Raw genomic sequence first — 43,941 nt, forward strand, 5'->3', positions numbered from 1 at the left:
ATTTCATGTAGATTTTCTTCATGTTCTTCTTTTACCTTATTTTTTCCATTCTCCGTATTATTTGCTGGTATTATTGCTTCCTCCACATTTATATCATTAGAATTTTTATCTTCCAAGTTTTTCTTTGCTGGAGAACAACTTGAAGTAAGAAAAATTAGAAGGAGAAATATTACAAAATATTTAGTCTTATTTAACTTCATATAATCATCTCCTGAGGGTTGCTAATTAGTTAATTTGGTATATAGGAACTTCCTTTTATTGTAGTATAATTCTTTAGTAATTGAAATATCTAAAATCAAACTTCATAAGTCTATACCCTCAAAATTTCACCACTCCTATGCAATTTTATAGTCTAAAAGCATGAGTCTTGTGAATATAGCATTTTTTATTAGGCAAGCTATGATAAGTCAACTGCAACATTACAAATAAAAACATTAAGGCGCAACCACAAGAACCGTCCCTGTGGTTTACTTCCTGTGGTTTACTTTTTAAATAAGATGGATTTATAATAATAAGGGTCGACATTGTCGACCCTTAATTACTTCTTAAATATATGAATAGGCTTATCTACAGCTCCATGGGCGGCCTCCATCACAATCTCCGATAGGGTTGGATGGGGATGAATGGCCTTAGCCAATTCATGGACCGTCCCCTCCAGCTCCATGGTGGTGACAGCCTCGGCAATCATATCGGTGGCATGGGCTGCCAAAATATGAATACCCAACACTTCACCATATTTTTTATCAGCCACTATTTTTACAAAGCCATCACTTTCTCCTTCTGCTAGGGCCTTGCCATTGGCTGCTACTGGGAAGGTGCTGGTTAAAATCTCATGGCCCCTTTCTAGGGCCTCCTCCTCTGTTAAGCCAGCTGTTCCCACCTCGGGGAAGCCATAAATACAGGAGGGTACCTTGTTGTAATTGATACTGGCCTCCTTACCCATGATATTTTCCACTGCTACAATTCCTTCTGCAGAAGCCACATGGGCAAGATTATACTTTCCATTTACATCTCCAATTGCATATACTCCTTTAACATTGGTCTCCATTTTTTCATTGGTGACAATTCCCTTTTTATCCATCTCTAAGGCTAAATGCTGTAGCTCCTCAACATTTGCTCGATTTCCTAGGCTAAGTAGGATTCTATCACCCTCAAGAACCATTTCCTTTCCATTACTTTCAATAGCAACTTGATTCTTATTAATGGATTTGATGCTAGAATTGAAATGGAATTTAATTCCCTTCCTCTTCATGATTCTTGCCATATTCTCTCGAATATCCTTATCGATACTTCCCAATATTCCTGCCGAACGTTGTACGATGCTTACCTCCACACCGAGGGTATTAAAGAGGATGGCAAATTCAGTACTGATTACTCCACCACCTAGTATTACCAGCTTCTTAGGCAGTTCCTCAAGCTCTAATATTTCTTTACTGGTAACTACCATCCCCTCTTCAAAGGCTTCCTTTAGGCCTTTAATATCTGGGAAGAAGGGGGTTGCACCGGTGGCAATGATTAAATTCTTGGTTTTTAGGGTTTCTCCATGAACCTCTAGGGTCTCTTTATCAATAACCCTTCCCTTACCCTGATACAGATCCACTCCGTTACTCTTTAGCAGATTTTTAACACCGCCGGTAAGCTGCTTCACTACCTTATCCTTTCGCTGAAGCATTTGAGGCCAGTTAATGGTAACCATACTTTTGTCCTTTAGTTCAATACCAAACTTTTCAGACTCCAGCATATCCTCATAAATTTTGGCACTCTTCAAAAGGGCCTTGGTGGGGATACAACCCCAATTGAGGCATACCCCACCAACCTCTCCCTTTTCAATTAATGCAGTTTTAGCCCCCATTTGGGCTCCTTTAATAGCTGCCACATATCCACCTGGACCTCCGCCCAGCACTACTATATCATAATCCTTCATAGTATCATCCTCCTCAGCTGAGTATCAAAAGCATGGGATTGCTGAGATATTCTCTAAATCGATTCATAAATCTTCCTGCATCTCCGCCATCAATCACACGATGATCAATGCATAGGGTTATAGACATCATATCCCTTATGGTAATCTCTCCATCCTTCACCACGGGTTTCTTGGTTATTTTGCCAACCCCTAAGATGGCCACCTCTGGATGCTTAATAACAGGGATTCCTCCACCAGCTCCAACGGCTCCATAGTTGGTGATGGTAAAGGTGCCTCCTTGAAGATCCTCTAAGGTTAGAGATTTATTTCGAGCTGCCTCTGCCAAGGTTTCTACCTCTGTTGCAATTTGGAAGATTCCCTTCTTATCGGTATCCTTTATTACTGGAACAATCAAGCCATCGGCAGTATCGGTGGCTATTCCGATATTATAGTATTTCTTTAGTACCATCTCTTCCCTTTCCTCATCATAGCTTCCATTTAAAACAGGGTGCTCCTTTAGGGTAAGGGTTAGAGCCTTGATGATAAAGGGCATGTAGGTTAATTTTACACCTTCAGCCCCAGCTGCCTCCTTAGCCTCTTGTCTAAAGAGAACTAGATCTGAAACATCTATTTCATCCATGGCAGTGGCATGAGGAATGGTAGATTTCGATAGAACCATGTTTTTAGCAATGGTCTTCCTAAGCATAGAAAGGGGGACACGTTCCTCTGGTCTACTGGTTTTTGACTTTGGTTCCCTAGGTGCCGAAGCTTCTGCGTTATCATCAGTCTTTCCAGTGTTTTCATCGGACTTCCCTTCTTCCTTAGCACGATAAATATCTTCCTTCATAACTCTACCAGCTGGTCCCCTACCTTTAATCTTATGAATATCAATTCCTAAATCCTTAGCCAGCTTCCTTGCCACAGGGGTTGCTAAAACCTTTCTGGTCTCCTCCTCCCCTTTATTCTGGTGATTCTCCTTGCTTTCTTCAATAATTTCAGAGGAAACCATGAGCTCTCCTACAACACCAGCACTTTTCTCTTCCCCTTCGTTTACTGCTTCCTTGTGGGCTTCAGTCTCTTTCTCTTTCGAGGCCTTTGGTGCTTCAGCCCCTTTCTCCGCTGAGGCCTCTTGAGGTTTTGATTCTCCACTGCCGTCATCTATTTTAACAACAACCTCACCCACGTGGATAATGTCCCCTTCCTCAGCCATTAGCTCAACAATCTCACCCTTGGCAGGGGAGGGAATTTCAGCATTAACCTTATCGGTTTCAACAAGAAATAAAGAATCTCCATCCTTTACCTTGTCACCCACCTTAACCATCCATTTTAGGATTTTTCCTTCGTGGATTCCTTCTCCTATATCTGCAAACTTAAAGTCTATCAATTCCATTCACCTCCCTAAAATTTAACTACCTCTTTAACCTTAGCTACTATCCGGGCTGAATCAATCATATGATGATGCTCTCCCCTTGGTAGGGGTACAGTAATATCAAAGCCTGTGATTCTGGTAGGAGGTGCTTCAAGATAAAGGAAGGCTCCTTCATTTACGATGGATATTAGCTCAGCTGAAACGCTGAAGGACTTTACTGCTTCGTGAACAGCAACAAATCTTCCGGTCTTTTTCACTGAATTGATGATTGTATCCTTATCTATAGGGGATATGGTCCTTAGGTCTATAACCTCAACGGATATACCCTCCTTTTCCAGTTCCTTAACAGCCTCGTTCACTTGAGGCATTAGAGCTCCATAGGAGACCACCGTAACATCCTTCCCTTCTTTAACAATCTTTGCCTTGCCAATTGGAATGGTGTAATCTTCTTCGGGTACCTCCTGCTTAAAGGCCCTATAAATCCGCTTAGGCTCTAGGAATAGTACAGGATCTGGATCCCTTATGGCAGCCAACAGCAATCCCTTAGTGTCATAGGGAGTAGAAGGAATTACAACCTTCAATCCTGGGATATGGGCAAACATGGCTTCAATACTCTCGGAATGGTGCTCTAGGGCCCTTATTCCTCCACCATAGGGGGCACGGATAACCATTGGTAAATGATATTTACCCCTGCTACGATTCCGCATTCTGGCTGCATGGCCGATAATCTGGTTAACAGCCGGTAAAATAAATCCGGAAAACTGAATTTCTACAATGGGCTTAAGACCATTAATGGCCATCCCTATGGCTGTACCCACAATGCCAGCCTCAGCCAGTGGAGAATCAAAGCAACGTTCCTTTCCATATTTTTTTTGCAACCCCACAGTTGCTCTAAATACACCACCTTCATGGCCTACATCCTCACCATAGACTACGATGGTATCATCTCTTTCCATTTCCTGATCCAATGTATGATTAATTGTGTTTAAAATATTCATTAAAGCCATCTATTTTTCCCTCCCTTCAAGATACTGACGATAATCCTCCAGTTGTTGAACTAGATTTGGTGTCATGGTTTCATATTGATAAGCAAATATATCCTCCAATGGGACTTCTTTGGAATTTTCAACCTTCTTAAAGGTGTTATTAACCAATTCCTCGTAGGCTTCTATTTCCTTTTCATCCTGCTCTACACTCCATAGTTCCTTATTAATGAGGAACTTCTTAAATCTAAGGATGGGGTCCTTCTTAGCCCATTCCTCAACCTCTTCATCCTCTCTATAGATAGTTGGATCATCGGAGGTGGTGTGGGGGCCTAAACGATAGGTGACTGCCTCTATCAATGTGGGTCCTTCGCCCCTCCTTGCCCTCTCTACTGCTTCCTTAGCTGCAACATACACTGCAAAAATATCATTGCCATCCACCTGTATACCCGGAATACCATAGGCCACTGCCTTTTCTGCCAAGGTCTTTGTTCTGGTTTGCACATGACGAGGTACGGATATGGCATATTGATTGTTTTGAATGATGACTACAAGGGGAGCATCGAATACTGCTGCAAAATTCATTCCCTCATGGAACTCTCCATGGGAGGTTCCTCCATCACCAACATAGGCCATTGTAACAGCATCCTCTTTTTTATACCTACTGGCCATTGCCAACCCGGCTGCATGATTAATCTGAGAAGCTATTGGTACTGCTACTGGAAGCATATTTATATTCTCTGGGAATTTACTTCCCTCTTCATTACCATACCAATATAGGTAAATTTGCTCTAGAGATACTCCCTTATATAACCAAGCTCCAAGCTCTCTAAAGGCTGGAACAAGCCAATCTCTTTCCTCTGTGGCTGCAATTGAACCTAGCTGGGCTGCTTCCTGACCCCGATTTGGTGCATAGGTTAGCATTCTACCTTGCCTTTGATATTGTAGAGCCTTAGTATCTACTACCTTAGTGAGGAGCATCATTTTATATAGCTCCAGCAGTTTTTCATCTTCTAATTGTGGCATTAAATCTTTTTCAATAATGTTTCCCTCTGGATCCATTATGGATAGCATTTTCCCCTCCAATGGCGAAAACTTGTCTATTAGCATTTTATAACCTCCTTTTATTATAGGGTTCTTATCATTTATATTTAATGTATTCACTATTTACCCTAAAAATTTTTATATAAAATTTTTTGTTGTTGATTTAATGTCCTTTTTTTTAAACAAAAAAAGCCACTAGTTTAGTGGCATGAATTATCCCAATGATCTATGTACTCTTATATTACCTTTTTTGTCATTTTTTCAATGTTTATTTTCTTATATGCATCTTTGATGAATTCTTCGGGAGTTTTGTACACATCGATATCATATTCCGAAAGTCCTATGCTTATGATTCTTACATAAAGGGGAATCTTAGGGCTTATTAGATTTAATAATTGCTTATCGATTCTTCTGCAAATATTGCCAGCATCTATAATGTTAACAGAAGGAAATAAAATTGCAATTTCTTTCTTACCATATACAAATATATAATCTGTTCTTCTTACATTTTTTCTAATGACTTCATGAACAGTGTCTAATAAGTTGATTCTTTGAAAATCATCTAATGAATGATTAACTATAAGGTTGTCTATATCGATAAAGCACATAGCCAATGGTTCTTTAGTTTTTATTAGATTAAAGACTCCTCTATTAAGTTTAATAAAGCCAGTATCTTTATCATATACCTCCAATAGATCCCTATAATAAGTAGACTGATTCATACTTTCTTTTAAGGCCAGTAAATTCTTTTCTTTTTCATTAAGAACCAGTGTCAATTCTCTATCTTTATAATTACTGGAACAGTAGCTCATATCGATACACCTCCCATAAAACAGCATGATTTCCAATATTTTTTGTTATATTATATTTTAATACGTAAGCGGCTTTTATTTTAGGGATACTAAAATAAAAAAAGTATAAAAAATCTACAATATATGATACCCTTTGTTCTTAAGTTTCAGGATAAAGTTAAAATAGGTTGGAGGAAATGCCCCCAACCATTTTAGATTGAAATAAAGGTTTTATGTTATGCCATTTTTCTAAACTTCCATCAAAGATTTTAATTCCTTCAAGAAACCATCTACTGCCTCTTCCTTAGTTGCCCAGGAGGTTACAAGTCTTATGGAGGACATATTGTCTCCTTCCTTACTCCACACATAGAATAAAAATTTCTGATTTAGTTTATCAATGATATTATCCGGGAGAATAGGGAATATTTGATTGGACTCAGGATTAGTTAAAAAGCTAAATCCCATTTCCACTATTCCCTCAGCCAGCTTAGCTGCCATTGTATTTGCATGACTTGCCAATCGAAGATATAGATCATCCTTAAATAATTCAAGAAATTGAATTCCCAATAATCTACCCTTTGAAAGGAGGGCTCCCCTCTGTTTTAGGTAGTACCTAAAATCTGCCTTTAAGGATTCATTGCTAATTACAATAGCCTCTCCCAAAAGGCCTCCATTTTTAGTTCCTCCTATATAGAATGCATCCACAAGCCTTGATAAATCAGAAAGGCTTAAGTCGTTATCAGGAGCAGTTAGACCAGAGCCTAGTCGAGCACCATCTAAAAACAACAGGAGATTATTTTCTTTACAATAGGAATACAACTCCTCAAGCTCTCTTTTTTTATACACCGTCCCAACCTCTGTAGTATTAGAAATGTATACCGTCCTTGGCTTTACCATGTGCTCATCTACATGCTGCTCTAATATGTATTTAACATCCTCTGGTCGTAGTTTTCCATCCTTAGTATCGATGGTGTTTATTTTGTGTCCGGTGGCTTCAATTGCTCCGGTTTCATGGGTATTAACATGACCTGAGTTAGCTGATATTACTGACTCATAAGGTTTTAAAATAGATGAAATTACGATTAAATTAGCCTGAGTACCTCCTGATACAAAGTGAATATTAGCCTCGGGATTATTTAGTTTATCCCTTAAGATCTCAATTGCTTTACAGGAGTATTCATCTAAGCCATAACCCTCCTGCTGAACTAGGTTGGTTTCCATTAAGGCCTTTAATATATTGGGATGGGCTCCCTCACTATAATCATTTTTAAAGCTATAAATAGTAGCTTCATTTTGTCTCCCAAGTGTTTCTGCCATTTTGTACAACTCCCTTTCCTTCTTTTATGTTTCCATATACATCCTTATAGCTATATTTATTATTCTTCTTTTAACTCCTTCTACCTCTATTTTTGTATTAAATTTCAATGAGTTATTATATACTGTTTTATTCATTTTGTATTTTAATGTATTAGTAATCTCAGAAGACATGAAGTCATCCAAAATTTTATCCGACAGATTTATTCTTAAGGTTTTTGCATAGAATTTTAATAGTACCCTTTGGGCTCTTATTGGAATTGGTTCATTACTTAGTTTTATTCTAAAGCTTCTAATTAAATCAATATTATATTTAAATTCATAGATACTCATTTATTTCCCCCCATTTCTTTCTTTATACCTATATATATATACGAAAATAGTTAAGCTTTTAATGGGTTGTATATTTAGTAGTTTTTGGTATTTGAAGCAACTCCTCAGTACCGCAATTGTATTTATTATATTTCATGGAAATTAATGATTTGTATAAACTAAGGATTATGTTTATAATGTATGTAATTGAAGATGACTGATAAGATTCATATACATTATAGAATGAGGAGGAAGCCTATGTTTGAAAATGTTTATAATGATTTATTAAATGATGTAACCAACGGAAAGGACTCGGTCCTAATAACAACCCTACAACCCATAGATGAAAGAAAAGGCACTATATTAGAGAAGCGTCTATTACATAGATATAGTTTAGAAAATGAAGATTCCGAAAAAATAAAAGAAAAAATCCATCACACCTTTGAAACCGGCAAACCAAACCTTGTTTCAAGTAATGATCATCTTCTTTTAATTGAGGCCTATACTCCAAAACCACGTCTAATCATATTGGGAGGTGGCCATATAGCCAAGCCCTTATGTGAGTTCGCCTCAAAGGTTGGTTTTTCAGTTGTGGTTGCAGATGATAGACCTACCTTTGCCAATACCAATAGATTTCCCGAAGCCAGTGAAGTCCTTTGTCAGAGTTTTGAAAGGATCTTTGATTTATTAAATCCAAGGGATTCAGACTTTATCGTTATTGTCACCAGAGGCCACCGACATGATGGGATTTGTCTACGGAAGGCCCTCAGCTATACTCCTGCCTATATAGGGATGATTGGATCGAAACGTCGAGTTAAGGCAATGAAGGAACAATTAGTAACGGAAGGATATTCAAAGGACAGAATCGAAGGAATTAACTCTCCTATTGGACTGGAGATTGGAGCAGTTACACCAGAAGAGATTGCCATTTCTATTATAGCCCAATGTATTGGATTTAGAAGAGGGGCCATTACTAAGGAATCAGGTAAAAGCAAATCCTATTCACCCGAATTTGACAATGAGGTAATATGGGAAATGGCCAAGAAAAGTGAGATTCCCAGAGCCCTCATTACTATTATCTCTTCTAAGGGTTCAGTACCAAGAAAGGCTGGAGCAAAAATGATTTCCTGGCTGGATGGAAGAGTTTTAGGGAGTATAGGTGGTGGCTGTAGTGAAGCCGGCATCCTCTCTTCCGCAAGAGATGTTATATTAACTAAAGGTTACAAGATTGAACAGGTAGATTTAACCGGGGATGTGGCAGAAGAAGAAGGAATGGTTTGTGGTGGACTTTTGGAGGTTCTGATAGAAGCTTTTTAGAATTATATAAAAAAACAGAAGAAATGGTGGTATAGACATTACTTCTGTTTTTCTATTCTGATCATGAATTATGAAATCAGCTTCATTAAGGCCAATATAAACTACTCTAGGTAGTAAATTTGATGGATAGGGTATAGGCGATTCTTATCAGTTAATTGGTTTTTATGACCTTGAATCCATAATTAAGCATTTCAATAACTTCTTGATCTCTAAGAGCTTTACTAGGCTCTCCTAAAACCACTGCCATCAATCTGACATCATTCCTAACAGCAGATGCCACTAAGCAAAAGCCTGCTTTGGGAGTGTGTCCGGTTTTCAATCCATCTATTTCTGGTAGAATCCCTATGAGCTTATTGGTATTTGTAAGCTTTTTCATCTGGTTTCCCTGCTTTATATAGGCCTCCTTCAGAGATGTACATTCCAAAATTTCTTCTCTTTTTATTGCATTCATGGCCATCTTCATAACGTCTAAGGCTGTTGAATAATGATGATCTTCAAACAACCCATGGGAATTCTCAAATTTGGAATTTTTTAGGCCTAAGGCCTTTGCCTTGTTGTTCATTTTCTCTGCAAAGCTACCCATTGTTCCAGAATAACCCTCAGCTAAAGCTACTGCTGCATCATTGGCAGATGCAATAAGCATTCCTTTAACTAAATCTTCAACCGTTATGGTTTCACCATATTTTAGACTCAACTTTGAACCCCCAGTTGAAGCTGCATTTTTGCTAACTTGAACCTTATCAGACCATTTTATATCACCAGCATCTATACCATCCAGCAGGGTAAGAATAGCCATTAGCTTAGTAATACTGGCGATGGGTAACCTTTTATTCATATTTTTTCTAAAAATGATTCTATTAGGATTAATCTGTACCAGAAGGGCAGCCTTTGCATTAGTGGCTAGATTCCTTTTCCTCATTTTATCCCCTCCTTAGAATGAGCAATGATATATTACTACCTACTGGAGTAATTCCCCTTGATAAATTCTACGGTCTTATACATTTCCATAAGCTTAGAGCCCTTTACAAGGATACAGGTATTGGGTTTTACCACTCTTTTAATATATCTGTGGATTTTATCTTGGTCTTTGAAACTAAAAATATTTTTAGGGTTAAACCCAGCTTCCATTGCACCCTGTCTAATCCACTGGGCTTCATCTCCATAGGTAAATATTTTGTTTATCTGTTTGTCAGCCAAATACTTCCCTACCTCCCTATGGCCTTCAGCTGTAAACTCCCCTAGCTCCAACATACTTCCAATAATGGCTATCCTTTTTTTATCTTTACCTAGGTTAACCAGCACATCAATGGCAGCTTTAGTGGCTTCTGGATTGGCACTATAACTATCATCGATAATCATTAATCCATTAGGCAGCCTATGAATCATCAGCCTACGACTAGGTAGACAGTAATTTTTTAATCCCAATCTCATTTCAGAGGGAGTAAATCCTAGGTTATGGGAAATTCCTATGGCGAATAGAGCATTAACTACGTTATGGTAACCAAAGGTGGGTATTAAGAAATCCTCTAGATCACCATTTAAATTCACCATAAACCTCATTCCCTTTTTTGAATATTTTACATTTATCCCTCTAAAATCTGATGGAGTATTGATCCCTACTGTATATATCCTACCTTTGAAATCCTGTGTCTTAAGTAGCTTTGAGTTTTCATCATCATTGTTTATATATAAACTCCCATCGGCCTTCATATATTGGATAAGCTCCGATTTCTTTTCTGCAGTAAGCTTTATATCATTTCCAAACACACCAAAGTGGGCAGAACCTATGTTGGTTATCACACTTATATTGGGTTGAATAAAGCTACAATGCATTTTGCCAGTATTACCTTCACCCATTCCATATTCCAATACAATAGCCTGATGGTGAGGTTTGATCATTTTTGCATGGCTTTTAGTGCTCTTAGCAAAATTCCGATTTCCTTCCGACTTAAATATCTTCCATTTAGTTGATAAAATTGAAGCGATCATTTCCTTTGTTGTTGTTTTACCGGCACTACCGGTAATAGCAATGGTGGGTACCTTTGGCTTGATCTGTTTCATAAAAGACTCCCTTCTTTTATAACTATATAAGTTGACTGATTTAACTCTTCTTCAATACAAGTTATGAAATATAAATCATGTTGTGAATCATAGACAAACAAAAACTACATAAATTCTCAATGGGTACATCAATTAAGATAGTGCATAGTATATACCAAATAAAAAATATAGGAGTGAAATAAATGGAGCTTCTCTGGTTAAGGTCATTAAAAGAAGATTTCATAGCCATGAACCCAAGTTTATATAAAAAGTTTTCTAATCCAAAGAAAATCACTCTACATTTCGGTCAATTGAAAATGGAGTTAAAGGCCGTTGTTAGAAAAACCCTCGCCTACGATACAATAGGCTTGTCCCACAAACTTCATAGTAAGTTTTTGATTCCCAAAGATGTTCCTTATGAAATCTATAATGATGATGGGGATGTTTATATTGGGCCATTGATTGCTTATATCTCATTATCAAAATATAAGCAGCTACTCAACCAAAAATATGTTAAGAGTCTACCTAGTTTTTTAGATTATAATTCGGTTAAAGGGGTTATAGTCATTTGTGCAGAGGACTCGATAAATCTAAAATCTGGCACCATAGAAGGATATTATTTAAGTAAAGGTCAGAAGAAGTGGAAGGAAGGTATCTTTCCCCTTCCAGATGCCATCTTCAACCATTCATTAATGAATCAAAATAGGATTTCTTCTTTACAGAAAAAAATAGGGGATAAAGTTTTCAATTCCTATCGATTAAATCTTAATAAGTGGGAAACCTGGCAGCTTTTATCAACAAACTCGAAAATAGCACCACACTTACCCTACACCGAAAAATATACCAATATAGCGAAGGTTAAGGGCTTATTAGAAAAATATCATTCCTTGTATCTTAAGCCAGCCTCTCGTGCCCGAGGAATAGGACAAATGAAGCTAGATAAAGAAAGACGAGGAATATCCCTTGTTGATTTTGAAAAGAACAAGCTTTTCTTCAAGGATTACCAAGATCTCTCAAAATTCCTTGATAGAAAGATATCTACAAATTATATAGTTCAACAGGCTGTTCATTATAAGGCGAAAAACCGCCATGTAGATTTTAGGCTGGTTCTACAAAAGAACAGTGATAGGAAGTGGGGATTAACAGGATTGGTAGCTAGAATTGCCAAGGAAGGTAGCATCATTACCAATGCACAGGGAAGAGATCAATCAATCCTTGGAAAAAAAGCATTAAAATCCATATTTGGTTTGAGTGACGAAAAGGCTAAAAGTATTATTTCACAAATGACTGATATTGTTATAGAGGCTGTAAATATGTATGAGAAAAATGGTTATCACTTGGGCGACTTAGCTGCTGATATTGCTTTGGATCCCAATCTTCATATATGGCTTTTAGAATTACAGCTTAATTACGGAGTTAATGCCAGAACCACTGAAGGGTTAACAGAGTTTTTTCAAAGAGTTGTATCCACACCCTTTAAATATGCCAAAGCCTTATCAGGATTTACCTCTAAAAACACAGAAGACTAGCTACATTTTAAATTTGTTTTTACTATAGAGTCCATTTCTCTGTATTAAAATATGGGTTTTTTAACAACCAAAACCCCCTTTACAGGGGTTTTGCTGCTTTAGATTTCTTTTACGGTGGTGTCCACTTTTCCATTGGTGAGCATAGTATACTATTGAAAAAAGATAAGTTTTGAAAGGGGATACCTTATGATTTCAAGTCACATGAATTTAACACCCAAGATGACATTATCAGATATTTTTGGTAAGGACCTCATTTTAAATCCTAGAGGATCTTTTTCAGATTATGGATGGCTTCCTAAAAATCCTGCTAAAATAGATTTTCTTACAGGAGCTCCCCTTACGATTGCTGGTGAAATGCCCATCATCTGTAGCTCCACTGTCGCTACTGAAGATATATTAAACTTGTTGAGGGAATCGAGACTAGATGTAGCTACCCTTAGACTGGTTTATCATAAAAAAGAAGATTATTATGACATATTAAATCTGTTTAATGCCCAAGAAAAGAAGCTGGTGATAAACCATCCTCATCCAAACTCAGAAATTCATCACCAGACCTACTGGATTGATCCGAAGCTATTAGGATTTTTAAACAACAAAGCCCAGTTAAAGGAACTGGTTCCAAAGGAGTATATACCTGCAAGGCTTACCATTCATCCAAACAAAATTGCAGAATCCATTAAAGAGTTTAATAGCTGGCCTATTATCATAAAGGCTGCCTCTGATGAACCCAATGGAGGTGGCTATGATGTAATGATTTGTAATTCAAAAGAAGAAATAGATGATGCCTATCAATACTTCAGTACCTGCCATACTGTAGTGGTTGAAGAGTATATTGATATTGAAAAAAGCTATAATATTCAATTTGCCAGAACTATTAAAGAAGATATCGTATATTTAGGAGTTTCTGAGCAAATTACCACACCCTCCGGCATTTATATAGGCAATTGGCTAGAAAAAAATCTTCATCCATCTGAAGAAATAATTAAGCTAGGATATGCCATAATGAAAAAAGCCAGTTCACTAGGTTTTATTGGTATATGTGGATTTGATATCGTTGTTGCTAAAGATAATAGGATATATGCTATAGACCTTAATTTCCGTTTAAATGGTTCTACTGCTGCAGTCCTTCTTCAGGATAGCATCTATAAATCCTACGACTCTTCAGCGATATTATTTCAAAACTGGGACTCAAAGTACAATTGGAACAAGTTTTTTCCAAGTTGTAGAAAGGCTATGAAGGAATTAAATTTTATACCCCTAGCCTTTAATAAGCCAATAGCCCCCTATTATTCAGATCTTCGCTGCTATGTTTCAGGGATTTTATTGGCACCTCTAGGGAGGAAATATTAAAAAATGAATCTAAATTTAATGAAATGATTAATGAAGGTGAAGAATGATGAAATCTTCTTTATTTGGAGGAGTAAATAAAAAAAATCCTAAGGAAAAAGATAGCTTTTAAAAAATAAGAATTCAAGCTATTTAAAAACAAACCGTCGTTATTTAATATTCACAGATTTTATAACGACGGTTTTCCATATTAGGATTCTATTTTAGAAGCCTCAAACTCAGCTAGGGCCTTCGCATATTTTCCTATAGAAAAGTTGCCTGACTTAGCATAATAAAAGGTGTATTGTATACAAACTATTGGTTTGAACCTTTACTAAGCATCGTTACTGCCTTTAAAATTTCACCGGATTTAATAATTTCATAGGACCTTTGGATATCAATTGATAAATTCCGATCTCTATCAAGAAAGGGTATTTCATTTCGAATAACCTCATAGGCAGCTTTTGTACCTCGGCCTAGTCTATCAGCCCTGCGAAGGTCTATAGCTTGAACTGCATGTAGGGCTTCGATTCCAAGGATGTATCTAATATTGTCCACAATTTTAGCTGTCTTCTGTACAATAATCGTTCCATTACTGGCATGATCTTCAATGTCGCCAGCTAAAGAAAAATAATCTGCGGTAACGGGATTCGATAGATGACGATTTTCTGTATCTAAGGAAGTAAAGGTTTTTTGAATGGTACCAAAGGCTATTACAGACGTATCAGCAGGTGTTAAGAATCTAGATAATCCTGTAAAATAAGGGTTGCTAAGCTTAATAGTTCTATAACAGCTATTTTTAGACAAATGACTAAGGGCTAATCCCAACATTTCAAAGCCCAAGGCTAGGGTTGTAATTTCATAATTAGAGCAGGGTATCATACGCTTTTCTTCCAATAGCATACATGGATTATCCTCAGAGGTATTCAATTGAAGCAGTAAATACTCCTTTACAAACTCTAATGCATCTCTAACGGAGCCGTGTACCTGGCATGAGCCCCTAAAGCATAGAGGGTCCTGTAGTGCTTCTGTAACATTGGGTAACCAAAGATAGCTTCCCTCTAAATAACTTCTGACCTTTTTGGCAGAATGGCATTGCCCTCTTTGGGGTCTTACTTTATAGGCAGATTCATCTAGTGGGCTAACATTCCCCTTAAACCCCTCCATAGATAGAGCATAGATAATGTCAGCAATGTCAATCAAATCCTCTATATCCTGAACCAATAGGGCTCCAGTTCCTGTAACTAAGGCATTGGAGCTTACAATAGCTAGGCCGTCCTTAGGCCCTAGTACTATTGGTTTTAGACCAGCTTCCTTAAAGGCATCCTCTGCCTTCATCCGAGCTCCCCTATAATTCACCTCTCCTTCCCCCATTATAGCAAGGCCTATATGGGAAAGGCATGTAATATCTCCTTGACCTACGGAGCCACGTTCAGGTATTACAGGAAGTATATTTTGGTTTAGCATTTCCTTATATAAAACTACAATTTCTGGCTGAATTCCAGTACAACCAACTAAGAAAGTGCTTAGGCGGGCCAATAGAGTAGCTCGCACCACCTCTTCTGTTGCCTCGGGCTTCACACCAACACAATGGGCGTAGATTAAATTTTTGTTATATTCCTCATAATACTTTGCTACAACCTTTCTGTCCTTATTCCAGCCTACTCCGCGATTGAAGCCATAGACGGGTATATCGCTATCCATAAACTCGTAAACGAGCCGTCTCCCTGCCTCAATTCTTTCCATAGCTTCATCAGAAATTTCTACAGCCACCTTATCCCTTGCAATTCTCACAAAATCCTTGAGTGTTAGAGAATCACCCTTTAATACCACTCTTTCTGCCATCCTAATTACCTCCTCTATACAGGCTTTTAACTTTCTTAGGCTTGTTTTGCCTTTTTATTAAGGGCCTCAATAATCTTTTCTGGTGTTGCAGGTAGAGAGGATATATTAATATCTAATGCCCAATTAATGGCATTAATAATAGCCGGTGCAATTGCAACTGTTGCAAGTTCACCAATGCTTTTGGCACCAAAGGGCCCATATTCTTCACCTTCCTCTACAAGGATTACCTTTACCTTTGGCATGTCGGGTGCATTTATTACATGATATTTACTAAAATTCGCTGTAGTTACCCTGCCCTTCGCATCTAATTTGATTTCCTCCGATAAAGCAAAGCCTATACCCATCTGTATTGCCCCATGCACCTGTCCTTCTACAAAACCAGGGTTTATAGCCCTTCCAATATCCGATACAGATAACACATCTAAGATCTTTACCATACCTGTTAATTTATCTATCATTACTTCAACAAAGTTTACGGTATATACTCCAGGATTTGCCTTTGATTCATAGGTATTCGTGACACTGATTTCTCTTTTAAACTGGTATCTCACCTTTGATAATAAATCACTTAAGGATATTCTATCACTGGGTTTTTCTGAATTGGTAATGACTCCCTCCAGCATTTCTATAGCATCCTCTGTACACTCTAAAATCGCTGCACTATATTTGTAGATTTTTTCCTTTAATAGGTTTGCTGTTTCTTGTGCACAACCACCACATACAAAGGTTACCCTACTGGCTTGGGTTCCTGCCGAGTCATAGGGACTATAGAAGGTGTCGGCTTCAGGAATTATTATATTATCGGGATGAATCTTTAAGACCTCCCCTACGATTTGCTTCATGGTGGTAATTGTTCCACAGCCTAAGTCATGGAGGCCTGATAGCATTAAAATTTTCCCATCTTCTAATACCTTAAGGGTCATCATCATATAATCTGGATGAGCTCCATAATACCCGTTTCCATGTACTCCGCAGGCCACTCCAACACCTGTTACAAATCTACCCTCCTGCCCCCTATTATTGAATTTTTCTTCCCAATTGAAGGCTTTTTTTCCCTTTTCAAGACAATCAATAACCCTGCCATTCCCTAAATCGGGGCCATTCAAGGGGTCCTTATCATAGGGATGAACTAGATTTTTCAGTCGTAGCTCAACAGGATCCATACCTATGGCCCTTGCTGCATTGTCAATATTAATTTCTGTAATAGCGTGGATTTGAGGTGACCCATATCCCCTACAGGCACCACCTATTGGTGTATTGGAATAAACCGTGGTACTCTTATACCTTTGATTCTTGATTCTATAGAGTCTAAAGGCTTTTTTACCCATTGCCAAAGCAACAGCATCGCCATTGGTATGATAGGCACCACCATCAACTAATACATCTATATCTCTACCAACAATCATGCCTTCCTTATCTACTGCTATCCTAACCCGCCCTTTGGTAGCATTTCTAGTTCTAGTTCCAATAATTGCTTGAGCTCTACTGACTTCAAGCCTAACGGGGGCTCCAGTATTTAGAGATAAGTAGGCACATATAGGTTCTAATATTGGTTGACCCTTTCCTCCGAAGGAGCCTCCCATAGCTGTTTTTATCACTCTTATTTTACTGGTGGGTATGCCTAAAGCTTCAGATACAATCAATTGAACTTGGAAGGCTACCTGACAGGGAGACCATAGGGTAATGGTTCCATCAGGGGTGGAATCCGCTACACATGCATGGGTTTCCATTGCAGCATGATGTACCTTTTGGGTTTCAATAGTATCCTCAACAATAGTCAAATCTTTCTTTAATGCTTCATCAACCCTACCATTTTCCATTTCCCTCTTAGACATGATATTACCCCAGGGATGAATTTTAATGTTTTCTTCTACCAAGGCCCCTTCTGCATCAATGAAGGGTAATTCCTCGTAATCTACCTTAATTAAGGTTAGGGCTTCCTCTGCAATTTCCTTACTAGTGGCTACAACAGCAGCAATCCTATCTCCCATAAATCGGACCCTGTTAGTAAAAAGAACCTCATCCTTTACTGTATCCATGGCCTTATACCACATATAAGAATTGTATTTTTTATCTACAGAATTTTTGTAGGTAAAGACCTTTATAACACCTTGGAGGGCTTCTGCTTTAGAGGTATCAATTTCTTTAATAATACCATGGGATATTGAACTTAAGAGCAATTTTCCGTACAGCATGTTATGAAGCATCATATCTCCCACATATCGAAGCTGTCCAGTTACCTTTTCCCTTACATCATGAATTGGAAGGGTTTTGCCAATATATTTTAAATCATCTTTCATTAATATCCCCCTTCCTTAATTCCATCCATTAATAAATTTAATGTGTTTTCTGCTAACCCCATTATAGCTTCCCTTTTATATGGAAAGGAAGCCCTCCCAGCTATGGAGGCTTCAACCTCCTTTAATAATACTGGTTTTATTACATCAATAACTGGATAAGTGAATTTTTTACCTTTAATAGAATTAGCCACAGCATCTGATATAAATGGTTTAGGCCCCAATGCCCCGAAAGCAACCTTTGGGCATTCAATTGCAGCATCTGCTTTATTATAGCTTAGTACAATGGCCATATTAAGCTTTGATATCGTAACAGCAGTTCTACTTCCAATTTTACTAAAGGCTGAATATCCACCCTCTAGGGTAGGGATTCTTATCTCAATAATTACTTCCTTTTCATCAAGGTTATTTTCCTCTCTACCAATAATAACATCATCAATAGGCTTTTCATGAATTTCGCCCCAGATATTGATGGTTTTAACTCTTGCTCCTAAAGCCATTAAGGAAGTTATAGAATCTGCACAGGGGGCAGCATTAGCAATGTTTCCTCCAATAGTTGCTATATTCCTTATTTGCTTGGATCCAACATTGCCAGCCGATTGACCTAGGCAGCGGGCATACCTATTTACTATTGGACTTTCTGCTATTTGTGTAAAGGTGGTCATAGCTCCTATAGCTATGGCTTCATCCTCCTTCCTTATATATACCATTTCATGAATTCTATTTAAGTTGACGATTGTAGTTGGTTTAATTTTATAATTCCTAATTTTTATCATCAAATCAGTACCACCAGCTACGAAACAAGGATTATGAATCTCAGCTAGATGTTCTATTAGTTCCCTTAAGGATTGAGGAGAATAAAATGCCCATTTTTCCATTTCAATTGCCTCCTTCCTTGCTATCAGCCACAGCCCTTACTGCATCAATTATTTTAATATAACCCGTACATCTACAAAGGTTACCTTCAATGGCCTCTTTAATCTCTTCGTTGGATGGATTTGGGTTTTTCATTAATAAAGCTTTACAGGACATTAACATTCCAGGAGTACAATAACCACATTGCACTGCCCCTTTATCAATAAAAGACTGCTGTAATCGATCTAGCTCTCCATCCTTTTCTAAACCTTCTATCGTTATAATTTCCTTTCCTTCAGCCTGATGGGCAAGAACTAGACATGAATTTACAGCAAGACCATCTAATATTATTGTACATCCTCCGCACTCACCTTCTCCACAGCCCTCCTTGGCACCGGTTAAAGATAATTTCTCCCTTAGTACATCCAATAATCTTAGCCTTGGATTTACATCTAGTGCATAATTAATACCATTCACCCTCATATTCAAAAGCATCCCATTGCCTCCTTATCTATAATTTATTACTTCATTTAATAATCGATCTTTACTAGTTCAATGGTATCAGCCAATAGTCTAAAAAAAGTCCAGAAGGATTAGAGACTATGAAAGGAGTCACCTGAAGACATCTAGGTATGTATAAAGCCTACCTCTAAGGATAGGCTTTACTCACTGGTAAATTACTTACTTTATTATTCTATAGGACTATGCTTTAGACTTAACCATTACCTCTTTATCTACCTTTGCTGTCTCTGGAAAGCTTACTACATCATATTTTTCTCTTTTTATAATCATGTACATGCTGGTAAAGGCCATGGCAATCATCAAGAAGAGAATCGGGAATCCAGCTACTGTAGAAATTTGTTTTGTTGCATCGATACCACTGATTTTTCCACCGGCAGACAATAGGTTTATGATTGCTAAGGATGACATTATCACACCCCAGAAAATCTTAACCTGCCCAGGGGCTTCCACATCAGCATTGTTATATGCACTAGTGGATAATGAAGATATCGTAGAAGTCATTGAGTCTGCTAGGGTAACTATGGATACATAAATCACCAGAATGTATATGGCACTGGTTAAGGTTGATAACGGGAAGTTCTTTAAAAAGGCAAATACGGCAACTTCATTTCCTCCGGCTTGCATGGCTTCAAAGATTCCTGCCCCTTGCATTTGAAGATTTACTGCAGCACCTCCAAATACTGAGAACCATATCAATCCAAAGGTGGCAGGTAAAAATAAATTTACCAGCATAAATTGTTTAATTGTTCTACCCTTTGATATTCTAGCGAAGAACATTCCAGATAATGGTGCGTAGGCAATCCATATTGCCCAGTAATAGATTGGCCACCATCTTGGCCAAGGTGAGCCATCAATGGGACTCATATATAGGGTTCTTTCAAAGAAGTTTTGAATAAAATGACCAGTGGATTGAGTACCAAAATTTAATATAAACCTTGTTGGTCCCAATAATAGAATAAATATCATCATTGCAAAGAAGATCTTCGCATTTTTGTCTGAAAGCCATTTAATTCCTCTTTTTAACCCAGTATAACTAGAAATGATATAGGTTAATACAATGGCTGTAACAATTAAAATCCATATGAATTTCCCTGGTTCAATACCCGTTAGAATATTTAATCCACTGGCAATCTGCATGGTTCCAACACCTAAAACGGCTGCTACTCCACCAGCCAATGCAAATAAGCAGATATTATCCACCAAGGCACCACCCCAGCCTTGAATTCTCTTGCCCATTACTGGATACAGCATCGAACTAACTTGGAAGGGTAGCTTTGCATTATATACTGCATATGCAATTCCTACACCACAAATTGCATACATGGCATAGGGTAAATAAGTCCAATGGATAAAGGTTTGGGTCATTGAGAACATGGCTGCCGATTCACTACCTGGAATCAAGCCTAAACCCTCTGGTGGTGCATACATATGAGTTAATGGTTCAACAACACCCCAGAAAAGTATACCAGTTGCTATCCCCGCACACAGGGATATGGCAAACCAATTCCAAAAGCTTAATTCTGGCTCTGCATCCTTACCCCCCAGCTTTATATTTCCATACTTAGAAAAGGCTAGAAATACACACATGAAGAAGAAAAGTACAGAGGAAAGCTGAAATAGCCAACCGAAGTTTTCGAAGGCAAATCCAGCAGTAGAGTTTAAGGCATTGTAGAAGGCCTCTGGTGCTACTATACCTGTAACAATAGCAAAGATGAAGAAAATTGACATTGGAATAAAAATAGACATCCGTAAACTGGCTTTTTCAAATTTTTGCAATTTCTATTACCCCCTTATCTTTTTTATTAGATGTCCCCTATTAGAAAATATCTAAGAATTATAAGAGTAAAAACAGATTATGGCTTGTAGAGTAGATATTCACTAACTTATATCATCTAATTATTAATAGTTTAACAATATAACGTCAATAAAAAGTCCAATTACAATGCTATATTTTTAATTTTTTGAATTTTTTAATTTTTTTTAAGTTTTAAAAAGCTAGGTTTTATACCATTAATGGCCCTAGCTTAATTTTGCAAAGTGCTCTTCAATTTATATAAAAATTCGATTTCATAGCTGTTTAGAGGCTTTAGAGCCTCAATTCCTGCATCACAATAAGCTTCTAAACCTTCATGTAGGATTGATTGAAAAAGAGTCCTTAAGGATTTTTTCTCTCTAATTATAGAGCAGATTTCGGCTTTAATCCTAAATACTAGTCCTATTTCATAGGGGCTTTTAATTTTTTGTGCACAATTATCTGCTTCTAACAAATGCTTAATAGATTCTTCATAACTCTCCTGTATCAGTAATAGTAACGCCAAATAGCCATGGACTGTTGATTTACCCCATAAGACATCCAATTGATTGTAAAAGCCCAGGGCTTTGTTAAGATAAGACGCAGAATCTTCCAAATCGCCCATATCAAATGCAGCAAGCCCCGCATTCCTATAGAATATTGTTAAGCCCCTTAATATATTCTGGCTTTCGCATAGTTCAATGGCCTTCTTATAATAATCAATAGCCTCATCGTATTCCTTATTATATCTTTTACTATCACCAATATAATTATAGGCAGCAGCGATGTTTAGAATATAGTCATTTCTTTCTTTTAGCTCTTCAAAGGTATCTATAGAGCGTTTTAGAATAATCTCTCCCTCTAGATAGGAGCCCTCCATTATTTTCATTAGGCCTTCCAGTCTTAGGAGAATACCAACCTCTTCTTTTTGATTGGTTGAGGTGGCAATCATCATAGCACTATTTATATATTCTGCCATTAAGTTGGTATTTTGTGTATTGATACAATAATATATGAGCTGACGATAGCCATGGATCACTAAGGAGTAATCCTTTAGCTCTAATCCTTTAGTAATAACATAATGAATTAGGTCTAAGCCCCTTTCATAATCTCCATTACATATATAAAACCTACCTAACATGTGATAAAAATTTGCCTCGATTTTGGTTAATTCCTCAGTTTCCTCCATGTCTGCCTTAATGTTCTTTAGGTTTTCTTTAATTTCAGTTAGCCATGTCAAGGCTTGATGGGAGGTTAGAAAAAGCTTCTTATCCCCTTGAAAGCATCCATCCTTTAGAACTGGAAAAACCTCATTATGAAGCTGCAAATAAGTATCTACATTCTTTATGGAATATTTTAATGTATAGATTTTGTTGTTTGCTCTGCTAAAATGATAAATCAGCTTTGAATATAAAGAAAAGTCTCTTTTATCTTTTTTAAGCCTGTTTTCAAGATGTCTAGCAATCTTATCATGGAGGATTTTTTTCCTCGATAAAGACATTTGCTCATAAATAAATTCTCTTAGCTTTTGATGGGTAAAGACAAAATAGGGATTCCCTTTTGAAGAGATTGATTCTTTTAAAATTTTCTTTTGTTGCAATTCTTCAATAAGGTCCATTAGCTCATGTTCTGTTTTGCCACAAAGTTGATGCAATGTATCATAGGGTACCTTATCAAAAAAAACAGAGGCAATATTCAAGAGTTTCTTTCCTTCCTCTGATATATTAATAAATCTGCTTCTTAAAATATCCTCCATTTTTGACGTGATTTTGATGCTATGCTTATCCTCTTGTAGGTTATTCAGAAACTCTATAAGAAAGAAGGGGTTTCCTTCCGTTTCTACATACATTAAATCCTTAATAGCTTGGCTGAAGTCGTGATCAGGCAATAGCTCTAATGCAAATTCTATAACTTCTCTTTGATTAAATCTTGTTAGATAAAGTTTTTCGATAAGATTGCTCCTACCCATTTCTGCAAAGAATTGTGACAGTTTCTCTTCATAACCATCTCTACAAGAAGCTATGAGTAAAACAAATTTATTTTTTTGATTGTATAATAAATTCTTTAACAAAGATAAACTTAACTCATCTATCCATTGTATATCTTCAAAAACCAGAATAAGCTTTCTTCCATCAGCAACCCTTTCTAAAACATCACAAATAGCCCTCTCAGCTACTTGATACTTGAGTATATCAATATGCTCAACAGAATTTGATATAGTAACCTTTAGGCTCGCTGCAAAGGAAGGAAATATATAGCTAATGATGGTACTAAGAATTTCTGGAATTTCTATATTATTTTCTTTTATAAAATTTGAAATTTTAGAAAATATGCCATTCCAGGGCTTTAATAAATATTTTTCTTCCGCTTGATAACAATAGGTGGTGAAGACTTCTATATCATTGTGTTCCACGGTCTTTAATGCTGTTTCTATTAGTTTACTTTTTCCTATACCAGCTTCTCCTATGATGATAAAGGATTTATACTCTGTATTATCTATAAATCTTTTATAGTTTTCGTGAATTTTAAAAAGCTCACTCTTTCTTCCATAAAAAAAATCTTGAGGATCCTTCTTTTCTAAATGATCAAGTTTATTTTTCTCCTTCAAAAGCTTCTCGTATAGCAATGTGGTTTTTGCATCTGGACAAATAGATAATTCCCTGTTCAATACATCAACTAATTTTTGATATACCTCTAGGGCTTGATTATATCTTCCCATAAATCCATAGCTTTTCATCAGATCTCTATAGGCGGTTTCATCAAACTCATCAATTTGTATAAGACTCTTGGCAAGCTTCTCTCCTAATTTATAATCTTTATTCTTTAGACCGTCCTTAATTCCCTTATGTAATTTATTGATATAGATATCCTTATATTTTTCCTTTTGAGAAAACATCCATTCTTCAAATACTTCAGCATCCTTCACATAAAAACCTTCAAGAAATTCACCCTGGTAAACTTCTACTGCACTTTCACTATTACTATTTAATAGAGTATTCACATCTACAAAATAATCCAGAGCAGGGTTAATAGTAATAATGGATCTTTGGGGAGATATTAATACATCCTCATGAAAAAGCTTTTTGATTATGTAAATGGCATTTCTAAGGTTCTTCTTAGCAACAGCCTCGTCAACTTCACTCCATAATAAATGAACAAGCTTATCCCTTGAAGCATGTCCCTTTATTAATAGATAATAGAACAAAGCCTCTGCCTTTTTATAGGGAAAAGCAAGTTTTTTACCATCTATAGTAACTATAGGTGTACCTAATAGCTTTACATTTATGGATTTCAAGCTATCAACCTCCTCAATGGTAACTGCTGATAAATGGATTCACGGGGTATGATTAATTTCTTGTAATACTATTTACATACTTTTGGGGAGAAATATCGAACATCTTCTTAAAGGCTCTACTAAAGTTGGAGTAATCATTAAAGCCACATCTAGCGCTGGCCTCGGTAATATTGTAGCCAGATCTTATTAGCCCTTTAGCCATTATTAGCCTCTTCTGTAGGATGTAATTATGTAAGGTATAGCCTGTTTCTTTTTTAAATTTATGCATCAGGTAATATTTATTTAAGTAGAATAGAGAAGCTATGGTATCAATTGATAAATCTCTCTCAAGATTGCTATTTATATAGCTGATAATGGAGCAAATTCTTTCGTCATAGGTAAAATCTTCTTGAAGAATTTCTTTATCTACCCCTAAATACAGTCGGTTGATATAGATCATAAACTGAGTAAATAGAGAATTACTGAGTAATTGACTGCCAAACTCACTATTCCTTTGAGCTTCTTCAATCTGTGATAATATTTTCCTTAAGATATGAAGTTGAGTAGGGTCTTGCCTTATTAGATTTAGATTCTCTTTTATGGCCAGTTGAAAACAGGTTTCAAGGATGCACTCAGTAGTATTAGATTTTTCAAAAAAGGCTGGACTAACCCAAATAACAATCCGTTCATAGCTTTCACTGGCGTCTATCTGGGGTTTATGGAGTTCGTTGCTATTAACTAATAATACATCCCATGGCTTTAATCTATAGGCTCTACCTTCAATGAGGTAGGTAACCTTTCCGGAAATAAATATGAGTATTTTATAAAAATCATGATAATGAAATTCTAGTTCTAGGTTGATTCGATCCTTTATGTGAAAAAGGGCAAAGTCTTTTTCTAGGTATCCCCGCTTGCTTTTATTATTTACAATTTCTTTGCTCATATGATTCCCCCAATAATTACTTATACTAATGTCTATATAGTCTATAAGTATATTATTATGCTTTTTTTCTAGAATTCCTTTTTCTTAAGGGTATTTTTATGCAATAGAAAACCACCAGCAACACTACTGGCGGTTTTTATCTAGGAAAGTCTGTTCTTAACCTATTTTATTCTGTTATATTCATCTGTATAACCAGTTGAGGAGAAGGTCTCCAGTTCACCAAAGGAAAAGACATCTCCCTCCACCTTAAACTTATAAAAATCCGGCGCATTCTCAGCACCCATGGTTACAACTTTAAGGGTATCTCCATCTATTTCATAATCGAAGGGCAGTTCCATTCCATTCATGTTAAAGGTACCAGTACCATCTTCATTAAAGGTAAATTGAAAGTTTATTTCATTTTTCCAACTACCAACTAGACTAGATTCTCCTACAGGGATATCTCCTTCCTCTTCCGAACTAGTTTCTATAGGTGAATCATTTGTTTCTTTAGCTGATTTGTTGCCATCGCTACAACCCATACACATAACAACCATCACTATCACAATCAAAAATATAAGAAGTTGTGTCTTTTTCATATTTAACCACCTTACCATTCATTCATCTTTTAGTTAAAGTGTAAAGCTACATTAGATTCCCTTAAGACTATTTTGAAAAATATTCATAGGCTCTAGTACAGACAATTACAGCTGCTTCTCGCGTTGCACTACCATCCGGATCGAATTTATTGCTTCCTACACCAGTTACTATACCTGCCTTAGCACAATAATAAACTCCATCCTTTGCCCAAGATTCAATTTTATCATCGTCAGTGAATTTGGTAGCCCCTTCTGTCGAAAAATCTTCTGTTGGGTTTAAAACCTTTAAAGCCCGTAGAAGAATCGTTGCCATTTGCTCCCTAGTAACCAAATCGTTGGGGGCATACTTATTGTTTCCGATACCTGTCACAAGACCCAGATTAGCAGCCTTTAGTATTTCAGGATTATTGGTATCAACAAAGCTGGCATTCCCTACAGCTGCTGTATCTCCAGTATATTTTTCATATAGCTTAACAGCGATTTCCGCAAATTCTTCCCTGGTGATTTTACCAGCCATTTTATCCTTGATTTTTTCTGTAATAAGTCCATATACTGCTGCCTTGTTAAGCTCCTCAACAGCCCAATTAGATGCACCTTGGTAATAAGCTGGTGTTCCTATGGTTAACACATTGGAGTATGGTGAATAGACTATTGTGTCACCTGCATAAATTTCTGAATATCCATACCTCATGCGAAATTCATAGGTATTTGCTTCAATGTTTATCTCATTCATACCTCCAATGTCCTCTGGATATTGATAAAATTCTTCGAAGAGCATTCCTGACGAACCACCGGATTCAACACCCCATTCTTCCCCAGTCTTTCTCATTTGGAATAGGGTTGTTATGGATCCTTCACTATTATTTAGCTTCTTTACACTATCGGGATTCTCAGCAGTAAAGACAAAGTATGGGGCACCATAATCATCTGTCTTTAATTCAACATTTTTTAAGACAGGTGCTTCTATTGAGGTTACCTTCTCATTGAATGCATTTTTTCCATACATTACCGTTTCTGACCATGGAGAAATCAATACGATAGTTTCTTCAGTTTCACTATTAAAATAACTTAGTAGGAATCTAGCCCTGAAATAAAAGGTATTATCCTGCAAATCTGCTACATTATCTATGATAGGATCCAATTCTGTGCCATTAACTATATAAACATCGTTGGCTGAATACATTGCAGAGTCTGCTCCGGCTTCAAAATATGCTCCTTCAGTATCCCATTCAGATGTATATTGCCATGACCCATCTTCATTATATTTATAGTCAAGCTGTACACTTAGGTTACAGCTGTTAAGGCCCAATTTGTCCATCTCTCCATTTTCCACCATATCACCAAATTTTTGTATATTTTCATCGGCAGAAAACCCAATTTCAAACCATTCGATTTCACCATTTTCTGGGTAATATGGGTACACGCCAACTCCGACATTTTCAGGTGCACCAATACTAGTTGGGATATCTGCCATGGTTATAGCTCCTGCATCCACAGGATATAAGGCTAATATCATCAAAACACAAATTAAAGATGCAAAAATCCTTTTTTTCATTTATATCTCCTCCAAATTCCATAAATATTTTCTCTTTTTATACTAATGATTTACATAAATAATTATATCTTTTGAATAGTTTTAGGTTTTTGTAAAATTGCCATTTATTTTACAGAAAATTGCCTTTATGATTCTTCGTTAAATATAAAAATCACCTCAATAATTTCCTTGAGGTGATTGAATAGCATCATTTTATTTTATTCTTTACTTATGATCATATAACTCTTTTTATATCTAGATGGAGGAACACCCCTTTCCCTTTTGAAAACATTAGAAAAATGTCCGACGTTTACAAAGCCATTGAGCCTTGCTACTTCTTCTATTGAATATTTTCCCTGTTGTAACATTTCTTCAGCCTTTTGTAGCCTAATCGAACGTAAATATTCATAGGGAGTCTGGCCAGTTGCTGATTTGAACATACGAATAAAATAATAAGGACTGATGTGTATTTGCTTACAGATATCCTCTAGCTTAATGTTGGCATTGTAATAAGTCATCATATAATCCTTAGCCAAGGTAATATAGCTCCTATGGGATGATGGTGATTTATTAAGAAGGGAGCTATCAACACCACTCTCCCTAAGAATTTGAATCCCCATTTGAATACTGATACTTTGCAGCATTAATTGAGAACTGCTTCTTCGATTATCAAGTTCCCACTCAAAAGCTTCAACAAGTCTTAATATGTTGGGGCTAAATGGGTTGTCTATCCTTAAAAAAGAAGGCTTATCTTTGCCTAGTGCTTCCTTAACAATCTCCTGTAAAAACTCTTTTTTAATGCTCATGGCTATATATTCGCCAGAGGGAGTATCTTTTGTGCATCGAATTACGGTCTCGGGTGTAAATACCAGCATCCTTTTCCTACTAAATTGATATTCCTTCTTACCGATTTTCATGGGTGGTGAAGAAGTATTCAGTAATGTAAAGTGATAATCCTGTAAATAGATATCTGAATTGATTATATAGGTGGTAGGTCTAGAAATACTTATATCTGCAGTATAATGGGTTTCAGTGCTATTATAGATATCCGAGGGAATCTGATTAATAAATTGCTGAAAGCCTTTATTCATATAATGACCTCACTTACATATATTTCTTTACTGGATTATATACAATTTAGGTAAGTATGACTTCTATATAGAATAATTTTCTCCTGCTTACTTAGATTATTTTTCTCCATCCTAAGTAATGATCCCATAAATTCTCCCTGATTCTAGCAAGGCTTTATTCAATATGTATTCCAACCATTTTCATTAAGTACTTAGCATTAGTGGTGCTAGACCTGCCTCTACGAAGCTTATAATCAAAATAAATTTCATTATTGCTATAGTTCTCCGTAAAGTGATAGTTTTGGATATTCAAGTTCTGGTCTAATTCCAAATCACACAACTCAAAATCATGGGTTGAAATCAGGCCAATAATCCAGCTTTTATTTAGATTCTTTAATACACTTCTTGCTCCAATAACTCGATCCTTAGAATTGGTACCACGAAACATTTCGTCTATCAGATAAATCATCGGGATCCTTTTACTTGAATAATCGATAATCATCTTAATTCTTAATAGCTCCCCATAAAAGGTTGACACCCCACTATTCAAATCATCACTGACCCTCATGGAGGTAAATATATCCATAAGGGAGGTTTTAAGCTCTTTAGCATATACTGGCCCTCCTCCATAGGCTAAAACAAGATTAATGCCTATGGTTCGCAGAAAAGTTGTTTTCCCAGACATATTGGAGCCAGTAATAATGGATGAATTATTTCTAATATCTATGCTATTACATACACAATGATCTTTATTAAGCAAAGGGTGACCCATTGCAGCGGCATGAAAGCTTAAGCCTCCTTCATTAAATTTTGGAAAAATCCATTCATCATTTATCTGATGAATTACAGCTAAACTAGCTATGGCTTCAAACTCCCCTATAGTGTCAAATATCCTTCTAATTCCCATTCCATAGGTTTTCTTCCAGCCTTCCAATTCAAATATCCAATAGTAATCCCAAAGGAAAATGATATTTTGGACAAAATGAACAAGGGGACTATACTTTATATCAATATAGCTTGAAATTTTCTCTAATAACTTTATAACCTCTGAAGCATTGGTGTTATTAATTTTTATGCCCTCTTTTAATTGCAATAGATATTCAGACTCTACATCCTCTTCTTCTATTAATAAAAGAAGTTTTCCAAAGGCTTCTAGGCTTCTAACATAATCATGTACTGTATTCAAGATAGGTGATGTCCTTCTATAACCCACAAAAATGATCATAAGGTGGAGTACCATTAGGGTAATTGGAAAAAGGATTGGTATGGGACTTCCCGTAAAGTAAAGTACAAATGAAGTTAGCAGAATTAACGGTGATAGGTAAAAAAGCCTTTTGATCCATTTGTTTGTAAAAAGCCCCCTATTATCCTCTGCATATCTTATAAGGTCCTCTGGGTTATTGGCTACCTCATTAGAAATCAGGCCTTCACACTGGAGATTCTGACAAAATTCCAACTTATCAGCAAGCTCCTTAACGGCCTCCTGCCTTTGCTTAATTGCTTTTATTTCTTTTTGGGGCTTGGTAAAAACCCTTTGTAAATTTTGTCTTCCATAAAAGGTATTTGCTATTGAAGCCCATTGAAACAAGGACTTAGGCCCAAATATGTCTAAATCACTTGTATAGGGATGGGAGGGCTCTACAAAATCCATGCCGCAGTCTTTAAAATTTATCCAATCTCCATTAAGCCTATCTAAATACCTTTTATTGATTTCAACCATCGCCCTGGTTCTTATGAGTTCCTTCTTAGTTTTATAGTGCTTAATAATTAACAGAATAACTAATAACAGAAAAAAAACAAAGGCTAAAAAGGCATTTTTAAAGTTGGTTCTTATGTATAAGCTTATGACTACGAAAGCTCCTATGAGTATAATGGCTAATCGAAAATTAGCGATCTTATCAAAGGCCCTTTTTTTTGATTTTTCTCTTTCCTCATAATCCTGAAGCCTATTATAGAAAAATTCTTTAGTATCCATAACTTCTCCTTCCAGACATCTCAACAAAAGTTGCAAGATCTATATCTCTTCCTTTGTCTAGTATTTCATATGAATCCTATTTTAAGGATACCATTTTTTTCTATAGAAAAAAAGAAAAGCTACTTCTAAAAAGTAGCTTTCCATTACATAAAATTCCTTAGGTTTTCTTGTGCAAATTCCTTAAAGGTTCTTGGTTTTTTGCCTGTTAGATTATAAAAACCATTGGTCACTTCTTTAGCAGTACCCATTCTTGTCATAAAATAAAGAGCAACTGTTACATTAACATAATTTTTGTCTAATCCTCTATTCTTGATATAATAGCTTCGATATTTTAAATAGCCTGGTTTTTTATAGGTTATTTTTCTTCCTGTAACCTCACTAAGGATCTCAGCTACCTGATAATAATCTAAGGCCTCCGGCCCAGTTATGGTATGGGCAGTATTTTTGTACTTTTCAGGATTATTAAGTAATATAGCCGTAGCTAGGCCTATATCTGCAGCATCGATAAAGCTTGTCTTGCTCTTGCCAGCCGGTACAAAAATTTCATTCTTCTCTTTAATCTCCACTGAATGGATTCCCGATAAATTCTGCATGAAAAAACCTGGTCGAATATGGGCATAGGGTATGCTTAGTTTTTCAATATACTTTTCAATTTTGTGATGGGGAGGTATTGTATTGTTTTCAACCCCCATAAGGGATAAAAAAGAAACCAGCTTTATATTATGCTCCTTCATGGCATCAATAAATGGGTATAAATCCTCTGGCTTACCAAGATGAGGAGGTCGCATTAGAAAAACCCGATCTACATCCTTTAGGGCATCTTTAAAAGTATTCCTATCAGTAAAATCAAAGGTAACAGCCTCTACCTCATTACCAAACAATTCTTTTGCCTTATCTGAATGGGGGTCTGCTGCTACTACCTTTTCTCCAAGCTTTAAAAGTTCCTTCACAACAAAGCTACCTACGTTACCCGAAGCGCCAGTTACTAATATCTTCATCATTTAATCTCCTCCTTTAAAATTGCATTGGCTTTTTGTATCAAATTAACTAATTTATCAAAATCACGCCCCCCCATTCTCTCTTCAAGGAGTTCCATAGCCTTGAAATAATCCCTATAGGTTAAATCCAATAGCTCTAGACCTTTATCAGTTATCGATACAGTATAGCTTCTACCATCTGTAGAGGATTGTTTTTTTTCTAAATATCCTCCCCTAATTAATGAGTTGAGCATGGCAGTTACAGAAGGCTTTGTGATATGAAAGAAGCTACTGATCATTAAGGGGGTAACAGCTTCCCGTTCCTTTTGTATGTATATAAGAACTCCCATCTCACTGGACCTTATCGGTAAATCCTTTCTTGTGCTCATCTGTAAACGACAAAACATTGCCATGGCATCTGCACTGGCTACTATATTTTCCTTCATAATCAAACCTCCTTAAATATAGTTAGTTTGTTTAACTAACTATATTTTACTTTATCATTCTTTACTTGTCAACATCAAAAACCTAAAAAAGATCTTGGTTTGCTGTCCCAAGATCTCTTTCTATTTTTCCATTATACCTTTTAGCTCTCAATCATCCATCTTTCAGATGAATCTAGCTATCCTTGAATATCCCTTTTGTTATATCCATTAAAGCCAATAACCATTAGCCCTATTGCTAATATAGTCATAATTGAAACTTTGACAAAATTCATATCGTCGATTGGTATTTGTGGAATGTTTCCAAAGGACGATAGCTTAACCATAAATTCTGGCACTTGCAGCAATTTACCAAAGTATACAACGAAAAAGGAATAACCTAAATACAACCATACGACAATCGTACCTTGAGGCATATATCCAATAAATAAGACTGCCACACCTATCATCACCCATATGGCTGGTAGGTAGACCATGGCAGCATTAAACATGGTACCAAAGGATAGAGGGTCATCCAAAACTGCTGAAGCTGCCGACCACAAACCAACTACTGATAACAGCTGCACTAGAAAGCTAACTACTATCGAAATCACTAAGAAGCTTCCTAATAGCTTGGTTCTAGAAACTGATCTTGCCAGGATATGCTCTATACGATTTCTTTTTTCTTCCCCCCTTAGCTTTAAAATCATCATTAAAGCAGGTATAGTGGTTACCATTGAAATAACCGACATTAATACTGTGATAAATTGGTCAACCAGAGAAAAGCCGACCCCATAGGAAAACATCTCCCTCATCATTTCACTAGAATTGAAAAAGGCTTCAATATCCCCAAAAATGGAACCATAGGATGCGCCTAATATATACATACCAATTAGCCAAGCGATGATACTAACCCTTTGAAGCTTTATTCCTAGTCCAAGGGGGCTCTGCAAAAATCTTGATGCAGTTCTTCTTCCAGGCTTTGCTGGTAAGAACCCTGCTCCCAGGTCTCTAACTGAGTTTAGGTAAAGGGCTAGGACTGTAATTAATAGCCCCGCTCCCAGTGTTAAAAATATTGGCCCCCAATAATTGTTGACATAGGCTTCCGTTCGCAAAATCCATCCAAGGGGTGATAACCACGATAATGCTTCAATACTAACATCACCAATGGCCCTTATTAAGTAAGCAAAGCCCAAAAATCCAAATGAGAATCCAAGGGTCCCTCTGCTGGTGGAAGTAAGTTGAGCCAAAAGGAGTGTAATAGCAGTAAAAAATATACCTGTGGCCCCTAGGGCTGCTCCATATAATAGCGAGCCATTTAAATCCATACTATCAATTCCTAGAGCATATAGTCCAAAGCCAACTATAAGAGCTAAGATGATATTAACACCGAAAAAAACCACAGTGGTTGCATTTAAATTTGCTAATCTACCCACTGGTAAGGATCTAATTACTTCTATACGACCTTCCTCTTCATCTCCCCTAGTATGACGATTAGTAAGTAATATACTCATAATCGCCACAGCAAGGGCAGTGAAAAGGAGCATTTGATTAGCCATTACAGCACCCTGGGTATAATTATCTACACCATATGCCGGTCCTAGCATAGCCACCATAGCTGGGTTTTCCATAGATGCTCCAATGATCTGCCTATCCATAGGGGTAGGATATAGCTCTGAAAAGGCCGGTGGAATAATTATGGTTATGAACACCAAAGCTATAACCCATATTGGAATTCGTACTCGATCTCGTCTTAATATTAGACCAGCATATCTACCTGTGTTGTTAAATAGCGGGTTTGACATTATAAAGCACCTCCAACTCCTTTATAATGGCGCATAAATAAATCCTCCAGGGTAGGGGGCGCACTTTCAAGCTTGACAATTTCAAACTGACTAACATACTTAATAATATTACTTAGTTCTTCTGTATCTACCTGGAAGCTTAGGCCCTGAGGCTTCTCTTCAATATTATGAACTCCCTTCAGCTCCTTTAAAGCTGTGATTGGTTGTTTTGTTCTAATTAATACACTGGTTCTAGTTAGGTGTCGAAGCTGGTCTAGGGTACCCGTTTCAATAATATTTCCCTGACGTATAATACTAACCTTGTCACATAATTTCTCTACCTCAGATAATATGTGACTTGAGAGAAAGATACTTTTTCCAGCCAACTTAGCCTCCATAACACATTCCTGAAATATTCTTTCCATTAAGGGGTCCAGCCCTGAGGTTGGTTCATCTAAAATGTAAAGATCCGCATCTGATGCAAAGGCAGCAATTAATGCAACCTTTTGCCTATTACCCTTTGAATAGGTTCTGCATTTTTTCTTTGGATCCAAGTCAAATCTCTTTATAAGCTCCTCTCTACGACTTTTGTTGTTAGTGCCTCTAAGCTTTACAAATAAATCTATAACCTCTCCTCCTGTAAGGTTTGACCACAGGTTAACATCTCCAGGTACATAGGCTATTTGCTTATGAATTTCTACTGCATCCCTCCAGGCATCCTTACCTAGAATGGTTGCCTTTCCTTCAGTTGCCTTTAAAATTCCCAATAATACCCGAATGGTGGTGGTTTTACCCGCACCATTAGGACCGATAAAACCATATACCTCCCCCTTCTGCACCTCAAGATTAACTTTATCTAGAGCTGTAAACTTTCCAAACTTTTTTGTTAAATTCTCTACTTTCAAAACGGCCATTTTAAAACCCCCTTTATTTATATAAAATTTTCTTCAAGTCATCTAAGTAATCAAAAAACTCCTTCCAGTAGGGATCATAATCAACATCTACAAGGTTTTGACCCTTCAAGCTATTAACAATATCCTTTTCAATACCTTCCATAGTCCAATTAATAAGCTTAAATATTTTGTCTGGTGAAACATCCTCCCTAAATAATGATGTGTCAATATTACTAAATAGCTTTATATGGGTAAGGTTCCGCACTTCAAGCATCTTGCTCTCTAAGTTTTCATCCCATTCAACTCCCCGATTAACATATAGCGCTCCAAAAAAATTAAAGATATGAGGATGCTCTTTCATAGCTCCTAACTTAACCATTGAAGCTTTTTTAATTCTTTCAATATAGTCTCTTTCGCTATTGTCTAGTAGGCTTAGATAATCATTTATTACGGTTTTTGTACCGTAGTCTACCAAGTAGTTAAACAAATCTTTTTTACTTTTAAAGTAGTAGAAAAGCATTCCCTTCCCTATTCCTGCCTTCTTAACTATTTTATTGGTGGAAGCTTTTTCATAACCTTCTTTAGCAAGTTCCTCATAGGCTGCATTTAGTATTCTTTTTTGCTTTTCTGGTTCTAGATTTTCAAACATCTCAGTAATAACAAATCCCTCCTTTATAGCAATAGTCAATTGGACCGCTATGGTCTAATTCAACAATATCATATTTAGACCATAGTGGTCAATAATTAAAATTTCTGAATATTTCTATCATAGAAACATAAATCATTACTCCTGCAGAGAAACCTAACGCTCCAGATAAAAACTTTTTATTTGTTTGTTTTGTATAAAAGGCCAGAGCACTTCCAATTCCTGTTGATAAACCTGCAAACAATGTCAGCCCAAAGGCAAATAATAATCGATTTGTACTTATGTCCATAACTACTCTCCCTTATGGTTTTTTAATTTGCCATCCTAAGATTTAATAATTACCGCACTAATATAGAAGTTAGCCCTGCTTTACCTACTTTTCATCCTACACTAATATCTACCAAGGTCTCCTATAGATTATAACCCTATCGGTTAATATTTAAAAGCTACACTCAGTAAGAGAGTGTAGCTTTTGTATGATCTCTATTTTTCAGAAGAACTGGGAAATAGCTTAGCCAATACCTTAATAAGAAAATAGAAGATTATTAAAATAGAAAATGTAGTTCCCATACCATATAGCATGATATTCAGTCCCATTTGGAAATCAGTCATATTAAAAACCTCCTTGTGAAAGTAGGGCTATGATAACGCTACCAGCAATTATGGATCCAATTTGGCCTGCAACATTGGCACTGGCAGCTTGCATAAGGATGAAGTTATGTGGATCTTCTTCCTTAGCTAGCTTTTGAATAACCCTCGATGACATGGGAAAAGCAGAAATACCGGCTGCCCCAACCATAGGATTATATTTATCCTTTACAAAAAGATTGAGAAATTTTGCAAATAGTACTCCTCCGGCTGTATCAAATATAAAGGCAACAAGGCCCAGAAGCATTATGATACCTGTTTCAAGGGTTATAAAGTTGGCAGCATCCATGGTAGCCCCTATTGTTATTCCTAATAATAGTGTTACAAGATTTGAAAGCTCATTTTGTGCTGCATTGGATAGTCGTTGTAACACTCCAGACTCTCTGATTAGATTTCCAAACATCAGGAGCCCAATCAAGGTAACACTCATAGGTGCAATAATACCTGCTATGATAGTAACTAATATAGGAAATAAGATCCTAACTGTTTTAGATATTTGAAGGGATTTATATTTCATTTTAATCTTTCTTTCCTCTGATGATGTCAAAAGCTTAATCACCTTTGGTTGTATGATTGGTACTAAAGACATATATGAGTAGGCAGCCACCGATATAGCTCCAAATAAGCGGGGCGAAAATCTCGATGCCACAAATATAGAAGTAGGTCCATCGGCAGCACCAATTATTCCAATGGATGCAGCATCCTTTATATCAAAGCCTAGGGCTAGGGCTACCAATAGGGTTGCAAAAATACCAAACTGGGCTGCTGCACCAAAGAACAACATAGAAGGCATACTTAAAAGAGGCCCAAAATCCATCATGGCACCAATTGCAATGAAGATAAGAGCTGGAAAAAGCTCTGTCATAATACCTGCTTCCTTTAATAAACCTAAGACTCCATCAGCACTGGCTATCCCTGGAACCCCAGGTATAACAGGAATATTTGTTAGTATTGCTCCAAAGCCAATGGGAAGAAGGAGCATAGGCTCGTAGTCCTTTTTAATTGCAAGATAAATTAATATTCCGCCAATAATATACATCCCAACCTGCTGAATATTCAGGTTATAAACTCCAGCTAATAAATGATTGAACATGGGTTTCCTCCTTTGAAAGTGAAATCTTTATACTTTTATAGCTATTTCCATGGGCTAGTAGCTTTATTATCCGACAAGCTCAACATGAAATATCCACAATAGAACTTGAAGGAATAGATTTTTTCTATGAAAGAAACAAAAAAGACCTTTATTTAGGCTATAGCCTAAATAAAGGTCTTGCTTTTCCATAGGAATAATTAGCCGAGTAAATTTACATTTACCGTGATGACGACTAATTCGACAGTTAACTGCCAGCTACTCCCCTTTATTATTCATATTCATTATATGTTGAGCTCATGAAAATTACAATAACAATTTCCTAAAACTTTAAATATTTATCATAGATTTTATTCACCTTGGGTGGTTACCTGTGAGAGGCTATAGCTGGAACCCTCTACTCCTCCGCTAATAACAAGAATAGAAAACGAATAGAAAACTTATTTTATTAAAAACTTATTGGCTAATGTGTTTAATATTACAAAGGCCTCTCCATTTGTAAGGTATTGGTTTGGTCTAAAGGTACCATCTCCATATCCTTGAATAAGACCTTCGACATAAGCTATTGAAAGCTTACTTTTATCAAAGGCTTCGTTGTAATCCTTTAGGGCCTTTGAGGTTTTAGCAAGCTCTTCTTGGGAGGCATCCCTCCCTATAACAAAATTCTTTATGTGTAGAAGCTTAACCATCCCGGCAACAGCTTCTCCCCTTCTTATACATCCATCATCGGAAAGGCCAAGGGTGTAACCTGTTGCCACTTCATCATTTATATCAAAGCCTAAAGTTGTAAGAAGCAATGCATTCCAATTCTTTAAGCTGATGGGGTCATTTAAGCTTTCATAGGATTCCGCCATCCTATCAATTAAATCCAACTCTTCAGTAGTAAGCTCTACTGTATTTACATAGGATTTTATATGATGAAACCCCCAATGGTCTTGGTTGCTTCTTAAATCTTCCCTATTATTATTTATTCCCTCTGGATGTCTATATTTCTTGATAACACGATTAAGCATCGATACAGCCTCAGCATTTGTCAACTCTTCCCTTGGCCTAAATTGGGTAATTGTTCGAGAGTCCAACAAACCTTCGATATAGGCCATTTGTACTAAGGATAACTGCATATCACTGATTTCTTTAAGATCAACTAATACTTCAGTGGCCTTTGCTTCTTCCCATCCGATGCTTCCATCAAGATATTCCAAAGTTAAAAGCTTTACTAAGCCGCCAACAGCAGCTTCCCTTGTAATGGTATTTCCTTTAGCCAGATTATAGATGTACATATCCATCAGCTGAGGGTTTTTTTGTGTATCGAGCTCTAATGTCGTTTTTACCAGTATAGCCCAATTATAGGTTGCAATAGCCTCATCTAATTTCCCTTCATCAAAAACTGAATCCTTAATAATCTCTGCTTCCTCTTTTGTAAGGATCTTACTATAGGTTGTAAAAAAGTTCTTAAATTCAACAAGCTCATCAGTCACCCAATGGTCTGCTTCAACGGCATAAGTGAAGGCTATATTAGTAAAAACAAGAATACTGCACAGTAAGTATAGGATTTTTCTTCTCATATAATCATCTCCATTTAAGTTTATAACTTGAAGTTATAACATGATCACCCTTCAACTAAAAAATCTCCATCATCACCCCAAATCTCCATCATTTCATCGATGTCATCAAGGTTAAGTAGTCTTAGCTTTAGTCTTACGGTTTCTAGTACAACCATCCTCTATCCCTGCCCTTCTTTATACGATTATTTTAAGTGCTCCGAAGCTTTTTCAAAGGGATTTTCTAATCATTCAAGGCTACCCACTGCTCCATAATCTCCTCAAGCTCTTTACTTAATTCATCTCGTCTGCTATATAGACTACTTAGCTCCTCATACTGGTTTTGACATTCCGCCATGGCTAAATCAATTTCTTTAATTTCCTTTTCTAAAGCTTCAATCCGCCCTTCTGCTTTAACCCTTTTTGATTCCCGCTGTTTCTCTTCATCAATAGTCCTTGTCCTTTTGGTTTTTTCCTTTTTTTCTACAGGCTCTTGTTGGGTCTCTACAGACTGCTGATCCTTTAGATTTTTATAATAATCGTAATTTCCAGGATAGCTTTTAAAACCATAGTCTTCAATAGCGATCAGCCTTTGGCATACCTTATTAATAAAGTATCGATCATGGGAGATGAAGAATATCGTACCTTCAAATTCCTCAAGGGCCTCCTCAAAGGTTTCTATAGAATCAATATCTAGATGGTTGGTGGGTTCATCCAATATCAATAAGTTCACATCCTGATATAATAACTGAGCCAACTTCAGTCTAATCCTCTCCCCACCAGATAAATTCCTTACCTTTTTAAAAACACTGCTTCCATAAAACATGAATTTTGATAGGTACTCTCTAGCCTTTCCCTCTAGAATGAAGATATCCTCCCTAAAGGCTTCCAAAACCGTTAGCTCTTCATCAAGAAAGGTCAGTTTTTGTGGTAAATATGCCACCATCACATTGGCTCCTAGCTCTACCTTCCCTAAATCGGGTTTTTCTTCACCCAATAGCATCCTTAAAAAGGTGGTTTTTCCACTGCCATTGGGTCCAACCAATGCTACCCTTTCACCAAAGTTAATCATTAGGTCTGCATCCCTAAATAACTCCTTATCTTCAAAGCTTTTTGACACCTCTATGGCCTTTATGGTTTCCTTTCCCGATCTTTGGGCAGCCTTCAAATTCAGCTTCATATTCTGCTTCTCAAAAATTGGCTTATCGATTCTTTCCATTTTATCTAGCTTCTTTTGTATACTGGCAGCCCTCTTAAAAAACTTGTTATTGTCGGCTCTTTGGGCCCAATCCCTTAAGTCCTTCACAGCCTTTTCCATAGCATTTATTTGCTTCTGCTGCTCTCTAAAGTCTTCATATTGAATAAGCATCTCTTCTTCTTTTTGATTAACATAGGCCGAATAGTTTCCCTTATAGGTTTTACTCTCCATATCTTCTATTTCGATAATCTTTGTAACTACATTATCTAAAAAATATCGATCATGGGAAACGATGATGACTATGCCCTTGTATGTATTAAGGTAGTCCTCCAGCCACTCAATGGAATCCATATCAAGATGATTGGTTGGCTCATCTAGAAGCAAGATATCTGGGTTGTCTATCAAAAGCTTTCCTAATACTACCGTGGTTTTTTCTCCACCGCTTAACAGGGCGAAATCCTTTTCCAAAAAGCTTTCATCAAATTTTAGACCCTTACACACCTTACTTAATTTTTCCTCTATTTCATAACCACCCTTTACCTCAAAGAGTTGCAAGAGCTGGCTGTACTGTTTTAAGGCTTTTTCCAACAAAGCCCCTTGTAGGTTTTTCATACTATTTTCTAAATTCCTCATTTGCTTTTCTATTTCATAAGCCTCTTCAAAGGCTAAATTTAAAATATCTAGCACCTTCAACCCCTCTGGATAATCAGGTATTTGATCCAGGTAGGCTGTGGTAGCTTCTCTAGGCATGGAAATATAACCATCATCATAGCCTTTGCTCCAAGAGCCTGGGTAACAATTTAAGGTTTCTATACCGGCTATTAATTTAAGAATGGTGCTCTTTCCGCTTCCATTTACACCAACTATCCCTACCTTTTCTCCAGCATACACTTGAAAAGTTATATTTTTAAGAACAAGGGTTGTATCCATATATTTTTGCACATTATTAAATGATAACTCAAACATTTTATCTTCCTTTCTATTATGATCTTATCATGGGGCCAGATAGAAAGAGCTTGCATACTATTTAAAATAAAAAAACCATAAGAAGAAAAGATCCTCTTACAGTCTAAAAATTGTATAAAAATATAATTTACTAAAATTGTAGGAGGGATAAAACCAACATCCATAATCTGGCGTCTCCTATAGTAAGCTATACATTTTAAGTAATTATAATCTATTTTAGAAAAGTAAGTCCTTCTAAATGCCACATTTCATAAAGAGTACAACAACAAAACCTAATAAAGCTAGGTCAATTATCACTCGATATCAAATACATATTAATTTAGATTTAAATTAATATTAGCATATAGCTGGCGTCATGGCTTACTTTCCCCTTTCAGAATTTTCCTTTATTATATCACCTTAAGGAATATCTGTAAACAAATAGAGGCAAAGTTGGCTGACAACCCTTCTTTAAGATTATTATTTTACTACATTCGAAATAGCTTGTTACTTGCAGAAACTAATTCATCTAAATACTATTTATAATAGGAATCTACTAAATATACCTATTATTTAATTCTTAGCTTTATTCAAAAACTCCGGGTTAGTTCTACAATTTCATCCACTGGAAATTATAGTCTTAAACCCTATCCAAGTGCAGTTCTTAAGTTTAGAACTATGGAATTATACAGTGTAATATTCAACAAATAGCAAATACTAAAACAAAACAGAAGTTTATTAAAATCAAAGATAAGGGTGATCTAAAAATGGAATTCTTTGAAACAACCTATGATTATTTTTTAAAGACGGTTTTTGGCATTGCCAATCCCATTAAAAAATCCATAATTAAGACCCAATGTAAGGTTCATAAATTTATAAACATCCAAGCCTTAAAGATCATTAGAAATGATGGTTATGCTGATGAATACAACTTCTTTAGTAGTTACATTTTAGATATTAATGAAGGAGCCGTATGGGCTGATCAAGATTTTAAAAGCTCCAACCATTTTTATAACCCTTATAAAAAGAAGGGCCTCTATGGTAGAAGAAGTGCTATGGAGCTGGGGGTAGATTATTATTATCAATCTATAAGCCTGTGGCGAAAGGGAGAGTTTAATAAATCTTTGTTTTTCTTAGGGGCAGCCCTCCATATTATCCACGATATGACCATCCCTCAGCATGCCAACATCCGGTTATTGGATAGCCATCGTCAATATGAGACCTTTGTTAAACGTACCTATCAAACGATAAATGATTTTCGGGTAGAGAAAGGGTCTTATCTGTTAGATACCATAGATGACTACATTCGGTTTAATGCAAGAATTGCTTTGAAAATTCATAAACGCTTTAAAGATGTTGTAGATGATGAGCTCCGTTATTACCGAGTGACTAAGTGTACCCTCCCATTGGCCAAAAAGACTACAGCAGGGGCAATGATTATGTTTTACAGAGACATAATTAAATCATCTATTTATACCAATCGCAATTTCCATTAAGGCAAAAGATATACCCATTTCCACCCTGTAATTAATTCCCAGGGGCCTCTTTACTAGTTGAACAGAACTCATTGAATTAAACAAGGAGTGTATAAGTACACTCCTTCTCTGTGAAACAAAAATCCTTTCATCAGATCTATCTTTCCTATCTATATTGCGCTTATATATGGTCAGCTTCATTATTTTTACTATGGTTTAAGGACATTATCAGCATAACTATTGCAAGGGGTAAAATGACATAATTGGCTATTGCTCCTGGTGGTGTATGGCTATATATAGGGGTTTTAACACTGCCTATATACATTCTTCCCAGAGTTTCTAATAACAACAGTATGTACATCAAAGGTATGAGGTTTTTGTATCTAAATGCTACAAGCAGCTGTATTATGGCATATAAAACCTGAGATAAACCCCATAGGCCAAAGGCAAAAATAATGTTTTCCATACCAGAGGATAAATCTAGGCTTGCAATACTACCTGCTCCTCCATCCGATGCAAATAAATGAATACAGCTTCTAATAAAGCTGATTAGACTTAATAATACAAATATCCAGCAAGGGATTTTCATGCCTTTATAATCATTGCTGGCAGCTTTAGGGAATATTTTGCCTAAAATATCTTTCATCTTCATCTCTCCTATAATATTAAAAATCTCATAAGAATATTATAGCAGAAAGGTAATAACAAATTAAGCTATCAACAGATGCATCTCTACTATTATCTTTAAGGCCTTATTTTAAAAATTTTTAAAGATTATTTTTACTAAAATATTGGACTATGCTTTCTCCAATAAGCCTTGCAATTTCCTTTTGATGATCATCTTCTAATAATAATTTTCTATCATAATCATTGGAAATATATCCCGTTTCTACTATTACCCCTGGTGCTTTAGTGTTGCGAAGAATATAATAGTTTCCCGGGACAGCTTTCTCTGAATTTTTTATTCCCAACTCCTTATATGATGAAAGGTTGTTCAAATTAGTTTGAAGGTATTCAGCTAAAGCCTTACTATTGTCGCTACTCCCATGGTAAAAAACCAGTGGTCCAAGCTTATTTTGATTTCTGATATAATTCACATGGATGCTAATGAATATATCGGCATTGCTTTCATTAATGATTTTAACCCTTGCATTGAGATCTTCACGATGCCGACTACCATTTCTGATATGATCATCTAAGGAATCATCAATTTCCCGGGTCATAATTGCGATTGCTCCTCTATTGATTAATTCCTCCTTTAGCTTGATGCTAATGGCTAGGTTTATATCCTTTTCTAAAATAATATCACCATAATGGGTGCCTCCATCTATTCCCCCATGTCCTGCATCTATAGCGATTATTTTTCCAAATAGGGTTTCATTCTGGATTTTCATTACTTTAAGGGTAATGGAATGTGTAAATAGGGCCATGGCAGTAATTATAAGGATTATCCCAATAATCAGAAGAGCTTTTCTGCTAATAAGAAGTAATATAGTAGGTCTTTTCATTTAACCACCTCAATTATCATATTATCTAAGTAAATTGATAATAAATCCTATGCTATTGTTATATTTATGCTGTGGAAACTACTATAGAACTACTAGTAAAACATTGAGATTCTAACATAAACAGAACAAAAGAATTTCATGCGTTAATTTTCTATGGTTAAAATGCTTTTGTTTTCCAGAGAACCCATGCGTTCTCTAGGA

36 protein-coding genes and 1 pseudogene are annotated in these 43,941 nt (G+C 36.4%); 4 read left to right on the forward strand and 33 right to left on the reverse strand.

Going from position 1 to position 43,941, the window contains the following annotated elements:
• From F8153_RS09310 to F8153_RS09345, 8 genes are all read right to left on the reverse strand, one after another.
• Nucleotides 1-200: hypothetical protein (locus F8153_RS09310; RefSeq protein ID WP_151866090.1), on the reverse strand; the 200-nt coding region annotated here is incomplete at its 3' end.
• A gap of 338 nt (nucleotides 201-538) precedes the next feature.
• Nucleotides 539-1,924: a dihydrolipoyl dehydrogenase gene (gene lpdA, locus F8153_RS09315; protein WP_151866091.1), complete on the reverse strand. Its 1,386-nt coding sequence runs from the start codon at nucleotides 1,922-1,924 to the stop codon at nucleotides 539-541.
• Nucleotides 1,925-1,937: 13 nt separating this feature from the next.
• Nucleotides 1,938-3,287, reverse strand: a complete 1,350-nt coding sequence (locus F8153_RS09320) for a dihydrolipoamide acetyltransferase family protein (RefSeq protein ID WP_151866092.1) — start codon at nucleotides 3,285-3,287, stop codon at nucleotides 1,938-1,940.
• 14 nt (nucleotides 3,288-3,301) lie between these two features.
• Complete coding sequence (locus tag F8153_RS09325) at nucleotides 3,302-4,279, reverse strand: alpha-ketoacid dehydrogenase subunit beta (RefSeq protein ID WP_151866093.1); 978 nt, start codon at nucleotides 4,277-4,279, stop codon at nucleotides 3,302-3,304.
• Entirely contained in the window at nucleotides 4,280-5,365 is a 1,086-nt protein-coding gene (gene pdhA, locus F8153_RS09330) for a pyruvate dehydrogenase (acetyl-transferring) E1 component subunit alpha (RefSeq protein ID WP_151866094.1), read from the reverse strand.
• A gap of 170 nt (nucleotides 5,366-5,535) precedes the next feature.
• A complete protein-coding gene (locus F8153_RS09335; protein ID WP_192929757.1) occupies nucleotides 5,536-6,111 on the reverse strand; it encodes a diguanylate cyclase in 576 nt (191 codons plus the stop codon).
• Between the two features lie 228 nt (nucleotides 6,112-6,339).
• Nucleotides 6,340-7,407, reverse strand: a complete 1,068-nt coding sequence (locus F8153_RS09340) for a threonine aldolase family protein (protein ID WP_330577773.1) — start codon at nucleotides 7,405-7,407, stop codon at nucleotides 6,340-6,342.
• 24 nt (nucleotides 7,408-7,431) lie between these two features.
• Nucleotides 7,432-7,737, reverse strand: coding sequence for a hypothetical protein (locus F8153_RS09345; RefSeq protein WP_151866096.1), 306 nt, complete (start codon nucleotides 7,735-7,737; stop codon nucleotides 7,432-7,434).
• A 237-nt stretch (nucleotides 7,738-7,974) separates the two neighbouring features.
• On the opposite strand from F8153_RS09345, the gene F8153_RS09350 reads away from it, so the two are divergent.
• On the forward strand, nucleotides 7,975-9,033 hold the full coding sequence (locus F8153_RS09350; protein WP_151866097.1) for an XdhC family protein: 1,059 nt from the start codon (nucleotides 7,975-7,977) through the stop codon (nucleotides 9,031-9,033).
• A gap of 151 nt (nucleotides 9,034-9,184) precedes the next feature.
• On the opposite strand, the gene F8153_RS09355 is transcribed toward F8153_RS09350, so the two are convergent.
• Together F8153_RS09355 and F8153_RS09360 are read right to left on the reverse strand one after the other, a co-directional pair.
• Nucleotides 9,185-9,952, reverse strand: coding sequence for a D-alanyl-D-alanine carboxypeptidase family protein (locus F8153_RS09355; protein WP_151866098.1), 768 nt, complete (start codon nucleotides 9,950-9,952; stop codon nucleotides 9,185-9,187).
• 35 nt (nucleotides 9,953-9,987) lie between these two features.
• Complete coding sequence (locus tag F8153_RS09360) at nucleotides 9,988-11,094, reverse strand: UDP-N-acetylmuramoyl-tripeptide--D-alanyl-D-alanine ligase (RefSeq protein ID WP_151866099.1); 1,107 nt, start codon at nucleotides 11,092-11,094, stop codon at nucleotides 9,988-9,990.
• Between the two features lie 182 nt (nucleotides 11,095-11,276).
• Here F8153_RS09360 and F8153_RS09365 point away from each other — a divergent pair, with 182 nt between their 5' ends.
• Nucleotides 11,277-12,602: a YheC/YheD family endospore coat-associated protein gene (locus F8153_RS09365; RefSeq protein ID WP_151866100.1), complete on the forward strand. Its 1,326-nt coding sequence runs from the start codon at nucleotides 11,277-11,279 to the stop codon at nucleotides 12,600-12,602.
• 201 nt (nucleotides 12,603-12,803) lie between these two features.
• Nucleotides 12,804-13,952, forward strand: coding sequence for an ATP-grasp domain-containing protein (locus F8153_RS09370; RefSeq protein ID WP_192929758.1), 1,149 nt, complete (start codon nucleotides 12,804-12,806; stop codon nucleotides 13,950-13,952).
• 291 nt (nucleotides 13,953-14,243) lie between these two features.
• On the opposite strand, the gene F8153_RS09375 is transcribed toward F8153_RS09370, so the two are convergent.
• The 21 genes and pseudogenes from F8153_RS09375 to abc-f form a co-directional block, all read right to left on the reverse strand.
• Nucleotides 14,244-15,773: an HAL/PAL/TAL family ammonia-lyase gene (locus tag F8153_RS09375; protein ID WP_151866102.1), complete on the reverse strand. Its 1,530-nt coding sequence runs from the start codon at nucleotides 15,771-15,773 to the stop codon at nucleotides 14,244-14,246.
• Nucleotides 15,774-15,808: 35 nt separating this feature from the next.
• Nucleotides 15,809-18,073 carry a xanthine dehydrogenase family protein molybdopterin-binding subunit gene (locus F8153_RS09380; RefSeq protein ID WP_151866103.1) on the reverse strand — a complete coding sequence of 755 codons (2,265 nt, stop codon included), beginning with the start codon at nucleotides 18,071-18,073 and terminating at the stop codon, nucleotides 15,809-15,811.
• Nucleotides 18,073-18,948 carry an FAD binding domain-containing protein gene (locus F8153_RS09385; RefSeq protein ID WP_151866104.1) on the reverse strand — a complete coding sequence of 292 codons (876 nt, stop codon included), beginning with the start codon at nucleotides 18,946-18,948 and terminating at the stop codon, nucleotides 18,073-18,075. The genes F8153_RS09380 and F8153_RS09385 overlap by 1 nt, the downstream gene beginning before the upstream one ends.
• A 1-nt stretch (nucleotide 18,949) precedes the next feature.
• Nucleotides 18,950-19,420: a (2Fe-2S)-binding protein gene (locus tag F8153_RS09390; protein ID WP_151866105.1), complete on the reverse strand. Its 471-nt coding sequence runs from the start codon at nucleotides 19,418-19,420 to the stop codon at nucleotides 18,950-18,952.
• Nucleotides 19,421-19,627: 207 nt separating this feature from the next.
• A complete protein-coding gene (locus F8153_RS09395) occupies nucleotides 19,628-21,223 on the reverse strand; it encodes a BCCT family transporter (protein ID WP_207707717.1) in 1,596 nt (531 codons plus the stop codon).
• A gap of 248 nt (nucleotides 21,224-21,471) precedes the next feature.
• Nucleotides 21,472-24,534, reverse strand: coding sequence for an AAA family ATPase (locus tag F8153_RS09400; protein WP_151866106.1), 3,063 nt, complete (start codon nucleotides 24,532-24,534; stop codon nucleotides 21,472-21,474).
• A gap of 52 nt (nucleotides 24,535-24,586) precedes the next feature.
• The gene (locus tag F8153_RS09405) at nucleotides 24,587-25,456 is read right to left on the reverse strand and encodes an AraC family transcriptional regulator (RefSeq protein ID WP_151866107.1); all 870 of its coding nucleotides are present in this window, start codon (nucleotides 25,454-25,456) and stop codon (nucleotides 24,587-24,589) included.
• Between the two features lie 161 nt (nucleotides 25,457-25,617).
• Entirely contained in the window at nucleotides 25,618-26,034 is a 417-nt protein-coding gene (locus tag F8153_RS09410; RefSeq protein ID WP_151866108.1) for a DUF5640 domain-containing protein, read from the reverse strand.
• A gap of 67 nt (nucleotides 26,035-26,101) precedes the next feature.
• Nucleotides 26,102-27,589 carry an S-layer homology domain-containing protein gene (locus F8153_RS09415; RefSeq protein WP_151866109.1) on the reverse strand — a complete coding sequence of 496 codons (1,488 nt, stop codon included), beginning with the start codon at nucleotides 27,587-27,589 and terminating at the stop codon, nucleotides 26,102-26,104.
• Nucleotides 27,590-27,786: 197 nt separating this feature from the next.
• Nucleotides 27,787-28,659: a helix-turn-helix transcriptional regulator gene (locus F8153_RS09420; RefSeq protein WP_151866110.1), complete on the reverse strand. Its 873-nt coding sequence runs from the start codon at nucleotides 28,657-28,659 to the stop codon at nucleotides 27,787-27,789.
• A 154-nt stretch (nucleotides 28,660-28,813) separates the two neighbouring features.
• The gene (locus F8153_RS09425; RefSeq protein ID WP_151866111.1) at nucleotides 28,814-30,613 is read right to left on the reverse strand and encodes a MutS family DNA mismatch repair protein; all 1,800 of its coding nucleotides are present in this window, start codon (nucleotides 30,611-30,613) and stop codon (nucleotides 28,814-28,816) included.
• A gap of 143 nt (nucleotides 30,614-30,756) precedes the next feature.
• Nucleotides 30,757-31,614, reverse strand: a complete 858-nt coding sequence (locus F8153_RS09430) for an SDR family oxidoreductase (protein ID WP_151866112.1) — start codon at nucleotides 31,612-31,614, stop codon at nucleotides 30,757-30,759.
• A complete protein-coding gene (locus F8153_RS09435; RefSeq protein ID WP_151866113.1) occupies nucleotides 31,611-32,036 on the reverse strand; it encodes a MarR family winged helix-turn-helix transcriptional regulator in 426 nt (141 codons plus the stop codon). Before F8153_RS09435 ends, F8153_RS09430 begins: the two co-directional genes overlap by 4 nt.
• Nucleotides 32,037-32,212: 176 nt before the next feature.
• Nucleotides 32,213-33,817, reverse strand: a complete 1,605-nt coding sequence (locus F8153_RS09440; RefSeq protein WP_151866114.1) for an ABC transporter permease — start codon at nucleotides 33,815-33,817, stop codon at nucleotides 32,213-32,215.
• Nucleotides 33,817-34,710, reverse strand: coding sequence for an ABC transporter ATP-binding protein (locus F8153_RS09445; protein WP_151866115.1), 894 nt, complete (start codon nucleotides 34,708-34,710; stop codon nucleotides 33,817-33,819). Before F8153_RS09445 ends, F8153_RS09440 begins: the two co-directional genes overlap by 1 nt.
• 13 nt (nucleotides 34,711-34,723) lie before the next feature.
• Complete coding sequence (locus tag F8153_RS09450; RefSeq protein WP_151866124.1) at nucleotides 34,724-35,338, reverse strand: TetR/AcrR family transcriptional regulator; 615 nt, start codon at nucleotides 35,336-35,338, stop codon at nucleotides 34,724-34,726.
• Between the two features lie 106 nt (nucleotides 35,339-35,444).
• Nucleotides 35,445-35,624 (reverse strand): annotated as a pseudogene (locus F8153_RS09455) (zinc transporter ZupT); the annotation flags it as partial.
• 194 nt (nucleotides 35,625-35,818) lie between these two features.
• Nucleotides 35,819-35,947, reverse strand: a complete 129-nt coding sequence (locus F8153_RS09460; RefSeq protein ID WP_192929759.1) for an OadG family protein — start codon at nucleotides 35,945-35,947, stop codon at nucleotides 35,819-35,821.
• Between the two features lies 1 nt (nucleotide 35,948).
• Complete coding sequence (locus tag F8153_RS09465) at nucleotides 35,949-37,076, reverse strand: sodium ion-translocating decarboxylase subunit beta (RefSeq protein ID WP_151866116.1); 1,128 nt, start codon at nucleotides 37,074-37,076, stop codon at nucleotides 35,949-35,951.
• Between the two features lie 437 nt (nucleotides 37,077-37,513).
• Entirely contained in the window at nucleotides 37,514-38,638 is a 1,125-nt protein-coding gene (locus F8153_RS09470; RefSeq protein WP_151866117.1) for an S-layer homology domain-containing protein, read from the reverse strand.
• 220 nt (nucleotides 38,639-38,858) lie between these two features.
• On the reverse strand, nucleotides 38,859-40,778 hold the full coding sequence (gene abc-f / locus F8153_RS09475; RefSeq protein ID WP_151866118.1) for a ribosomal protection-like ABC-F family protein: 1,920 nt from the start codon (nucleotides 40,776-40,778) through the stop codon (nucleotides 38,859-38,861).
• 746 nt (nucleotides 40,779-41,524) lie between these two features.
• On the opposite strand from abc-f, the gene F8153_RS09480 reads away from it, so the two are divergent.
• Complete coding sequence (locus F8153_RS09480) at nucleotides 41,525-42,253, forward strand: zinc dependent phospholipase C family protein (protein ID WP_151866119.1); 729 nt, start codon at nucleotides 41,525-41,527, stop codon at nucleotides 42,251-42,253.
• 160 nt (nucleotides 42,254-42,413) lie between these two features.
• Here the strand turns inward: F8153_RS09480 and F8153_RS09485 are convergent, their stop codons facing one another.
• Both F8153_RS09485 and F8153_RS09490 read right to left on the reverse strand, forming a co-directional pair.
• Complete coding sequence (locus F8153_RS09485) at nucleotides 42,414-42,878, reverse strand: hypothetical protein (RefSeq protein ID WP_151866120.1); 465 nt, start codon at nucleotides 42,876-42,878, stop codon at nucleotides 42,414-42,416.
• A 121-nt stretch (nucleotides 42,879-42,999) separates the two neighbouring features.
• The gene (locus F8153_RS09490) at nucleotides 43,000-43,740 is read right to left on the reverse strand and encodes an N-acetylmuramoyl-L-alanine amidase (protein WP_151866121.1); all 741 of its coding nucleotides are present in this window, start codon (nucleotides 43,738-43,740) and stop codon (nucleotides 43,000-43,002) included.
• Between the last annotated feature and the right edge of the window lie 201 nt (nucleotides 43,741-43,941).

Origin of the sequence: Alkaliphilus serpentinus (assembly GCF_009017255.1) — a bacterium.
Lineage (GTDB): Bacteria > Bacillota > Clostridia > Peptostreptococcales > Natronincolaceae > Alkaliphilus_D > Alkaliphilus_D serpentinus.

What these genes read in the sequence shown, in the direction of transcription:
- lpdA (WP_151866091.1), bottom strand. Translation starts at nt 1,924, where the DNA reads ATGAAGGATTATGATATAGTAGTGCTGGGCGGAGGTCCAGGTGGATAT.
- F8153_RS09325 (WP_151866093.1), bottom strand. Translation starts at nt 4,279, where the DNA reads ATGGCTTTAATGAATATTTTAAACACAATTAATCATACATTGGATCAG.
- pdhA (WP_151866094.1), bottom strand. Translation starts at nt 5,365, where the DNA reads ATGCTAATAGACAAGTTTTCGCCATTGGAGGGGAAAATGCTATCCATA.
- F8153_RS09335 (WP_192929757.1), bottom strand. Translation starts at nt 6,111, where the DNA reads ATGAGCTACTGTTCCAGTAATTATAAAGATAGAGAATTGACACTGGTT.
- F8153_RS09340 (WP_330577773.1), bottom strand. Translation starts at nt 7,407, where the DNA reads ATGGCAGAAACACTTGGGAGACAAAATGAAGCTACTATTTATAGCTTT.
- F8153_RS09345 (WP_151866096.1), bottom strand. Translation starts at nt 7,737, where the DNA reads ATGAGTATCTATGAATTTAAATATAATATTGATTTAATTAGAAGCTTT.
- F8153_RS09350 (WP_151866097.1), top strand. Translation starts at nt 7,975, where the DNA reads ATGTTTGAAAATGTTTATAATGATTTATTAAATGATGTAACCAACGGA.
- F8153_RS09355 (WP_151866098.1), bottom strand. Translation starts at nt 9,952, where the DNA reads ATGAGGAAAAGGAATCTAGCCACTAATGCAAAGGCTGCCCTTCTGGTA.
- F8153_RS09360 (WP_151866099.1), bottom strand. Translation starts at nt 11,094, where the DNA reads ATGAAACAGATCAAGCCAAAGGTACCCACCATTGCTATTACCGGTAGT.
- F8153_RS09365 (WP_151866100.1), top strand. Translation starts at nt 11,277, where the DNA reads ATGGAGCTTCTCTGGTTAAGGTCATTAAAAGAAGATTTCATAGCCATG.
- F8153_RS09370 (WP_192929758.1), top strand. Translation starts at nt 12,804, where the DNA reads ATGAATTTAACACCCAAGATGACATTATCAGATATTTTTGGTAAGGAC.
- F8153_RS09375 (WP_151866102.1), bottom strand. Translation starts at nt 15,773, where the DNA reads ATGGCAGAAAGAGTGGTATTAAAGGGTGATTCTCTAACACTCAAGGAT.
- F8153_RS09380 (WP_151866103.1), bottom strand. Translation starts at nt 18,073, where the DNA reads ATGAAAGATGATTTAAAATATATTGGCAAAACCCTTCCAATTCATGAT.
- F8153_RS09385 (WP_151866104.1), bottom strand. Translation starts at nt 18,948, where the DNA reads ATGGAAAAATGGGCATTTTATTCTCCTCAATCCTTAAGGGAACTAATA.
- F8153_RS09390 (WP_151866105.1), bottom strand. Translation starts at nt 19,420, where the DNA reads ATGCTTTTGAATATGAGGGTGAATGGTATTAATTATGCACTAGATGTA.
- F8153_RS09405 (WP_151866107.1), bottom strand. Translation starts at nt 25,456, where the DNA reads ATGAGCAAAGAAATTGTAAATAATAAAAGCAAGCGGGGATACCTAGAA.
- F8153_RS09410 (WP_151866108.1), bottom strand. Translation starts at nt 26,034, where the DNA reads ATGAAAAAGACACAACTTCTTATATTTTTGATTGTGATAGTGATGGTT.
- F8153_RS09415 (WP_151866109.1), bottom strand. Translation starts at nt 27,589, where the DNA reads ATGAAAAAAAGGATTTTTGCATCTTTAATTTGTGTTTTGATGATATTA.
- F8153_RS09420 (WP_151866110.1), bottom strand. Translation starts at nt 28,659, where the DNA reads ATGAATAAAGGCTTTCAGCAATTTATTAATCAGATTCCCTCGGATATC.
- F8153_RS09425 (WP_151866111.1), bottom strand. Translation starts at nt 30,613, where the DNA reads ATGGATACTAAAGAATTTTTCTATAATAGGCTTCAGGATTATGAGGAA.
- F8153_RS09430 (WP_151866112.1), bottom strand. Translation starts at nt 31,614, where the DNA reads ATGATGAAGATATTAGTAACTGGCGCTTCGGGTAACGTAGGTAGCTTT.
- F8153_RS09435 (WP_151866113.1), bottom strand. Translation starts at nt 32,036, where the DNA reads ATGAAGGAAAATATAGTAGCCAGTGCAGATGCCATGGCAATGTTTTGT.
- F8153_RS09440 (WP_151866114.1), bottom strand. Translation starts at nt 33,817, where the DNA reads ATGTCAAACCCGCTATTTAACAACACAGGTAGATATGCTGGTCTAATA.
- F8153_RS09445 (WP_151866115.1), bottom strand. Translation starts at nt 34,710, where the DNA reads ATGGCCGTTTTGAAAGTAGAGAATTTAACAAAAAAGTTTGGAAAGTTT.
- F8153_RS09450 (WP_151866124.1), bottom strand. Translation starts at nt 35,338, where the DNA reads ATGTTTGAAAATCTAGAACCAGAAAAGCAAAAAAGAATACTAAATGCA.
- F8153_RS09460 (WP_192929759.1), bottom strand. Translation starts at nt 35,947, where the DNA reads ATGACTGATTTCCAAATGGGACTGAATATCATGCTATATGGTATGGGA.
- F8153_RS09465 (WP_151866116.1), bottom strand. Translation starts at nt 37,076, where the DNA reads ATGTTCAATCATTTATTAGCTGGAGTTTATAACCTGAATATTCAGCAG.
- F8153_RS09470 (WP_151866117.1), bottom strand. Translation starts at nt 38,638, where the DNA reads ATGAGAAGAAAAATCCTATACTTACTGTGCAGTATTCTTGTTTTTACT.
- abc-f (WP_151866118.1), bottom strand. Translation starts at nt 40,778, where the DNA reads ATGTTTGAGTTATCATTTAATAATGTGCAAAAATATATGGATACAACC.
- F8153_RS09480 (WP_151866119.1), top strand. Translation starts at nt 41,525, where the DNA reads ATGGAATTCTTTGAAACAACCTATGATTATTTTTTAAAGACGGTTTTT.
- F8153_RS09485 (WP_151866120.1), bottom strand. Translation starts at nt 42,878, where the DNA reads ATGAAAGATATTTTAGGCAAAATATTCCCTAAAGCTGCCAGCAATGAT.
- F8153_RS09490 (WP_151866121.1), bottom strand. Translation starts at nt 43,740, where the DNA reads ATGAAAAGACCTACTATATTACTTCTTATTAGCAGAAAAGCTCTTCTG.